48 protein-coding genes and 1 pseudogene (1 of these 49 running past the window's edge) are annotated in these 57,671 nt (G+C 44.3%); 28 read left to right on the top strand and 21 right to left on the bottom strand.

Annotation, left to right across the window (positions count from 1 at the left end; all coding sequences use genetic code 11):
- Both CRENPOLYSF2_RS06600 and CRENPOLYSF2_RS06595 read left to right on the top strand, forming a co-directional pair.
- Positions 1 to 2,209, top strand: partial view of a calcium-binding protein gene (locus tag CRENPOLYSF2_RS06600; protein ID WP_087143157.1) — the 3' portion only. Its footprint begins 179 nt before the window's first position; only the last 2,209 of its 2,388 coding nucleotides appear in the window; its start codon lies beyond the left edge, outside the window; the stop codon is at positions 2,207 to 2,209.
- 246 nt (positions 2,210 to 2,455) lie between these two features.
- Positions 2,456 to 3,436 carry a C-type lectin domain-containing protein gene (locus CRENPOLYSF2_RS06595; RefSeq protein ID WP_087143156.1) on the top strand — a complete coding sequence of 327 codons (981 nt, stop codon included), beginning with the start codon at positions 2,456 to 2,458 and terminating at the stop codon, positions 3,434 to 3,436.
- 107 nt (positions 3,437 to 3,543) lie between these two features.
- On the opposite strand, the gene CRENPOLYSF2_RS06590 is transcribed toward CRENPOLYSF2_RS06595, so the two are convergent.
- From CRENPOLYSF2_RS06590 to CRENPOLYSF2_RS06580, 3 genes are all read right to left on the bottom strand, one after another.
- On the bottom strand, positions 3,544 to 4,035 hold the full coding sequence (locus tag CRENPOLYSF2_RS06590; RefSeq protein ID WP_087143155.1) for a flavin reductase family protein: 492 nt from the start codon (positions 4,033 to 4,035) through the stop codon (positions 3,544 to 3,546).
- Positions 4,035 to 4,889: a carboxylating nicotinate-nucleotide diphosphorylase gene (nadC, locus tag CRENPOLYSF2_RS06585; RefSeq protein WP_419185546.1), complete on the bottom strand. Its 855-nt coding sequence runs from the start codon at positions 4,887 to 4,889 to the stop codon at positions 4,035 to 4,037. Before nadC ends, CRENPOLYSF2_RS06590 begins: the two co-directional genes overlap by 1 nt.
- A gap of 411 nt (positions 4,890 to 5,300) precedes the next feature.
- Positions 5,301 to 6,341 (bottom strand): lytic murein transglycosylase, encoded by a 1,041-nt coding sequence (locus tag CRENPOLYSF2_RS06580; RefSeq protein ID WP_087143154.1) that lies wholly within the window; start codon positions 6,339 to 6,341, stop codon positions 5,301 to 5,303.
- Between the two features lie 228 nt (positions 6,342 to 6,569).
- Here CRENPOLYSF2_RS06580 and ampD point away from each other — a divergent pair, with 228 nt between their 5' ends.
- From ampD to dhaK, 6 genes are all read left to right on the top strand, one after another.
- The gene (gene ampD / locus CRENPOLYSF2_RS06575; RefSeq protein WP_087143153.1) at positions 6,570 to 7,112 is read left to right on the top strand and encodes a 1,6-anhydro-N-acetylmuramyl-L-alanine amidase AmpD; all 543 of its coding nucleotides are present in this window, start codon (positions 6,570 to 6,572) and stop codon (positions 7,110 to 7,112) included.
- Between the two features lie 668 nt (positions 7,113 to 7,780).
- Complete coding sequence (locus CRENPOLYSF2_RS06570) at positions 7,781 to 8,191, top strand: hypothetical protein (protein ID WP_087143152.1); 411 nt, start codon at positions 7,781 to 7,783, stop codon at positions 8,189 to 8,191.
- A 111-nt stretch (positions 8,192 to 8,302) separates the two neighbouring features.
- Positions 8,303 to 9,145: a 23S rRNA (adenine(2030)-N(6))-methyltransferase RlmJ gene (locus CRENPOLYSF2_RS06565; RefSeq protein ID WP_087143151.1), complete on the top strand. Its 843-nt coding sequence runs from the start codon at positions 8,303 to 8,305 to the stop codon at positions 9,143 to 9,145.
- A gap of 134 nt (positions 9,146 to 9,279) precedes the next feature.
- Entirely contained in the window at positions 9,280 to 10,800 is a 1,521-nt protein-coding gene (gene nhaD, locus CRENPOLYSF2_RS06560; protein WP_087143150.1) for a sodium:proton antiporter NhaD, read from the top strand.
- A gap of 41 nt (positions 10,801 to 10,841) precedes the next feature.
- Entirely contained in the window at positions 10,842 to 11,675 is an 834-nt protein-coding gene (locus CRENPOLYSF2_RS06555; protein ID WP_087143176.1) for an HAD-IIA family hydrolase, read from the top strand.
- Between the two features lie 51 nt (positions 11,676 to 11,726).
- Entirely contained in the window at positions 11,727 to 12,716 is a 990-nt protein-coding gene (gene dhaK, locus CRENPOLYSF2_RS06550) for a dihydroxyacetone kinase subunit DhaK (RefSeq protein ID WP_087143149.1), read from the top strand.
- 12 nt (positions 12,717 to 12,728) lie between these two features.
- Here dhaK and dhaL read toward each other — a convergent pair whose 3' ends face one another.
- Positions 12,729 to 13,361, bottom strand: a complete 633-nt coding sequence (gene dhaL / locus CRENPOLYSF2_RS06545) for a dihydroxyacetone kinase subunit DhaL (RefSeq protein WP_087143148.1) — start codon at positions 13,359 to 13,361, stop codon at positions 12,729 to 12,731.
- A 215-nt stretch (positions 13,362 to 13,576) separates the two neighbouring features.
- Positions 13,577 to 14,830: a M23 family metallopeptidase gene (locus CRENPOLYSF2_RS06540; protein WP_245807927.1), complete on the bottom strand. Its 1,254-nt coding sequence runs from the start codon at positions 14,828 to 14,830 to the stop codon at positions 13,577 to 13,579.
- Positions 14,831 to 15,013: 183 nt separating this feature from the next.
- Between CRENPOLYSF2_RS06540 and tyrS the strand changes: the two genes are divergently transcribed.
- The 8 genes from tyrS (at position 15,014) to CRENPOLYSF2_RS06500 (ending at position 25,059) form a co-directional block, all read left to right on the top strand.
- A complete protein-coding gene (gene tyrS / locus CRENPOLYSF2_RS06535; RefSeq protein ID WP_087143147.1) occupies positions 15,014 to 16,213 on the top strand; it encodes a tyrosine--tRNA ligase in 1,200 nt (399 codons plus the stop codon).
- A 197-nt stretch (positions 16,214 to 16,410) separates the two neighbouring features.
- The gene (locus CRENPOLYSF2_RS18800) at positions 16,411 to 16,548 is read left to right on the top strand and encodes a hypothetical protein (protein ID WP_176371056.1); all 138 of its coding nucleotides are present in this window, start codon (positions 16,411 to 16,413) and stop codon (positions 16,546 to 16,548) included.
- 235 nt (positions 16,549 to 16,783) lie between these two features.
- Complete coding sequence (locus tag CRENPOLYSF2_RS19015; protein ID WP_217884079.1) at positions 16,784 to 18,232, top strand: Slp family lipoprotein; 1,449 nt, start codon at positions 16,784 to 16,786, stop codon at positions 18,230 to 18,232.
- Between the two features lie 422 nt (positions 18,233 to 18,654).
- The gene (locus tag CRENPOLYSF2_RS06520) at positions 18,655 to 21,327 is read left to right on the top strand and encodes a SpoIIE family protein phosphatase (RefSeq protein WP_087143146.1); all 2,673 of its coding nucleotides are present in this window, start codon (positions 18,655 to 18,657) and stop codon (positions 21,325 to 21,327) included.
- A gap of 13 nt (positions 21,328 to 21,340) precedes the next feature.
- Entirely contained in the window at positions 21,341 to 22,468 is a 1,128-nt protein-coding gene (locus tag CRENPOLYSF2_RS06515; protein WP_087143145.1) for a PhnD/SsuA/transferrin family substrate-binding protein, read from the top strand.
- Positions 22,469 to 22,706: 238 nt separating this feature from the next.
- Complete coding sequence (locus CRENPOLYSF2_RS06510; RefSeq protein ID WP_087143144.1) at positions 22,707 to 23,186, top strand: CZB domain-containing protein; 480 nt, start codon at positions 22,707 to 22,709, stop codon at positions 23,184 to 23,186.
- Between the two features lie 289 nt (positions 23,187 to 23,475).
- Positions 23,476 to 24,057 carry a Slp family lipoprotein gene (locus tag CRENPOLYSF2_RS06505; RefSeq protein ID WP_087143143.1) on the top strand — a complete coding sequence of 194 codons (582 nt, stop codon included), beginning with the start codon at positions 23,476 to 23,478 and terminating at the stop codon, positions 24,055 to 24,057.
- Positions 24,058 to 24,207: 150 nt separating this feature from the next.
- Positions 24,208 to 25,059 (top strand): MOSC domain-containing protein, encoded by an 852-nt coding sequence (locus tag CRENPOLYSF2_RS06500; protein WP_087143142.1) that lies wholly within the window; start codon positions 24,208 to 24,210, stop codon positions 25,057 to 25,059.
- 487 nt (positions 25,060 to 25,546) lie between these two features.
- Here the strand turns inward: CRENPOLYSF2_RS06500 and CRENPOLYSF2_RS06495 are convergent, their stop codons facing one another.
- The gene (locus tag CRENPOLYSF2_RS06495; RefSeq protein WP_087143141.1) at positions 25,547 to 25,855 is read right to left on the bottom strand and encodes a VF530 family protein; all 309 of its coding nucleotides are present in this window, start codon (positions 25,853 to 25,855) and stop codon (positions 25,547 to 25,549) included.
- 1,023 nt (positions 25,856 to 26,878) lie between these two features.
- On the opposite strand from CRENPOLYSF2_RS06495, the gene CRENPOLYSF2_RS06490 reads away from it, so the two are divergent.
- On the top strand, positions 26,879 to 27,451 hold the full coding sequence (locus tag CRENPOLYSF2_RS06490; protein ID WP_087143140.1) for a pentapeptide repeat-containing protein: 573 nt from the start codon (positions 26,879 to 26,881) through the stop codon (positions 27,449 to 27,451).
- 185 nt (positions 27,452 to 27,636) lie between these two features.
- The gene (locus CRENPOLYSF2_RS06485; protein ID WP_087143139.1) at positions 27,637 to 27,948 is read left to right on the top strand and encodes a hypothetical protein; all 312 of its coding nucleotides are present in this window, start codon (positions 27,637 to 27,639) and stop codon (positions 27,946 to 27,948) included.
- Positions 27,949 to 28,150: 202 nt separating this feature from the next.
- Here the strand turns inward: CRENPOLYSF2_RS06485 and asd are convergent, their stop codons facing one another.
- The gene (gene asd, locus CRENPOLYSF2_RS06480) at positions 28,151 to 29,011 is read right to left on the bottom strand and encodes an archaetidylserine decarboxylase (protein WP_087143138.1); all 861 of its coding nucleotides are present in this window, start codon (positions 29,009 to 29,011) and stop codon (positions 28,151 to 28,153) included.
- Between the two features lie 23 nt (positions 29,012 to 29,034).
- Positions 29,035 to 29,424 carry a preQ(1) synthase gene (queF, locus tag CRENPOLYSF2_RS06475; protein WP_087143137.1) on the bottom strand — a complete coding sequence of 130 codons (390 nt, stop codon included), beginning with the start codon at positions 29,422 to 29,424 and terminating at the stop codon, positions 29,035 to 29,037.
- Between the two features lie 97 nt (positions 29,425 to 29,521).
- On the opposite strand from queF, the gene smc reads away from it, so the two are divergent.
- From smc to CRENPOLYSF2_RS06460, 3 genes are all read left to right on the top strand, one after another.
- Positions 29,522 to 33,028, top strand: coding sequence for a chromosome segregation protein SMC (gene smc, locus CRENPOLYSF2_RS06470; protein ID WP_087143136.1), 3,507 nt, complete (start codon positions 29,522 to 29,524; stop codon positions 33,026 to 33,028).
- Positions 33,029 to 33,832, top strand: coding sequence for a cell division protein ZipA C-terminal FtsZ-binding domain-containing protein (locus CRENPOLYSF2_RS06465; protein WP_087143135.1), 804 nt, complete (start codon positions 33,029 to 33,031; stop codon positions 33,830 to 33,832). It abuts the gene before it with no gap.
- Between the two features lie 100 nt (positions 33,833 to 33,932).
- Positions 33,933 to 35,879 (top strand): helix-hairpin-helix domain-containing protein, encoded by a 1,947-nt coding sequence (locus CRENPOLYSF2_RS06460; RefSeq protein ID WP_087143134.1) that lies wholly within the window; start codon positions 33,933 to 33,935, stop codon positions 35,877 to 35,879.
- A gap of 140 nt (positions 35,880 to 36,019) precedes the next feature.
- Here CRENPOLYSF2_RS06460 and CRENPOLYSF2_RS06455 read toward each other — a convergent pair whose 3' ends face one another.
- From CRENPOLYSF2_RS06455 to CRENPOLYSF2_RS06445, 3 genes are all read right to left on the bottom strand, one after another.
- Entirely contained in the window at positions 36,020 to 36,346 is a 327-nt protein-coding gene (locus CRENPOLYSF2_RS06455) for a hypothetical protein (RefSeq protein ID WP_087143133.1), read from the bottom strand.
- Between the two features lie 119 nt (positions 36,347 to 36,465).
- Entirely contained in the window at positions 36,466 to 37,152 is a 687-nt protein-coding gene (locus tag CRENPOLYSF2_RS06450; RefSeq protein WP_087143132.1) for a rhomboid family intramembrane serine protease, read from the bottom strand.
- Positions 37,153 to 37,448: 296 nt separating this feature from the next.
- Positions 37,449 to 39,275 carry a DEAD/DEAH box helicase gene (locus tag CRENPOLYSF2_RS06445; RefSeq protein WP_087143131.1) on the bottom strand — a complete coding sequence of 609 codons (1,827 nt, stop codon included), beginning with the start codon at positions 39,273 to 39,275 and terminating at the stop codon, positions 37,449 to 37,451.
- Between the two features lie 592 nt (positions 39,276 to 39,867).
- Here CRENPOLYSF2_RS06445 and CRENPOLYSF2_RS06440 point away from each other — a divergent pair.
- A complete protein-coding gene (locus CRENPOLYSF2_RS06440; protein ID WP_176371055.1) occupies positions 39,868 to 42,228 on the top strand; it encodes a DUF1800 domain-containing protein in 2,361 nt (786 codons plus the stop codon).
- A 16-nt stretch (positions 42,229 to 42,244) separates the two neighbouring features.
- Positions 42,245 to 43,573, top strand: a complete 1,329-nt coding sequence (locus CRENPOLYSF2_RS06435; RefSeq protein WP_087143129.1) for a DUF1501 domain-containing protein — start codon at positions 42,245 to 42,247, stop codon at positions 43,571 to 43,573.
- Positions 43,574 to 43,653: 80 nt separating this feature from the next.
- On the opposite strand, the gene CRENPOLYSF2_RS06430 is transcribed toward CRENPOLYSF2_RS06435, so the two are convergent.
- The 5 genes and pseudogenes from CRENPOLYSF2_RS06430 to CRENPOLYSF2_RS06415 form a co-directional block, all read right to left on the bottom strand.
- Positions 43,654 to 43,926, bottom strand: coding sequence for a CCDC90 family protein (locus CRENPOLYSF2_RS06430; protein ID WP_087143128.1), 273 nt, complete (start codon positions 43,924 to 43,926; stop codon positions 43,654 to 43,656).
- The gene (locus tag CRENPOLYSF2_RS18795; RefSeq protein ID WP_176371054.1) at positions 43,914 to 44,057 is read right to left on the bottom strand and encodes a hypothetical protein; all 144 of its coding nucleotides are present in this window, start codon (positions 44,055 to 44,057) and stop codon (positions 43,914 to 43,916) included. The genes CRENPOLYSF2_RS06430 and CRENPOLYSF2_RS18795 overlap by 13 nt, the downstream gene beginning before the upstream one ends.
- 157 nt (positions 44,058 to 44,214) lie before the next feature.
- Positions 44,215 to 44,493 (bottom strand): addiction module antidote protein, encoded by a 279-nt coding sequence (locus CRENPOLYSF2_RS06425; RefSeq protein ID WP_087143127.1) that lies wholly within the window; start codon positions 44,491 to 44,493, stop codon positions 44,215 to 44,217.
- Positions 44,494 to 44,496: 3 nt separating this feature from the next.
- Positions 44,497 to 44,682 (bottom strand): annotated as a pseudogene (locus CRENPOLYSF2_RS19485) (type II toxin-antitoxin system RelE/ParE family toxin); the annotation flags it as partial.
- Positions 44,683 to 44,887: 205 nt separating this feature from the next.
- Positions 44,888 to 45,328 carry a hypothetical protein gene (locus CRENPOLYSF2_RS06415; protein WP_245807926.1) on the bottom strand — a complete coding sequence of 147 codons (441 nt, stop codon included), beginning with the start codon at positions 45,326 to 45,328 and terminating at the stop codon, positions 44,888 to 44,890.
- Between the two features lie 269 nt (positions 45,329 to 45,597).
- On the opposite strand from CRENPOLYSF2_RS06415, the gene CRENPOLYSF2_RS06410 reads away from it, so the two are divergent.
- Complete coding sequence (locus CRENPOLYSF2_RS06410) at positions 45,598 to 48,171, top strand: hypothetical protein (protein ID WP_087143125.1); 2,574 nt, start codon at positions 45,598 to 45,600, stop codon at positions 48,169 to 48,171.
- Positions 48,172 to 48,266: 95 nt separating this feature from the next.
- Positions 48,267 to 51,188: a hypothetical protein gene (locus CRENPOLYSF2_RS19350; RefSeq protein ID WP_087143124.1), complete on the top strand. Its 2,922-nt coding sequence runs from the start codon at positions 48,267 to 48,269 to the stop codon at positions 51,186 to 51,188.
- A 94-nt stretch (positions 51,189 to 51,282) separates the two neighbouring features.
- On the opposite strand, the gene groL is transcribed toward CRENPOLYSF2_RS19350, so the two are convergent.
- Together groL and CRENPOLYSF2_RS06395 are read right to left on the bottom strand one after the other, a co-directional pair.
- Positions 51,283 to 52,938 (bottom strand): chaperonin GroEL, encoded by a 1,656-nt coding sequence (groL, locus tag CRENPOLYSF2_RS06400; protein WP_087143123.1) that lies wholly within the window; start codon positions 52,936 to 52,938, stop codon positions 51,283 to 51,285.
- A gap of 49 nt (positions 52,939 to 52,987) precedes the next feature.
- Positions 52,988 to 53,275, bottom strand: a complete 288-nt coding sequence (locus CRENPOLYSF2_RS06395) for a co-chaperone GroES (RefSeq protein ID WP_087143122.1) — start codon at positions 53,273 to 53,275, stop codon at positions 52,988 to 52,990.
- Positions 53,276 to 53,415: 140 nt separating this feature from the next.
- Between CRENPOLYSF2_RS06395 and CRENPOLYSF2_RS06390 the strand changes: the two genes are divergently transcribed.
- The 3 genes from CRENPOLYSF2_RS06390 (at position 53,416) to CRENPOLYSF2_RS06380 (ending at position 55,683) form a co-directional block, all read left to right on the top strand.
- Positions 53,416 to 54,165 carry a HesA/MoeB/ThiF family protein gene (locus CRENPOLYSF2_RS06390; protein ID WP_087143174.1) on the top strand — a complete coding sequence of 250 codons (750 nt, stop codon included), beginning with the start codon at positions 53,416 to 53,418 and terminating at the stop codon, positions 54,163 to 54,165.
- Positions 54,166 to 54,351: 186 nt separating this feature from the next.
- Positions 54,352 to 55,104, top strand: a complete 753-nt coding sequence (locus CRENPOLYSF2_RS06385) for a sulfite exporter TauE/SafE family protein (protein ID WP_087143121.1) — start codon at positions 54,352 to 54,354, stop codon at positions 55,102 to 55,104.
- Positions 55,105 to 55,113: 9 nt separating this feature from the next.
- Entirely contained in the window at positions 55,114 to 55,683 is a 570-nt protein-coding gene (locus tag CRENPOLYSF2_RS06380; RefSeq protein ID WP_272867695.1) for a UbiX family flavin prenyltransferase, read from the top strand.
- 40 nt (positions 55,684 to 55,723) lie between these two features.
- On the opposite strand, the gene CRENPOLYSF2_RS06375 is transcribed toward CRENPOLYSF2_RS06380, so the two are convergent.
- The 3 genes from CRENPOLYSF2_RS06375 to pqqD form a co-directional block, all read right to left on the bottom strand.
- A complete protein-coding gene (locus CRENPOLYSF2_RS06375; RefSeq protein WP_087143120.1) occupies positions 55,724 to 56,068 on the bottom strand; it encodes a hypothetical protein in 345 nt (114 codons plus the stop codon).
- Positions 56,069 to 56,201: 133 nt separating this feature from the next.
- Entirely contained in the window at positions 56,202 to 57,341 is a 1,140-nt protein-coding gene (gene pqqE, locus CRENPOLYSF2_RS06370) for a pyrroloquinoline quinone biosynthesis protein PqqE (RefSeq protein ID WP_087143119.1), read from the bottom strand.
- On the bottom strand, positions 57,319 to 57,591 hold the full coding sequence (gene pqqD, locus CRENPOLYSF2_RS06365) for a pyrroloquinoline quinone biosynthesis peptide chaperone PqqD (RefSeq protein WP_087143118.1): 273 nt from the start codon (positions 57,589 to 57,591) through the stop codon (positions 57,319 to 57,321). Before pqqD ends, pqqE begins: the two co-directional genes overlap by 23 nt.
- Between the last annotated feature and the right edge of the window lie 80 nt (positions 57,592 to 57,671).

The following is a 57,671-nucleotide window of genomic DNA, read 5'->3' as shown; positions in this document are numbered from 1 at the left end:
AGACATTATTGAAAATTATGACAAAGACCATAGTATAGATACCGTACGGTTTAGCCAATTATTACCAAGCGCTATTACACACGCACTACGCGATGTGGCCAAAGGCAGCTTAACCTTGGTTTATGGCACAAATCAGTTAGTAATTAAGTATCATTTTTTTGGCAAGGATACTCAAATCGATCAGTTTGTGTTTGCTGATGGCACACGCTGGACGTTTGACGATAAAGCCATTGCCCATAAATTGGCCGCCATAAAAGGCAGTGCTGGTAATGATAAAATCATGGGAGCCTTCGACTGGAATGAAATCATTGATGGCCTGGCGGGTAATGACCAAATAAACGGTGCTGTAGGCAAAGATACACTACGTGGCGGCGCAGGCAATGATCTGCTTGCCGGTGGCGAAGGTAATGATAACTTACAAGGTGGTACGGGTAACGATGAACTGTATGGTGAACAAGGTGACGACAGTTTATCCGGTGGAACAGGAAATGATTTACTCATCGGCGATGAAGGTCGTGATACGCTAAAAGGCGAATCGGGTAATGATAAAATCTACAGCGGTAATAGTAATGACACGCTAATAGGCGGCGCAGGTAATGACTATCTTGACGGCGGCATTGACAACGACAGCTTAACGGGCGGCTCTGGTAAAGACACACTGGTAGGCGGTGAAGGCGATGACAGCTATTACATTACCGATTTACAAGACACCGTGTATGATGCAGCGGGCAATGATACCGTTTATGTTTCGGTAGATGATTACAAGGTACCTAATAGCATTGAGACCATCGTTTTGGCCAAACATGTGCGTCCCCTGCCCTATTTTATAAATAATTTACTAAACGGCGGCGCTCAACTGGGTATCAATCAGGCACAAATTATTACCTACAGCTTTGTCTTTGCACAACAATCTACTTTAAAAAACTTTGCCGCATACACCCCTGCACAGCAAAGCGCAGCACGAGAAGCCCTGGCAAAATACAGCGCTGTAGCGAATATTACCTTTATAGAAAAACCCGATAGCACCGATGTCAAGATGCGTTTTTATCGGGATGACTTAAGTTCTATTGGTTTTCAAGACAGTGCAGGTTATGGTAGCTACCCCCCTGAAAGTGATATTCACATCAATGTAAAAACACAAGATATGTCACTGGCTTCTGGAAAATTGAATGGCCATTTTGGCACGCTATTACACGAAATAGGCCATACCTTGGGCTTAAAACACTTGTTTGAAAAACCTATTTTAGGCGGTATTGAAGACAGCACCGACAATACCGTAATGAGCTATCAGTTTGGCAAATACTATGCAGTTGATTTGGGTTTGTTTGATAAGGCGACTATACATTATTTATTCGGTGTTAACCCCAGCGTAAGGCTGGGCAATACCCAGTACGCGGTTACCGAACATTATATCTGGGATGGGGCTGGCACAGATACTATTAATGCGAGCAAACAAACACTCGCGGTTACTATAGATTTAAAACCTGGCAGCTGGAATTATGTTGGCGCAAAAGCCGCCAGTATTTTAGCTAAAAATCAATTTTTTATTGGCCACGGCACGTTGATTGAAAATGCGATAGGCGGCAGTGCTAACGATACCTTAACCGGTAACGCGCTGGCTAATATACTCTCTGGTGGCAAAGGTAATGATCGATTATCCGGCAATAACGGTAACGATAAACTGATGGCCGGCGAAGGCACAGATGTACTCATTGGAGGTCTTGGCAAAGACAGCTATGTGCTAACCGAAGCAACTGCCGCGCAAGATACTGTTATTGTTGCGCTGGGCGATAGCACGCTGGCACACCGTGACCAAATCATCGACTTTAAACTAACTCAAACAGCGGCTTTAAACAGCGTAGATAAGCTGGACTTACCTAGCACACACATTGCCGAAGATGTAGCTAAAGTAACGGGGAATCATACCGGCGTTTTAAAGAGCCACCATATCAGCCACGGCTTAATTAGCTTTGATGACAGCAATACCTACACCAGCGCACTGACCATTACGCAAAGCAACTTTACCGATGCACTGCACTATGTACAAGCCAATATTCACAGCGTTGGTAATAGCGTCGTATTTAATGCACTGGGTAACAGCTATGTATTTCAAGACGGGGCAATCGATACACTGATTGAATTAACCGGCATAACCAGCAGCGGTTTAACGCACACCGGATTGTTAGCCGGCGCTATTTTAATTGCCTAACGCCATATACAGCGTTTTCACAGTTCAATAGTTACAGCGTAACTGTTCGCACTGAGCTTGTCGAAGTGTGCCGTTCATGCTTCGACAAGCTCAGCACGAACGGTAAGCTGTAACTGTCCTAAATTGAAAACGCTGTAGGTTTTATAGTGCGCTAAGCATTTGCGCTAAGCACTGATTATGACTACACTTTAAGAACCAAGCCCATAACTGATATTTACATTCTTACTTACCCCGCAAGTACTACCCATGAAAAAAACTATGATTGATAATAAAAACGCATCTGTATTTAACCGATGGGCAACAGGCGTGCTTTTGGTAAGCAGCGCGCTGTGTGTTGTTAATGCACAAGCAGATACTAACAAATTAAAGTGGGCGGGTAATGGCCATTTTTACCAACGTTTTGATCGGGCATTTACCTGGAATGATGCCAAAACTTACTGTGAAAATTTGAGCGGGCACTTAGCAACCATTACCTCTGAACAAGAAAACGCATTTATTGGCACTAAAATTATGCCGACAAACTCAGTAGACTATTATTTTTTGGGTGCCAATGATGCGCAACTGGAAGGCACTTGGAAGTGGATTACCGGAGAACGATGGGATTATAACCATTTTTACAATGGCCAACCCGAAAACAGAGATACCGAGGATTATTTAGTCATCAACAGCTATTCTTATTATGATTATTCCTGGTACGACCAATATGATTCCAACACGCAAACAAAAGGTTTTGTGTGTGAATGGAGTTTCAACAATGTCGTTGCATCTACTGCACTGCCGGATACCAATGGTAATAGATCAGCGGATTTGGCTGTATTGTATGTCGATTACAAAACCAGTAAACACAGCGTACACATCAGAGACGGCAGTAGCAAAAAAATACTGAAAACAATGGCATTTGAAACCAATGACAGACCGCCGTTAGGTGTGGTGGCGTTGGCGGATATTAACGGCAATGGCAAGCCCGAAATTGCTGTGTTATATATCGACACAGAATCCAGCGCACCGCGTGTGGGCATTAAAGATGCGGCGACAGGCGTTACTTTAAAAGATTTTGCCGTACTAGGCTTAAACTATACTCCCAAAAATATCACCTCCACCGTGGATGTTAACGGTAATAAGTCGAGTGAAATTACTATGCTTGGCGTAGATGGTGCCAATGGTAAATCACGCTCAGAAACCCGCGATAGCAAAACCGCCGCCATTATCAACTTTGCTGTTTTCTAGCGCTGAACGCTTGCTGGTGTGTCGGCTGGCACGCCAACAAGCCTCCTGCCCTGCTTTCTCTAACAAATAGGGAAGTCACTTTTTACCCAGCGCAACATTTATAAATATTATTTTGCGTCCTGATAAAATTTTTCACTGCCATCCATAGTGCCAGTTTGGCCGTACAGCAAAGGGCTACCATGCTGTAGCTGCCGTGCGGCCAGCACCGTACAAATCGCAACTTTATGATCGCCCGCATCGGTATAATGGCTGACCTTGCAATCAAAATACGCCAAACTTTCCGATAAAACAGGCGCACCGCTCTGGTCAGTATGCCAGTTAAAACCTGCCATTTTATCTGTTACGCCGGAACGACCAAAATGCTCGGCAAGCGCGTATTGATGCTGCCCCAAAACATTCACCGTACAAACACCACCCGCTTGCAATACCTGGTAAGAATAATGCGCAGGATTAATACTAATAGCCAACAGCAGCGGGTTAAAAGACACTTGCATTACCCATGCTGCGGTAAACGCGTGTCGCAGCTCACCGGATGCTACGCCAACCACATAAACGCCGTGGCTGAGATAGCGACACACATCGGCCAGGTTTTCGCTCATTAATGCACCAGCGTAATACGCATGGATAAATCAATCGCTTTAATATTTTTAGTCAGTGCGCCAATAGAAATATAATCAACACCGGTTTGCGCCACGGCTTTTAAATTCACCAAACCAATGTTGCCAGACGCTTCTAACTCTACCGTGCATGCATTCAATTGCACCGCCGCTTTTAAATCAGATAAACTGAAATTATCCAGCATAATACGATCTGGCTTGGCAATAAGCGCATCCAATAATTCTTGCATAGACTCTACCTCCACTTCCACTTGCGCATTAGTTTGCGCACGGGCAATCTGCACTGCTTTAGCAATTGAGCCTGCGGCTTTAATGTGGTTTTCCTTAATCAAAATGCCATCGTATAAACCAATGCGGTGGTTATAACAGCCGCCACAGGCAACTGCGTATTTTTGCGCATCTCGTAACCCAGGAATAGTTTTACGCGTGTCCAATACTTTACAATCAATACCGGCCAAAATCTCCGCATATTGCCGAGAAACCGTTGCTGTCGCTGACAGCGTCTGCAACAAATTTAACGCGGTACGTTCACCGGTTAACAACGCGCGTGCAGCCCCATGCAAGGTACACAATACAGTATCTTTACTGACCGATGCGCCTTCGCTGGCCAACCAGTTAATATCAATATTGGCATCTAAGGTTTTAAAAACCTCATCAACCCATGGTTGACCACACAACACCATATCTTCGCGGGTAATGATTTCAGCAGTCGCGTATGTGGTTTCAGGAATAATTTTGGCGGTAATGTCACCTGAGCCAATGTCTTCTTCCAAAAAAGCGCGAACATCAACGACTTTTGTAGGATCCATCATCAGTTTATACATAGGGCTGGGCATTTTTTTCATAGAAACTCTTAAGGTTATGCAGATACAGCAAATAATGCTGGGAATGTGATGTGTATTTTTTAGACGTTTAGTCTACTGTACGCGGATTGACTATAAATTTAACGCGGACAATACGAGGAAGGCAAAAAAATCAGCTTTACTTTAGGATCGTGCATAAAACCACGTTGAGCAACGACAGCGACGACCTGAGTTTATTCTATGCTTATTACTTGGCTTAGGCAAGCTTAGCGCCGGTTTAACCTTAAAGTATGGCACTTTAAAATTAAACCGCAGCTTTAAGAATGATAAAAATGCAAGACTTACATTGTCGTTTCGCGTGCGGTGTGGCTGCCCACTATTACAATCGGAACAGCTAATCTAAAAGCGGACAAGTGCAATAAATTAAATTATACATTTTTATTATTAGCGTTGTTGTTTAATGGCTTGCGCCAATTGATAAACAGCCATCGCATATTTATTGCTGTTATTGTAACGTTTAATCACTTTAAAATTATGATGTACCCGCCAATATTCACTGCCATCATAAGTGCTTAATTCTATAACACCCGAGTCAGAAGGATCATCCACCTCCTGAGTAACAGGGCTTCTATACTCCCAGCCATTTTTAGAAAAATAATGCGCGACACTGCCGATAGCATCTTTAGCTTGCCATAAATCTCGACGGCCATTATGATCAAAATCAACCGCTAATTTACGAAAGCTGCTGGGCATAAATTGCCCTAAACCCATAGCGCCAGCCCATGAGCCTACCGGCTCACGCGGGTCATAACCTTCATCACGCACCATCAGTAAAAAATTCTCCAGTTCAGACATAAAATATTTAGCGCGGCGATGGGTATCAAATGACAGTGTGGTTAACGCATCAAATACGCAGGTCTTGCCAATATTACGGCCAAAGTAAGTTTCAACGCCAATGATACCCACGATATACTCTGGGTCAACGCCGTAAGTTTCACTGGCTTGTTGTATTGTCGTTGCATTTTCACGCCAAAATTCTACGCCGTGGTTGATGTGATCGTCGGTCAAAAACTTATTGCGATACCGCGTCCAACTGCCTGAATGTGGCTTGGGTGGACGCGGATCGGGCGCAGGACTTTCTAAACGAATCACCGAATCTAACCGCTGTGCCTTAGCAAATAAGCCGTCTAGATACGACTCTGAAAAGCCGTGTTTATCCACCATATAATGAATAAAGCTGCGTACCGAAGAATTATTTGTATAATTACCCCCTGATGAATAATCCGTGTAGGTAGAAGAGGGCCGATAACTGCTTCTCGGTACTGGATTAGGCTTAATTTGCAAATAGGGATTTTTAGGCGCAGGCTGATTATTATAAACCTGACTGGGGTAACTATTATAATCTGCTGGGTCATCGCTAGCACAACCGGCAAGCAATACAGTTAATGCAAGCGTTAAAAAATGTTTATATACCGTGGTTGTCACAAAATATTCCTTTTGTTTTATAGCGAAAGAGTAATGCTGATATTATGGGTAGCACGTTACCCCTGTGAAAGTGGCCTGAGCTTAGTGGCTTATTATCAGTCCTGAGGCAAAAGTATAGCCTTTATCCGCTGATAGGCGAATGCGAATAAATATCGAACTAAATTGCCGGTAATTTTATCGCAACTTGTAGGCTATCTTTTATGTTTTTTACGCTGCCGTACATCTCTTATGCACATAAACCAACACTGGCTAAACCCCGCTACTCGTCATCCATCGCCTAATTTTGATGAGCGCATTGCCTTGTCTGATATTTCGCTGATTGTGATCCATTGCATCAGCTTGCCACCAGGTGAGTTTGCCACAGCTTATATTGATCATTTATTTTGTAATCAACTCGATCCTGATGCGCATCCGTACTTTACAGATATTTGCCAATTAACCGTTTCAGCACATGTATTAATTAAACGTACCGGTGAAATTGTTCAGTATGTGCCGTTTGACAAACGTGCTTGGCATGCGGGCAAATCAGAATACCAAGGCCGCGAGCGTTGTAATGACTTTTCGGTTGGCATTGAACTTGAGGGCACCGAATATATTGCCTACACGGACGAGCAATATAGCCAATTAGCCGAAATTATTAAAGTTTTATTAGCCACTTACCCCAATCTGTCGCAACAACATATTACTGGGCACAGTAATATTGCACCAGGCCGCAAGACTGATCCTGGAGATTCTTTTAATTGGTCGCGTTTTTTTGAATCCTTATCGTAACCCCCTATTAACAAGGACTAAGCCTTTGTCCACAATCAGATAAAATGCAACGTTAACATCCATTACTTTTGTATCCGTCAAGGCTCTTAATCTTGTCACATACAGCGTTTTCACAGTTCAATAATTACAGCGTAACCGTTTGCACTGAGCTTGTCGAAGTGTGCTGTTCATGCTTCGACAAGCTCAGTGCGAATGACGGCTGTAACTGCCCTAAGGAACGTGCATGAAATAACTTGAACAACTTAAACGCCACCACCGTTCGTGCTGAGCCTGTCGAAGCATGAACTTGCTCAAGTTATTTCGTGCGCGTTCCTAAGTTGAAAACGCTGTACTATCAGAACCCACATGAGTATCTGCACTTAGTCAATCCTGAGTAATTATTCAGTCTCCCTCTAAATGCATACAATCGTGATAGATAGGCGTATTTTTAACCAGTATGAAACCTACGGGGCTTTAAAAACCGCGTAAGATTTTTAAAGCCCGGACAAAATAAAATTGATTGACTATTTAGGATTACAGTTCGAAGTTGAATCTACCTTTAGTAAATTGATTCTGATAGCAATGACGGTTATTATTCCTAAGCTCACAAGAGCAGTGATTTTTAATCAAACTAAATCAACAAAATTTACTGATCACCCTCACCTATCATCTCAATTAAAATAAAAACTATGACAAAATTATTGCTGACTTTATTATGGATTGCCGCAGCATTTACGGTTGCCGAAGTTAATGCCGCACAACATCACGGTGGCCACGGCAGTAAAGGCAGTCGCGCAGCCGGTGGTGGCAACTGTTTAAAGCCAAAATTAGAAAAATTTTTACCACCCAATATGGCCAGCGTTGCACCCGGCACAGAATTTTCCTTTGTGGCTTTTCTGGAAAAACCAGAACAACTGGAAGTAACCGCCAAAAAGCTACCGGTTGAAATCAACGCTGAATTTAAAGACCCATTTTATGTAATTACCGGCAAACTACCAGACAGCCTACGCAATACCGTAGCGCGGATAAATATTAAAGTGAATGCTAAATCCAATGCCTGTGAAACTGAAAATGGCTGGTTAGTTAAAATCACTGAATAATGCACCTTTCAAAGGCAAATCGGGATTAACGCAACTTAACCGATTTGCCAGCGCCCTTGTAGCGGGCTTTTGCTGTAAACTGTTTACTTTCCTCCCTACCCTATTTTGCTCATGCTGAGTTATCGCCACATCTTTCACGCTGGAAACTTTGCCGATGTTTTAAAGCACAGTGTTCTTATCCATATTATTGATTACCTGAAAAAAAAAGATAAGCCGCTTTGCTATATCGACACCCATGCAGGCCCTGGAAAATACCCGCTAGATAATGAATTTGCACTTAAAAACCGAGAATTTGACAGTGGCATCAGTCAATTATATCAACGCGATGATTTACCGCCCGCTATCGCGCACTATGTGGCGCTGGTTAAAGAACTGAATGGTGCGGGCGCATTAAAAAGTTATCCCGGCTCGCCGCTGATTGCACAACACTTATTACGCAAACAAGACCATCTGTTTTTATGCGAGTTACACAGCACCGAAATTACCTTATTGACCAAGCGCTTTAAAGGCGTGCGCGGCGTGGATATTATTCATGCCGATGGTTTAAAACACGGACTGGGCTTACTACCACCTAGCCAGCACCGTGGCTTGGTGATGATCGATCCCTCCTACGAAATAAAACAGGATTACCGCTTGGTCGTCGATACCTTAACCGCTATGAGCAAACGCTTTGCCAGCGGTACCTATGCGCTGTGGTATCCAGTGGTAGAGCGCGACCGTATCAATCGTTTAGAAAAAGCCCTGATCGCCACCGGCATAAAAAATATACAACTGTTTGAGTTAGGCATCCGTGCTGACAGCAGCGGACTCGGCATGACCGCCAGCGGCATGATCGTCATCAACCCCCCGTTTACCTTAGCCGCTGAAATGGAACGCGCATTGCCGTATTTATCTAACGTGTTGGGCGAAAACAACACAGGCTCATACCGCATAAAGACCTTAGTACACGAGTAATACTGTCGGCTTGAAATATCCGGCAACACCGTTATATTAACTGGTGTAGCACTTTATTGCCCAAGCCATAAAAACCATGATACCCTTGAAAAATACTTCGCAAAAACTACTTTAATCGTCAGGATTATTATTTAATGACACCGCGTTACTTAAAATACCTCTGGTTTTCGTTTGCCCTGTTTTTACCGTCTTGGTCACTGGCTGGCGATGATTTTATAACAACCAATCCTGCACTGCATTTAAATTTAACTCACCATTGGGCGGGCTATTTATCTTTGGTGTTATTTGTTGTCGCTTATTTATTTGCCATGACCGAAGAGGTTACCAACTTACGCAAATCCAAACCGATGGTCTTGGCCGCCAGTTTAATTTGGGTATTTATTGCCAGTATCTATGCCCGTAATGGCATGAGCGAACCCGCTGGCCTGGCATTTCGCGCGTCTTTAGAAGGTTATGCGCAGTTATTTTTATTCATTATGGTGTCGATGACTTATCTGAATGCGATGGAAGATCGCGGCGTATTTGAAAGCCTCAGAATTTGGCTGCTCAGTAAAAATTTTAGCTATCGACAATTATTTTGGATCACTGGGATTCAGGCATTTTTCATCTCATCATTGTGCAATAACCTAACTACCGCATTACTAATGGGTTCGGTGATTATCGCAATGGGTAAAGATGAGCGTAAGTTTATTACCTTATCCTGTATTAACGTGGTGGTGGCCGCTAATGCCGGCGGCTCGTTCAGTCCCTTTGGCGATATTACCACGCTGTTAGTCTGGCAAAAAGGCGTGGTGCCGTTTGCCGATTTCTTTGCGCTCCTGATTCCGGCTATCGTCAATTTTGCGATTCCGGCAGCGATCATGCACTTTGCCATCCCTAAGAAACGCCCAAAAGCGGTACAGGAAAATCAGCAAATGAAACGCGGCGGTTTGGTTATCATCTTTTTATTTGTGATGACTATTATTACCGCTGCAACCTTTGAAAATTTCTTAGGTTTACCACCCGTCGCCGGCATGATGATGGGCTTAACCTATCTAAAATTTTTCAGTTTTTATTTGCAAAAAACCACAGAGCAGGTCGATATTACATCACATGAATTAACCGGTGCCGAATTGAATGTCCTTCAACACTTACCTGAAGTCGGTAAAAAAGATTATTTTGCCCCCATGAAAATGATGAATACGCCGCAATACAAAGAAGCCGAATTCGATCAACCTTTCGATGTGTTCAATAAAGTAGCCAATCTGGAATGGGACACGCTGTTATTTTTTTACGGGGTTATGGTAGCCGTGGGCGGCTTGAGTTTTATAGGTTATTTAGAATTAACCTCTACCTATTTATACAGCGATATTAGCCCAACGATTGCCAATATTTTGGTCGGCATTGCGTCGGCTTTTGTGGATAACGGCACAATTATGCTCGCAGTATTAACGATGGCACCGGACATTTCTCAAGGCCAATGGTTGCTGGTAACCTTAACCGCTGGTGTGGGGGGTAGCTTATTAGCCGTAGGTTCGGCCGCAGGTGTCGGCTTAATGGGGCAAGCCAAGGGCATTTATACATTTACGACGCATTTAAAATGGATGCCGGTGATTGCCTTGGGTTACGTAGGCAGTATTATGGTGCATTTTTTAATTAATGGCCGGTACTTTTAATGGCCAGCCAATTACCTAATATCTTACCAAATACAGCGTTTATGGCTGACCTGACCAATGTACATGCCATGATCATTGATATGGATGGTGTGTTATGGCACGGTACCACTGCCTTGCCCGGCCTGGTTAATTTTTTTCAGGTTTTACGGCAACGTAATTTGCGCTTTATTTTAGCGACTAACAACGCCAGCCTAACCCAAGATCAGTACATTGTTAAATTAGCAGAGATGGGCGTTAGCGTTACCCACAACGAGATTTTAACTTCTGGCATGGCAACCGCACTGTATTTAGCAGAGCGCCACAACCCAGCCAACACGCGGGTATTTGTGGTGGGCGAGCAAGGCGCGACCCAACCTTTAATTGAGCAAGGTTTTACCTTAACCGGTCTGTATGAAATCAATAAAGCGGGTGATGCCCACCCAAAAGGTGCAGATATTGTTGTGTGTGGTAAAGATCATACCTTAAGCTGGGATAAATTGGCCACAGCCACGCTAAACATCCGCGCAGGCGCACAGTTTATCGCTACTAATGCCGATACGACTTTGCCGACCGAACACGGCGTTACACTCGGCAATGGTGCTATTTTGGCCGCTTTGCACGTCGCCACCGACGTTGCGCCTTTGTGTATTGGCAAGCCCGAACCTATTATGTATCAACAAGCCATGAAAATTTTAGGCGCAAAGCCAAGCGAAACAATTGCCATCGGGGATCGCTTGGAAACCGATATTCTCGGTGCAGTACGCGCCAATATTCGTAGCATTATGGTGTTAACCGGCATATCCAGTACAGCCGATTTAAAAACCTCACATTATCAGCCAACCTGGGTGATGCCAGATATTATTGCCATCACACACGCTTTGCAAGACATGGCCTGACCGTAATAAAACGATTCTATGCGCTTTTCTTAACCGAGCCGAAACACGTAAATGAAAAAACTCATTAACCACGTTGATACCTTGTTGGATGAAAGTTTACACGGCTTTGCCAAAGCCCACGCCGATATTATTCAATTCAACAGCCAGCCACATTTTGTCACACGCTTGCAAACCACAAAGCCAAGTAAAGTAGCGATTATATCGGGGGGTGGCTCTGGCCACGAACCGCTACATACCGGTTTTGTCGGTTTTGGCATGTTAGATGCCGCCTGCCCTGGTCAAGTATTTACCTCGCCGACTCCCGACCAAATGTTGGCAGCGGCACAAGCAGTAGAAAATGGCGCAGGCGTACTGTTCATTGTCAAAAATTATGCCGGTGATGTGATGAGTTTTGAAATCGCCGCCGAGATGTTGGATTGCGCCAATGCCACGGTAGTGGTCAGCGATGATGTCTCCTTAGCCAAAAACCACAGTACCGGACGACGCGGCGTGGCCGGTACGCTAATTATGGAAAAAATGCTCGGCGCAGCGGCGGAAAATGGTGCAGATTTAACATTTTGTAAAGCTTTGGGTGATCGTATCAACGCCGCTACAGCCTCAATGGGCGTGGCATTGACCAGTTGCACCGTGCCAGCATTGGGCAAACCGACCTTTCATTTGGATGACAATCAAATCGAGATGGGCGTGGGCATACATGGCGAACATGGCCGTGAAACTGTGAGCCTAATGCCCGCTAACGACATTGTAGAGCGATTGTTATCGACCATTATCGACGACTTGCAACTTAAATCTGGTCAACAAATATTGCTGCATGTGAATGGCTTTGGCGCTACGCCGCTGATGGAACTGTATTTGGTTTATGAGCTTGCCAGCCAGTATCTACAAAAACGGGGAATTAACATAGTGCGGTCTTTGGTGGGCAATTACACCACATCGTTGGATATGGCAGGGTGTTCGGTGACGCTGACTATTTTAGACAATGAATTAATCCGCTTATGGGATGCGCCTGTGCATACGGCCTCATTGCGCTGGGGATGTTAAATCACGCAAAACTCAAAGCTGTTCCAGCAGAACATCCGCTACCGCGCAAATTATCACACAACTGCTCATAGCACCAGCATCAATATGGCCTTTAGTGCGCTCGCCTAAAAACGAGGCGCGGCCTTTGATGGCCAACATCTCACGGGTAGATTCCATACCCGTTAGCGCAACCTGTTGGGTTTGCTCCAGTAACTGAACTAATGGCGTGGACACAGCCACCGCTTCTTGTAAATACTGTGCGACAGGTACTAAGACATCCAGCATGGTTTTTTCGCCAACATCCGATTTGCCTCGTTGTTTCACGGCTTCAACCGCCTGAGTAAAAGCTAACGAAAATATTTGAACATTGGATTCCCTACCCACTAATGCCTTGCTCATAGCTATAAACAAAGTGCCAAATAATGAACCGGATGCACCGCCCACGGTGGTCATTATTGTCATACCCATTTTTTGCCATGCAGCAGGCCATTCCAGTTGGCTGATGTCTGCTTTTTGTGCCAGTAAGGCCGCCAAACCGCGCTGCAAATTGGTAACGTGATCGCCATCACCTATGGCTTGATCTAAAAGGGTGATGTCATCGGCATTTTTTGCAATGCTTTCGGCGACGGCTTCAATGATTTTAGGTAATAAGGGGTTGAATGACATAATTTTTTCTATTGTGGCTAAACGCTAAGCTGGCATGGGCTGCATTAAGCAATTCAGTACTCAGTCAATTTTGATATATCGAGTATGTTTTTGACCAGCACGAGACCTACAAGGTTTTAAAAACCTTGTAGGTCTTTGCTAAATACAACAGCGTTGATTGATGGTTTACTGGCGCGAATTCCCGAAGGTATTGATAGATATGAAAGTATTTAACATTAATTGTATCGAGAGTAACTTCTAGCAAATAAAGTCTTCGCTTTAGCTTGATTTAACTGTGCTAAAGTACGCTGTGTTTGTACTTTAAAATCGGTCATTGAGCCACTGTTGCTAGGCATAGAGCGTGATAACTGTGCGGTTACCGTTAACGGATTACGGTGTTCACCATCTACACGAAATTCATAATGCAAATGCGGCCCTGTCGCCAATCCCGTTTGCCCGACATAACCAATAACCTCACCTTGGCGTACATGACTACCATTTTGCAAACCACTTTTAAAATTAGATAAATGCGCGTAAAGCGTTTCATAATGTTCGCCATGCCCAATAATAACGGTCTGTCCATAGCCGCCTTTTCTACCTAAAAATGTCACCTCTCCATTGCCAGTGGCTTTAATCGGCGTACCGGTGCGTGCCGCATAATCGACACCCTTATGGGCACGAATACGGTTTAATATAGGATGCCTACGATTAAGATCGAAATGTGAGCTGATACGAGCATAATCAACGGGCGTGCTTAAAAAAGATTTTTGCATAGCATGGCCTTCCGGTGTGTAATAGCCTATGCTGCCTTGCTGATCTATGTAACGCACCGCTCTGTGCGCCCGACCTTCGTTAACAAATTCTGCCGCGACAATTTCATCGCTGCTCTCAAAATCGCCACGCTCATACACAACAGTAAATCGATCACCATTATGTAAGTCGGCTGCAAAATCAATATCCCAGGCAAATATCTGTGCAAGCTGCTCCATAACATCAGCAGATAATCCGGCACTGCGGCCTGCTGCGGCCAAAGTTGAACGAATAGTACCTTGTGCGCTAGTGATAGGTTTAGCACCATGACGCTTAAAATGTTGCGTGTTTATTTTTGCCGTGGCGGGCTGCCTCAAGAAGAATCTGTTTCTACCGCCAGCCGCCGATAAATATCGCGTATCATCTCTGCCAGCATAAGACAAATGCCCGAATTGATAGCTATTACCGCGCACCGCTTGCAAAGGGGTGCGACTGGATATGGTGGCAACACGCGTACCACTGCTGTTGGAACTCACCAATTCATGGTATTCAGCATCATTAGCACGTACGCGGGCATAAACATCGGCCAGCGTTTCACCCGTAGGTAGCTGATGGCTCATGATGCGTGTATGTATTACGCCGCGAGAAGATTTTAGTTTAGCGGGCTTGGCATAACCAGTCGATGCCGCAAAAACCAAAACCATCCCTGTGAATAAGGAAGCATAAAATTTATTTTTCACGTTAGTTTTGCCAAGCAATTGAAATTTAATCAAAATAAAAAACCATAATTTAATAATAACCACATTCTAAAATGTTTCCCTACTATTTACCAATATTAGTTCATCTTTGACATTTTATTCTGCTGCCAATACGCATTAACTCTATAATAAGCCTAATTATAGATTAAAAAATGGGAGAAAATAGTGCAATCAGATGTCCTGTCAGATTTACTTCGCGGAGTAGATGAAGTTTTAGTTGAGCATGAATTAGTTAAAAAATTACAAGAAAATCGCCCATTACGCATTAAAGCTGGCTTTGATCCAACCGCGCCCGATTTGCATCTAGGGCATACGGTGTTAATTAATAAATTAAAGCAGTTTCAAGATGCAGGGCATCAGGTTTTATTTTTAATTGGCGACTTTACCGGCATGATTGGTGATCCAACCGGTAAAAACGTTACCCGCAAACCGTTAACCCGCGAAGAAGTGTTGGCCAACGCTCAAACCTATCAAGATCAGGTGTTTAAAATTCTTGATCCTGATAAAACCCAAGTCATGTTTAATTCCACCTGGATGAATACCATGTCGCCAGCGGATTTAATCCAATTGGCCGCTAAGCATACCGTGGCCAGAATGCTGGAGCGTGATGATTTTAGCAAACGCTTTAAAGGTGGTCAGCCGATTGCGATTCACGAATTTTTGTACCCGCTCATTCAAGGTTACGATTCGGTTGCCATGCAATCGGATGTGGAATTGGGCGGCACCGATCAGAAATTTAATTTGTTGGTCGGCAGGCAATTACAAGAAGTGTATGGCCAAAAACCACAAGTTGTCATAACCATGCCGATTCTGGAAGGTTTAGACGGTGTGCAAAAAATGTCCAAGTCGCTGAATAACTATATTGGTATTGCAGATTCGCCCGATGATATGTTCGGTAAGATCATGTCGATTTCCGATACCTTGATGTGGCGCTATTTTGAGCTATTAAGTTTTAGACCGATGACCGAAATTAACACCTGGCTAGAAGACTGCAAGCAAGGCGCAAACCCTAGAAATTATAAAATTAAATTGGCGCAAGAAATTATTCAGCGCTTTCACAATGCTGATGCAGCCGATAAGGCGTTAGAAAGTTTTGAAGCACGTTTTCAACGTGGTGCTATGCCGGATGATATCGAAGAGATTAACCTGTCGATTAGTGCAGAAAGCTGCGCTATTGCCAATTTATTGAAAGAGGCAGGCTTAACCGGCAGTACGTCAGAAGCGATCCGTATGATAAATCAAGGCGCAGTAAAAATTGATGGTGAAAAAGTCTCTGATCCCAAGTTGATGATTGCGCTGGGGTCGGAACATGTATACCAAATTGGTAAGCGCAAGTTTGCACGCGTTAAAATTATAACGGGTTAGCTATTAAGGTGTAGTTATGGCTATGCAGCGGCGTTAGTGCATGAATAATATTTTTAAAAATCATATTTTTACAGTTAAATTTTTGCGCAAAATACGCCGTTTTTCGCAAAAATTGACAGAAATGAACAATTTTGATTCATCTTGCATTCAGTATTGCTCACGTATAGTGAAGGCAAAAAAATACTGAGGAGACACGCATGAACAAAACACTGAGCGGTAACTATAGTGGTTATCGCAGCCACCACCCGCATAATCAACACAATAGCTATAACACAGCTTATCAGCAACAACAGCAACAAAAAGTCCAATCAGGTCAAAAGCAGCAAGCGCATTAACAATAATCATTCATTTAACACAAGACACTCACACGCATTAGCTGTTCATCGGTCGTCAGTCTAACTATTGCAGTATTAGATGACGGTTGTTTTGGTTATTTTTTATGGTTTAACGCTATTGGCTAACTGGCTTCAACACGATTAGTTAATCGTGTTGTTTCGGCTTAATAAATCCTTTAAAACCCTACCGTTGAAGACATTGCGCTCTTATCCCTAGCCATTAAAATCTAATCTTATGAGAAAGTTAATAAGGAAATACCTACTTTCTGGTTGCTTATTATTAAGCGCCTGCACACACCTACCACCCCGTATTGAAAATCCCCCGTTAAACGACCTTAGCTATTTGCAAGCCATTCAAAATATAGCGTATTACAAAAACGCCCTTGTGCGTTGGGGTGGCGTTATTATTGCCGTAGAAAGCTATCAATACCACAGCTTTATTCACGTTTTACTCTACCCGCTAAACAGCAATGGCAGGCCAGACTTGCAACAAAACAGTCTTGGCCGCTTTATGATAAAAAGCCCTAAATTTCTTGATCCGGTGATTTATAAAGCCAATACCGAAGTAACCGCTTTTGGCACACTGAGCGGCCTTATCGAACGCACCATTGATCAAAGAAACCTTGTGTTACCTGTGGTCTTATCAGAAATGATTTATCTTTGGCCAGCACCACAAACCGCTTCTGGGTATTCGCCGTACGGGTGGGGCGCATACGGCGGCTATAACTATAACCACAGTTATGGCGGATACGGCGGCCATACTTATCTTAAAAAGGGCACGCATCTGCCTGCGCCGCCGCCCCCTCCACCTCCGCCACCCTGCCCTGTTCCGATGTTTGGCCGTGTGGATTATACTGACTGCCCTCATCCGCCTCCACCTCCGCCTCCACCTCCGCCCTGCGATGGCAGAATTCACCATCATGAGCAGGGAGAAGTTAATGATGGCTGCCCACCGCCCATAAATTGTGCTATCAATGAAGAACTCGATGGCATAGGCGGCTGTAAGCCAAAACCAACACATTGTGAAAGTGACGAAATACCTGACGGTATGGGCGATTGCAAGCCAAAACCAACGCATTGTGAAAGCAATGAGATACCTGATGGTATGGGGGGTTGTACAACAATTACACCAACACCTGCGCCAACGCCAACAGAACCATCGACTCATCACTGCGACAGCGATGAAATAGCTGATAGCTTGGGCGGTTGCAAGCCAAAACCAACACATTGTGAAAGCAATGAGGTACCTGATGGTATGGGGGGTTGTACAACAATTACACCAACACCTGCGCCAACACCAACAGAACCATCGACTCATCACTGCGACAGCGACGAAGTATCAGATGGCATGGGCGGCTGTACACCAATTACACCAACACCTGAACCACCAACAACACTTGAACCAACACCTGAAATTCATCACTGCGACAGCGATGAAATAGCGGATGGCATGGGTGGCTGTACGGCAATTACACCGACACCTGAACCAACAGTGACACCAGAGCCACCGACACCCACACCAGAACCACCGACACCAAGGCCAGAACCGATACCCGAACCCACACCAGAGCCGCCTACACCAAGGACGGAACCAACACCTGAACCCGCAGCAGAACCAGTGCCAACAGTTGAACCCGCAGCCGCCGAAGTAGAAAAAAAGAAGCGGCAACGCACGGAAGAATAAAAATCCGCATAATTCCCTTGTTAATTTAGCTATTAACAAGGGAAGTGCCGTTAGCATATGTCAACTTATTGAACACAACCAAGAAGCCTTGTAAATTAAACACTACCTAGTCTAGCTCCTTTTGTCAGTAGCTATTGAAATATTATTTTCGATAAAACATTGTTTCTATGTCATGTATTTTTACATGCTTCCTCGTTAATTTTGTGCCACAATGCTAGCGGCGTATAAATTGAGCTTATCTTGATTTGATTAAAAAATTGCTCATTTATTAAGCCACTAAAAAATAAACTGTGGGTAGTCGTCATTATTAAAACAATCTTCTGGTGTTATTTTCTAGCTTTGATCACACCGCTGTTTTTTCAACTATCCGTAGCACAATACGTTATGCATCATAAATAACGTTCGCCACTGAAGGGGGGAGTATGCAAAAAATTTTTCAACGCATTATTAACTACTTATTAGATCAATACGCCGTGGTATTGGTGTTGTTAGCTTTGGTTTCTGGTGCTACCTACCTGGTATTAATTACCGATATTAGAGAACAGGAAGGTAACGCGCTACTGGTTAAAATTAGCAGCGAACAAGGGCAACTTATTGAAGAAATTAATCTGTCGCTCACACACAAAACCTATCTCACCGATGCTACCGAAGTACGCAAGATAGACTCCAAAATCATTTCCAATATCATTCAGCTAGAAGAATCTCACGCGGCGTTACGTGAAGGCGTGCGCTTTATTCGAGAAGGGCAACGACTGATTCATATACCCGGGCAATTATCCACAGAATTAAGGCAACTGTATTTTGAAGGCGCTAAACCCTTAGATACGGTTATGCGAGAGTATTTATCCATTGCCCGTAAGCTGCAACGTATTCCTGCAGGTGAAATCACCCTAACCAATACTGATCTTAGCCGTTTATTTTTTGTCTATACCCCCGTCATACTTGACGAAATCAGCCGCGTATCGTTAATACAACAGCGCCACAGTGAGTTTATGCTCAGCGCGACTATTAACAAACAGCATATCTCTTTTGTGATTACCCTGGCATCGTTAATCACGGTGGGTTTTTTGCTTTTGCATCCGTTAATTTCCAGTTTGCAAGAAAAAGCCTTGATTATGAAACAAGAAGCAGATAACGTCATTAACACCACGCATTCACTCATCGTAGGGCTTGATGCACAAGGACAAATTGTACTGTTCAATCAACATGCACAAAATGACACCGGCTGGTCAGAAGAAGAAATCAAAGGCAGTCATTTTTTTAAACGTTGTATTCCCGACGATAATCTTAATGCACTGGAAACACTGTTTAACAATATGATGTCCGGTGCGGTAAAATTTGGTGAAGAAATTGAAACCAAAATGCGCATCAGTACCGGCGAGTTAATTGACGTAGTATGGAATTCAACCGTACTTAAAAATTCAGTAACCAAACAGCCGGTTATGTTTTTAGCCACGGGTTTGGACATTACCGACCGTAAAGATGCACAGCGCAAAGCCCAGCAAGCCAACATAGAACTGGCTGAAATTGGTCTGCGTTTACAAGGCGAAATCAACTTGGCGGCGGCGTTGCAACGCGCTATTTTACCTAGCCCACACATCAACTTACCCGGTATGCAAGGCCAAGCTAATTTGTTAACCTCCAGTGAGGTTGGTGGCGATTATTACGATTACTACAACATTGGCGGCTTTCATAATATTTTGCTCATTGGTGACGTAAGTGGTCATGGTGTGGCAGCGGGAACCTTGGTATCAGCGGCCAAAGCCGGTGTTTACCCTCTTATTGTTAGCGGCATTACCAGCCCTGCGGAAATTTTAAGCTCACTCAATAAAACCATTCGCGCTACCGCACAACAATCATTATTAATGACTATGGCGTGCTTAAGCCTTGATGCACGTACCGGCAAATTACTGTTTGCTAACGCAGGCCACGTTTTACCTTACGTACTGCGTTATCAAAGCCATGAATGGGTAATGCTGGAAGCGTCTGGTTTACCACTGGGCAAAAGTCTTGATACCGATTATCGTGCCTATGCAATGGAGTTGACGCTGAACGTGGGTGACAAGCTGTTTTTATACACCGATGGCTTAGTGGAAGAAGAATCACCTTCTGGTGAAGCATTTGGTTATGATCGTTTGGAAGCGGTACTGAATGCCTACACCGATGCCGATGTTGACACCTTGCGTGGCAAATTATTAGACGCACTGGCCATGCATTGCCGTGGTACAGCCTATACCGATGACGTAACCATTGCCATCGTTGTTCACAGTGATCGGGTAACACAAGCCAGCACGATGGATAATGAAGTCAGCGATATTATTCGTATTTCAGAAAATTTCTACCGCCAAGGCGAACACCCTATTCCACGGATTTCAAAAGAATATGTGGTTTTTCTGGCTGAGCATGGTTATGCCGACTTACTGACCCGTTTTAGTCAAGATGGTATTTGCCGTATTTTGCCGCGCCATGATGATGTCTGCAAAAAACTTGGCTGGGAACATTTACTCAATCAACACCATGACTCACCCAGTGATGATTTATTCGCGCTCATGCCAGGCAACGCAGAACACCGTCAATTCCATTTAACCCATACCGAAGACAAACTATTCATTATGGAAGAAATTCAATCATGGCTAGCCGATCAAGGCCGCATTGCCGCCGAACAACTGGAGGCTTTAATGGTGATTTTGGATGAAATGACTGAAAACAGCTTATATGCCGCACCCCGTGACGGTAAAGGCGTGGCATATTACACCAAAGGTGAATCCAGAGAATTGTCAGAGCATGAAGAAGTACGGATAGACATTGCGCTCAGTCAAGATTTTTTAGGGTTAATGATTACCGACAACTGGGGCACGTTAACACCGGGTATATTCTTAAAAAACATAGCACGATCAATGGAAGAAGGTGTTGAAGCGGGTATTGGTGGTGTAGGCTTGTATATGATGTGGCGCTTAGCCGATTATCTGCAAATCCGTGTACACCCACAAAAACGTACCCAAGTGACCACTTTATGGGATTTACACGGCACGGTCGATATGAATGTCGATTCAGGCGTGCAATTCCTCTACCACAGCGAACACGAAGCCGCCTAAAGGAGATTTAATTATGTTGATGTCAAATACCTTCAGTATTGAAGAAGTCTCCAAGCAAGGCGAAATGTGTCGTTATATGTTCGTAGGCTCAATAGATGCACATGCCGCTTCCGCGTTACAATCACTGACGACAGCACAAGCGGGCTCACATGTATTGCTGGATTTTAGCAAAGTTGAGCGCGTTAATTCCATGGGTTTGTCGTTGCTATTAAAATTGTTTGAAGACTGGGAAAATAAAAAAATTAAAGTTGAAGTGCAGCGTTTAAATCGTATGATTAATATGCTGTTTAAGATTACCGGCCTTGGTCGTTTTATCAGTTCGACAACCAAAGATATTGCTTTAAGCGTCGACAGCCCTGCACTTAATCCAGAGCCACCTCGCCACGCGGAACACAAACCCGTTGCAGTACATATTCCACACGATAAATTAAATTTTGTTGCCACCTTGCAATCCGGTCAACAACTGACTGGCTGGTATTTACTCAATACTTATTTACAACGCAAATTAAATCGCGCTATTCATTTTGAGCAAGCGGCCAATACACCCAATGGTAATTTAACTGATTTATTATTTGCTAAACCGTTTGAAGCCTGCGAAATGATAAAAAATCATGGCTTTATTCCTATTTTAAAACCCATTGCTGAAGCCGATGAAGTGGTTATATTGACCCGTATTGATGACGATCGTAGCTTAAAAGAATTGCAAGGATTAACAGTGAGTGTCGCCACCGAAGGCAGCTTTGTGTATTTATTAGGGCGGTTTTTATGTGATGAAAGTGGTGTAGATTCGGCACAGTTTGTTTTTGATATTGCCGGCAACGAAATAAAAGCCTTACAGTCACTAATTCGTGGTAAATGCGATTTGGTTTTTATGCTGAAAAAAACCTTTCAGGGCTTATCGTCATTCAGCCGCAGTAACGTGCAAAAACTGGATGAGAGCGAAACCGATTTCGCGTCACATTTATTTTGTATTTCGCCACACATAAAAAATCACGCCGAGGAATTGATTAAAGTGTTAACCAACATGACACAAGATACACAAGGTCAACAAATTTTGGCTGATATTCAAACTGGCGGTTGGAATGCGCCGGAAACGGGCGAATTACACATGTTACAAATGGTTTATAACCGCTACACTTAGCAACTATTTAATTTTGAATCGCCCTTAAAAAACGCCAGTGTCCTACTACACTTAGCTTTAAGACTCAGGTTATTTATGACCTGTGTTTCTAAATTGGGCTATCAAGTCAGGAACAACAATGTAAATTGGATTGCCAAACAGTACGCAGCCCAACCCTAAAGCATTATTATTTTTGTCCTATTTTAAGTAGATAGCCCTAAGTTTGATTAATTTTAATTATTGGGGAGTATGCGCTGTGATGTTTAAAAACTGGTTTAAAAACTTACTGAATAGAAAAAAGCCTAAACCGATAGTATCGGCTTTTGCAGCGGTAGACATTACGCATATTAAAGCTGAAGAAACAGTCGGCTTGAATTTTATATCCGCTATTGAGGCGCATCAAAATTGGAAGAAGCGTCTTACCTCTGTCGTTGACGGCAGTTCGGCGGAAACACTGCAAGTTGAAGTGGTTAGCCGTGATGATCAATGCCTGCTTGGCAAATGGATTCACAGCACGGGTACTCAAAAATTTTCTTCATTAGTGCAATTTGAACAACTGCAAAAAAATCATGCTCATTTTCACAGCTGCGCGGGTAAAGTGTTGCATTTAGCACAAACACAAGATAAGTCTACAGCGCTTGCAGAACTTAAAGATGGTCATTACGCGCAAGCCTCTCAGCAAGTCATCCGAGATTTAGTCGCTGTTTATACACAGGTAAACAACAGTAATTCTTTTTAAAATAAATTTTATTTTCTTTAGTGTCAAAATAACACTTTCGCCAATAGCATGTTTCAGTTTATCAAAAATAATACACATAAAATACCATTAATAATAATGGTTTATATATGTTCAAAACTAATGAGCAACTGACTTCAACCATTTGACAAAGCGGTTACCAGAGCGGCATTTACAAGGTTATATTACGCCACAAGCAGATCAGTGATTTTAAAATTGCCTCTTGGATGCAGGAGTTGAATACGCTATTATTAGCGCCTTATAGCAGCATCTGACAATATAGGGCGGTTTTATGAAAAAATATTTAATTTCCAGCTGTTTGTTGTTAAGCGCCTGTTCGAATCTACCGCGTAATATTGAAAATACGCCATCAATAGATATTTCTTACAGCCAGGCTATGCAAAACATTAATAGCCATAAAAATACTGTTGTGCGCTGGGGCGGGGTGATTATTGATGTAGAAAATAAACAATATCAAAGCTTTATTCAAGTCCTACTGTATCCATTAAACAGCTATGGCAGACCACAAATCGATCAAAGCAGTGGCGGTCGTTTTATAATCCAAAGTTCCACATTTCTCGATCCTATCGTGTATACCAAAAATACTGAAGTGACGGTATTTGGTCCATTAGCGGGTGACACAGAACGCACAGTTGATAAAAGAATACTTAAACTGCCAGTGGTTTTATCACAAACGATATTTATGTGGCCAAAATATGAGCCTGACAACTACTACAATAGCTACGGTGGATTTGGCGGCTTTGGTTCTTACGGTGGTTATTATGGCGGCATGAGAGGCGGATGGGGTGGTTATCCCTATTACGGCAGCGGTTATTACTCGCCTTCTTATGGCCCCCATCACCGTCATCATTAAGCGTCAGAACTTTTCAGTTTTCTATTAAAAACTCGGTAGTTAACCGCTAGAATCGAATTTTTATTCATTTTTTTCCCATTAGACCTATTAACCAAATCATCTGAGCCACAGAACTTTTAAAATCAACATAAAAATAACTACGGAGTAGCAATGTCAAACAAATCTGCAATTACGGTCTCTACGCTCTGGCGCTATCCAGTAAAATCCATGATGGGTGAAGAACTTAACGGCGCACAGGTCAATTTAACAGGGCTGTTAGGTGATCGGTATTACGCATTAATTGATGTCGAAACAGATAAGGTTGTAAGTGCTAAAAACCCAAAAAAATGGCCAGGCTTTTTTTCATTTCGTTCCGCCTATACCGCGCCATTAGAAGCCAATTCAGACCATGCACTATGGATTACACTGCCAGATGGTACGGTATTACACAGCGAGCAAACGGATATTAATGACAAGCTATCTGGCTTTTTAGGTCGCCCCGTTAGATTAGAAACCAAAGCACCAGATGCTGCCAAATTGGAACAATATTGGCCAGAGTACGACGGCGATAGCAATGAAATTTCTAATGAAGGTGTGGCAGGTGATGCCCCACAAGGCTCATTCTTTGATTATGCCGCCTTGCATTTACTGACCAGCAGTTCAATAGAAGCCATGCAAAAACTGTATCCTGCGGGTCGTTTTGAAGCCAGACGCTTTAGACCGAATATTATGCTTGATACCGCCGGTTTAGAAGGCTTTGTTGAAAATGACTGGGTAGGTAAAACCATTCGTTTGGGTGATACTTTGCGTGTGCATATCTCGTATCCTTGCCCTCGTTGCGTTATGCCAACGCTTGCTCAAGGTGATTTGCCTGCCGATGGTGGCATACTCAAACATGCGGTCGCGAAAAATACCCCATTTGTATCGTTTGCTGGCAAAGAACTACCCAGCGTGGGAGTGTATGCTAAGGTTGTGCATCCTGGCTGGGTTAAACGGGGTGACAGCATTACTATTGAAGATTAACAGCTTTTATTTTAGTACTTCAATACTCTTTAAGTATCGGGTAAATTTCAGACCTGCGAGGCTTTAAAAACCTCGCAGGTCTTAAAAAGAAGCCAGATAGATTATTGATGCTATGTGGCTTCAACTTACCAAACTGGGCTACTACAGCGTTTTCAACTTAGGACAGTTACAGCCCACCGTTCGTGCTGAGCTTGTCGAAGCATGAACGGTTACGCTGTAACTATTGAACTGTGAAAATGCTGTAAGCTGGGACAAAATGTAGGTTGGGTTGAATGCTTTTCTCAACCCAACATAATTCAATAGTTGTCAATGTTGGATTGCCAAACAACAGGCAGCCCAACCCACTTCAGTATCATTATTTTTTGTCCCGTTTTAAGTTAGTAGCCTGTATATCTAAACTCAGTACCCGTGAACAACGATTTAAAAATGACATCAGGATGATACAACACCAAAGAAAGCGATAACCGTTACGCGTTATAGTGTGGCTTTAATCATCCTGCTTATTGCGGTTAATATCGCGCAACATAAAGCCATAAAGCCCTTCTACTTTATCGCGTGCCCACGGCGTTTTACGTAAAAACTTTAAGCTCGATGCAATACTCGGCTCGCTACTAAAACAGCGTATCGGTATGCGCTCAGCCAATTCAGTCCAACCATAATGCGCCACCAATGCTGTTACTACCGTCTCCAGCGTTAAACCATGTAAAGGATTGTGAGGCTGCTTTAACGGCACAACGGGTAATTGTTCGGATTGGGTAACAGAAATATCCGGAAGAATAATAGCTGATGATTTCATAATTGTTTTTCAATATTTTAAAGAATTGAGTAAGTTTTACTGGCGCACAGTCAGTGCCATCATTGCTGAAAGATAGCATGCGCCGCCCCATTCATTGTGTGCCTATTGGGCATTTTATGCGACGTAGTCCTGTATTTTTTGCATGAGCTTCATCTTAAAAAACAATTGATAATACCGTTTTGCCATTCTACTGCCAAGATAAACCGTAGTTACTATTAAGCCAGAATTGATGCTCATTAATGATAATGCTGGATGGTTCATAAGGGTGTGATAAATGTGCGGGAATTCATAGAGCGCATTAGCGTAATACGTAATGCGCCGAATGTTGGGTATTGCATGACGGCGGAATACGCTGCCGCTATTCCGCCCTATAATTCTAAATGATAGGGGCAGATTGAGGCATCAGCATTGATGTTAGAATTATTTTAGGTGCCGCATTTAGACGGAGACATATTTTGCAGGTTGGGTTGAGCGCTTTTTCCAGCCCAATATAACCAACGCATTGAACATGTTGGGTAGTATTTTTTTTTGCTCTATTTTAAATAAACATCTTAAATTTGTAAGTAATATTAATATCTTGCATTAAATATCCAAATAACTAAGCTTGTGTGCTGTTTGGCAAAAAAAGCCGAAGCTGACCCAAAAAATGTAAGCTTTAAATTACATTAACCAAAAATTAAATTTTATAACAATTTATAAATCAATTTGTTATATTTAGTATCTCATAATAATTTACAACTGATTCTATCTGTTTGCAAAAAGTATTGGTACTATGCGGCATGTAATACCTTTAACAACTAAATAAACGATACAGCTATCGTCATAAATAAAATGGCTACCCACTAAAGCGGAACAGTTTCGGGGTTATACCTGAGGGCAAAAAGCCGTTCGTGCTGAGTTTGTCGAACCATGATCTATTTAACCATCCACCCTCCGACAGACTTAGGGCGAACAGTTAAGCCTTGCAGCGTATTCCGTTTCAGGCGGATAGCCAATAAAATTAAAACTACAAAGAGAAAAGTCATGAAGACCATCAATAACACAAACAAATATATTAATTTTTTATTACTTACTGTGCTGATGACTACGGTCGTTGCAGCTAAGCCAAAACCGGAGTCAATTTCAGAACCTATACCAGAGCCTTGTATGGCGGAAGGCGACTGTGAGGTAATTTATGATGCCAATTTTAACGATCAAGAGCTAAAAAACGGCGTACTAGAAAATAAAATGTTTATTAATCCATCATTTACTGGCACATTATCAGCGGTGCAATTAAAAAACGTCGTATTTTTGAATGGTAAATTAGGTACGGTGAATTTATCGGATGGTGCAGTATTAAACGGGGTTGTTTTTAGAGGTAATCAAATTGCTTCGCTCAACTTTGGTGGAGCGAAGTTGAATAATGTTGTTTTAGAAGGCAATTTAAAAAAACAACCCAAAATATATGGCTCTAAGGAAGAGCAATTAGCCGAACCTATTCCACTAAACCTGCGTGGTGCAATAGTACGAGACAGTCTTTTTGTGAACAACGTGGTGCTTATGGAGGGTAACAAAAACACCGTCCGACATTCCGCACCCCTATTCATAATTTTATGATTAAATTTAATTTAATAATTTCAGTATGTTATAAATTTGTCGAATTTTTGGCGTATTTTCAAAGTCATTTATATCAGCTTATATTTAACAAAAAACAAACGAGAGATGAATTTTTCTTGTTTTAATTCGAAAGTCTAAAATCCAAAAAAATACTAAAATTCATTAAATATCAATATGTTATTTAAATGCTGAATTTTTATTTAGGGGTGCGGAATATCGGCACCGTTATTCGCAGAACCAGTTTTATTCGTAATAATATAATTGGCTCAAAAATGCAAGGTGTGCAGATAGAAAAGTCTGATTTTACCGGCAATGATGCCAGAGACTCTGATTTAAGATTCAGTAGCGCGGCTGGCGTGAAGATAGTTAACAATCAAGTACACGGGGTAAAATACCCTAAAGGTCGGGGAGTACGCGTTGCCATTTATGGCAACTGGTCGAACAATCCAATTAAAGAGTTGGCAGGGCTTAAAGTAAAAAATACCCGCAAAAAATAATGGCGCTGTAGCGTGCGCGTTACAAAGCCAATTGTTATCAAAGCGACACCATAAGCCCTCTACAAGCAGAGGGCTTGGGCAAATCAGTGCCTTCTATAATATATTTCGCTGCGGTTTAGGGCGGCTAGCTGATTATTATTTTGCGAAAAAAATGCAACCCAATCTGCCAATAATTACTTTTACGGTAAACTTACACTTTATCTTACACGGTCAGCCAACCAATCTTCTCACCCAGCTTAACCGATTGCCCAGCGTTTAGACCTTCACGCCACTGTGCCACATCTTTACCCAATAACATAATAATTGTCGAACCCATATTAAAACGTCCCAGTTCCTCGCCAATATTAAGTATTATAGGCTTGTCATTATACTGCCAAGTTTGAACACTGCTAGCGCTCGGTGGTGTCACTTCGCCATGCCAAACGGTTTCTATACTGCATACAAAAATAGCACCCACCATCACTAAGGCCATAGGTCCTGCGGCGGTATCAAAGATGGCCACCACACGCTCATTTCTGGCAAATAGGCCTGGCACATTATTGGCTGTTACTGTATTGACGCTGAACAAACGCCCCGGCACATGGATCATTTCGCGCAGCGTGCCGGTAAGCGGCATGTGCATCCGGTGATAATCTTTAGGTGCTAAGTAAATTGTACTGAACACGCCGTTATTAAACGGCGCGGCGCGTTCTGCACTGCCACCTAATAGATCAACAGCCGTAAAACTTTTGCCCTTGGCCTGAAAAATATTACCGTCTGTAATCGCACCCGCCTGACTGATTGCGCCATCGGCAGGGCTAGCAATTGCATTGGCTTCAGTGCTAATAGGCCGTAAGCCTGGCTTGAGTGCGCGAGTAAAAAAGTGGTTAAAACTTTTAAACGCAGTGATGTCTTGTTCACTCGATTCGGCCATGTTCACGCCGTAATAATTAATAATCTGCTTAATGAACAGCGTCTTAATAAAAGTATTTTCTGAGCGCGACAGTTTTCTCATCATGCGCGACAAAAAATGATGCGGCAAAATATATTGTGGCAACGTCGCAAGGGCTTCTTTAAAGGTCATAACGGCAGTATGCTTTGTAGGAGTTAGGGCAAATTGACAAGCTGTGGCACTTGCCAATCAGGATTTTTATGCTCGACAATCACCGTGGTGTATACACCGCCACGCACATTAAATTCGGCACGAATGCGCATGAAATTGGGATTAATAGCCGCAATAATATCATTGAGAATTTCATTGGTTACCGCTTCGTGAAATGCACCTTGCTCACGAAATGCCCACATATACAGTTTTAGCGACTTTAATTCCACGCACAACGCACTTGGCACATATTCGATAATAAAAGTGGCAAAATCGGGTTGGCCGGTTTTAGGGCACAAACAGGTAAATTCCGGCAAGGTCATGCGTATGGTGTAATCACGACCTGGCTGCGGATTAGGAAAGGTTTCCAGGACTTTGCTCGGGGTTGTTGTCATGTTGAATTAAGTTAAAAAGATATAAAAAATAAAAAGTCAGTCAAATACCGCTAAAATAGTAAATGTTTTCTTTGTGTATAGGGATATTCTACCAGTTATGAAGCTGGAAAAAATCAAACTTTCAGGTTTTAAGTCGTTTGTCGATCCGACCACCATCCCGATTAAAGGCAATTTAACGGCTATTGTCGGCCCCAATGGCTGCGGTAAATCTAATATCATAGATGCCGTGCGCTGGGTTATGGGCGAGAGTTCTGCCAAGCATTTGCGTGGTGGCAGCATGGCCGATGTTATTTTTAACGGTTCATCAGGCCGCAAGCCTGTCAGTAGCGCATCGGTCGAACTGATTTTCGACAACAGCGAAGGTAAGCTCGGCGGCGAATACGCCCAATACGACAGCATCGCTATTCGTAGGCAAATCAGTCGTGATGGCTTATCGTCTTATATGCTCAATGGTGCGCGCTGTCGGCGTAAAGATATTACCGATTTGTTTTTGGGCACTGGTTTAGGTTCACGCAGTTACGCTATTATCGAGCAAGGTACAATCTCTCGCATGGTAGAAGCCAAGCCAGAAGAGTTGCGCGTGCATATCGAAGAAGCCGCTGGCATCTCTAAATACAAAGAACGGCGCGGCGAAACTGAAACGCGCATGAAGCAAACACGGGAAAATCTGGAGCGTTTAGATGATGTGCGTGATGAAGTTGATAAGCAATGCAAACATCTGCAAAAACAAGCCGAGAAAGCTGAAAAATACACCGAACTCAAACAGCAAGAGCGCCAGTTTAGATTAGAATTATTGGCGATGCGCTGGAATATCTACTACCAGGCTGCCACGCAACTGGATACGCAATTACAGGCCGTTGCGACCGAACACAACCGATTGTTTGTGCTGCGCCGTAGCCTTGAAAGCAGCCTAGAAAACCAACGCAACGAACATAAAACCCAGCAACAGCAGTTCAACCACATCCAAGAAGCCTATTATGCTGCAGTCACTGAAGTCAGTACCTTGCAACAGACCATTAAGCATAACGAAACCAGCCACCAAGAAACACTGGCGGAAATCAGCCGTAGCCAGCAGCAACAAGCCCATGCAACTGAGCAGTTAGCAGCGGATAGGGACGCGCTGGAAAATATTGCCCACGATTTAATGGCCGCTGAACAAGCGCTGTTAATCGCCAAAGCCACCCAAGAAGAAGCGTTGCATATTCAGCAAGATGCACAGCAAAAACGCAGCGTCTGGCAAGCGCAATGGGAGACCTACCGTACGGAAAGCGCCACCTACAAAGCCCAAATAGAGCTACACCGAGTAAAAATTAGTCAGTTAGATAACCAAAATAGGCAGTTACAAAACCGTTTGGACAAGTTGCACAACGAGCGCGATGATCTTTACCGGCAAAGCAGCCAAAATGATCTGGACGCTTTGCAAGACAGCATTGAACAACTGACTGAAGACCGCGAAATATTACACAGCCAACTGGCAAGCCTGCTACAGAAAATTCGCGAACAACGCGAACTGACTAAACAGTTGCACAATCAATTACACGGGCAACGCTCGGAAAGCCACAGTGTACAGGGTAAAGTCACCTCGCTGGAATTACTCCAGCAACACGCGATGGGTAAGGACAATCAACCGATGGGAGCTTGGCTGGCCTCAGTTAAGTTAGAGCAGCATCAGCGTTTGGCTGAGTTTCTAGACGTTGAATCCGGCTGGGAATTAGCCGTGGAAACGGTATTGGGCAGTTATTTGGAAGCAATATGCGTAGACAATGCTGAAGCAGTTATTGCCAATTTAAGCAGCTTGGCTAACGAATCGTTAACACTGTTTGAAACTCACTGTTCGCTCACCTCCGACACACCGGCGCAAATTCAGTTACGCGATAAAATCAGTTCGCCGTGGAATTTAAGCGCATTATTATCTGGCGTGTACTGTGCTACTAACCATAATGAGGCACGACAGCTGTCTACACAGCTAAAAACCTATGAATCAGTGATTACTGCTGATGGCACTTGGTTTGGCCCTGGCTGGCTAAAAATTATCCGTGCCAAAGACAGCAAGACCGGCATTTTGCAACGCGAAAAACAGCTGCGCACATTAAAACATCGCCAAGAAACACTCAACAACGACATTGCCAGCTGCGAGGCGCAACTGGACAATACCGAAAGCGCGTTAAAAACTGCCGAACTTAACCGTGAAGCCAGTCAGCAACAACACAATAATTTAAACACGGCGTTATCGTTTAAATCGGCCGAATTTAGCGCTGCAACCACTAAAGCCGAGCAACAGCAAGGCCGTTTAAAACAGATCCAGCATGAATTAGACGACATCAACCAAGAATTATCCGAAAATGCTGAAATGATTGCTGAATCACAGCTGTTACACGACGAAGCCGAGCAGATCATGGCTGAGCAAGATGAGAAACGTCAGCACTTAGAAGCCTTAAGCCAGACTTTGCAAGCGCAGCAATACTCCACCGAACACATTGTTAACGAAACCCAGCAGCAGTTCTACAGCATTAAAGCGCAAATTGAAGCGCTGCGATCTGCGGAAAGTTTAACCCAAAAACAAATCGAACGCCTACAGCTTCAGCAACAACACAGCACGCAGCATATCAGTCAGTTGCAACAAAAATCACAACAAACTAACACGCCACGCGATGCTGAAAAACAGCAACTAGCACAACGCTTAATTGATAAAAATAAATTGGAAAGTCAGCTGGCACAGCAGCGCACGCTGCAAGCTGACAGTGAAACACACATTGCAAACTTGGCAACTGAACAAACACAGACAGAAAAAGCGCTTGAAAAGCAAAAAGAAAAGCTGGATCATCTACGCTTTGAATTACAAGAAAACAAAGTTCGTCAGCAAACCGTTAATGAACAACTGAAAGAAATTGATGCCGATATTGAGCAGGTTTTAAGCACTTTACCAGCACAGGCAGAAGAGTCGACTTGGAAACGCAAGGTTGATGAATTAAGTACACATATTGATCGTTTGGGCACGATTAATTTAACCGCCATAGAAGATTATAAAACCCACAGTGAGCGCATGTGCTTTTTGAATGAACAACACGCGGATTTAGTCGAAGCATTGCACACGTTAGACCAAGCCATTAGCAAAATAGACAAAGAAAGTAGGCTGCGTTTTAAGGAAACATTCGATAAAATAAATACCGGCTTACAGGAAAAGTTTCCTAAACTGTTTGGTGGTGGTCAGGCGTATCTGGAATTAACCGATCAAAATATTTTGGAATCGGGGGTTACTATTATTGCAAGGCCGCCAGGCAAGCGTAATAGCTCTATCCATTTGTTATCGGGTGGTGAAAAAGCCTTAACCGCAGTGGCGTTAGTGTTTTCAATTTTTGAGCTCAATCCCGCACCGTTTTGTCTGCTGGATGAAGTTGATGCGCCGCTGGATGATGCCAACGTAGGACGGTTTTCAAAAATGGTAGAAGAGATGTCAGCATCTGTACAGTTTTTGTATATTTCCCATAATAAAGTCACTATGGAAATTGCAAAACAACTGGCAGGTGTTACGATGAAAGAGCCGGGCGTGTCTCGGATGGTCGCTGTTGATATTGAAGAAGCAGTCAGTCTTGCGGAAATCTAAATGGATAAAGAAATATTGAGAATTGTAATTATTGCTTCCGGCTTACTGGTCATGATGGCTATGTTGTTATGGGGCTACCTAAGAAGTCGGCGTTCGTCTGACAACATGAATCTTTTTGATGGCGAAAGAAATATTGGCACGCTGAAAGAATCGCTGAAACTGCATCCTGAACACGATGATTTTGACGTGGTGCCGTTATCGCCCAGCACGCCTATTGCTAAAAGCAACCCTAGTAATACTGGCAGCACGGTCAATAAACCGCAAAGCCACGCCAAGCCTCAGCAGCAAGCGACTGAGAAAAAACCCGTACAGCTTAAAGTTGTACAAGCACCCGTACCTGTTATTGAACAAGATGATGATTTTGATCTTGATTTTGATTTTGAACCGGTTAATTTTGACCCTAACACACGGGTATCACTGCCCGCTATTATTCAATTCAGTATTGTTGCTAATGCCGACCGAGGCTTTAATGGCATCGACTTGTTTGAAGCGTTTGAATCGGCAGGTCTCCAGTATGGCTCACTGAAAATATTTGAACGTGTTAATAGCGCTCGGCAAGTGGATTTTGGCGTGGCCTGTATGATTGAACCCGGCACTTTTCCCGACATTAATCTGGAAACTTTTTATTGCCCGGGCATTGTGTTTTTTATGCAGCACGGCCAATTGGAAGATGCACTTTCTGTATTTGACGATTATGTTGATACGATTGCGTATTTAGCACAAACACTGGATGGGGTCGCCTGGGATCATCAAAGACAACCGCTTTCTGAAGAAACAGTTGAAGTCATGCGCCGTAGTTTGTAAAAATCGCCAGTAGCGGCGTGAAGTTTTGCGTCTCTACTGGCACACGCATTAGTTATGCACGGCACGGCCTAAATGCTCACCTATTGTTATCTCATTCATTATGCTCACCTCATCGCAATGGCAGTTACTTGAAACAGCCTCTTTAAACACACTCAATTTACGACCCGAACACATCGCTGATATTGCCGCACACAGCGATGCCACATTATTAAGTAACACACAGTTAGTCGAATTTTTGCAGGTGTGCAATTGCCTGTACCGTGGCGGCGAGCCATTAATTACCGATCTGGCTTATGATCACGTATTTCTCGCTGAACTGGAAAAACGCCAGCCTGAACACCCGTATCTTAACAGCGTAGAACCTGAAGTCACCTTTGCTGGCAAAACCGTGCTGTTACCAGAAAAAATGCTCTCCACCGAAAAAACCTATAGCGCCGATGGCATAGAAAAATGGCTAACGCGGTTAGAAAAAGCCGCCGAAGACATTGGTATTGACATAGCCAGCTTACACTTTAAAGCCACCCCCAAGTTAGATGGTTATGCCGCTTACGACGATGGCACGTTATTGTATACGCGCGGCGACGGCAAAAAAGGCACCGATATTAGCCGTGTGTTTGAGCGTGGTTTAATTGTTGCTGGCAATGGTTTGCGCGGCCAGGGCGCAGGGGAAATTGTTATTAGCCTCCGCTATTTTGCCAGCCATTTAGCTGATAATTTTGACAATGCCCGTAACTTTCAGGCCAGTATTATTAAAGAAAAAGATTTGGGAGCACATGCATTAGAAGCCATTCAAAACCACGCGGCGGTGTTTTTTCCGTTTGCTCAATTACCCAGTTGGCAAGGCTGTGCGGCAGATTTAAAAACCAATCTGGCTGACATCATGACACAAACACTCAGCAGTGTGGACTACGATGTCGATGGCGTGGTGTTTGAAGTGACCAATGACGCGTTAAAAAACCATTTAGGCGCAACACGCCATCATCATCGCTGGCAAATTGCCTACAAAAGCAATATTGAAACCGCCACGGTGACGGTGTTAAGTGTCACGCCACAAACCTCACGTTCTGGTCGGGTTAATCCGGTGGCCGAATTAGAACCCACGCGATTGAGTGGCGCGTTAATTTCCAGAGCCACTGCGCACCATTACGGCATGGTTAAAGAACAAGGCATTGGTGTTGGTACGGTGATTGAATTAACCCGTAGCGGCCAGGTTATCCCTAAAATTGAGCGCGTACTTAAGCCAAAAACGCCACAAATCCCTGAACACTGCCCCAGCTGTGGCAGCACCTTGGTGTGGGACAGCGATTATCTGTATTGTTTAAACACCACACAATGCCCCTCGCAAATTGAAAACAGTATTGAACATTTTTTTAGGGTGCTGGCCAATAATGACGGCTTTGGGGGCAAAACCATCCAGAAGCTGCATGCGGCGGGAGTCAGTTCTGTGTATGCTATTTACCAGCTAACGTTGGAAGACTTGACTGGCATGGGCTTTGGCGAAAAAACCGCGCAAAATCTGCTGGCACAACGCCAACTCAGCCAAAGTTTAGCAATTGAAGATTGGCGCTTTCTGGGTGCGTTTGGTATTCATCGCATGGGATTGGGCAATTGCGAGCGCTTATTGCAACATTATCGGTTGGCGGATATTTTTCAGCTGACTGCTCCGCAGATTATGGCCATTGAAGGTTTTGCTGATAAAACCGCTGCTGCGGTGGTGGCATGTTTAGCAAAAATTAACAACGATTTCCAGCGTATTTATCAACTGGGTTTTAATTTAACCCGCACGCCGTTTCTTACTGAGCAACAGCAAAACCACAGTCCGATTGCCGGTAAGATCATTGTTTTTACCGGCACAATGCTACACGGCAAGCGCGATGCCATGTCGCAACAAGCCAAACGCTTAGGCGCAAAAGTAGCAACCTCTGTTACAGGTAAGACAGATTTTCTGGTGACCGGTATGGATGTAGGGGCGGCTAAAATTGCAGCGGCTAGTGCAAAAGGTGTGCAAGTCATTAGCGAGGAGGATTATTTGGCGTTATTGCGTTAACAACCGTACGGTGGATAAATCATAGAGTGGGTTCACGTAAGCAAACCATCAAAGCGGCTTAATCATACAGATCGCCATTTATTTCGGCACAAAAAAAAGCGCATCGATAACCTCGACGCGCTTTTTTTAAAAGAAGGATATTAACCTTTTACATTACTAGCAATCGCATTGAAAGCTTCAATTTTTGCTTTACCGGTTGCAACCAGATCAAGCCCCGTTTCAATAACAATAGAGCCAAGTCCTGGGGTTTTATAAGCCATTAACACTAAGTAACCAACGGCTGGTATAGCAATCAAAGCACCGATGAAACCATGCAAACCCACAACCCCCATTAACTTTATTAGCAAGGCGATCGCATCTAAAGGCAATAAAATAATAGCGCCAAAATACGCCATAACAATAAAGGTAAACACCACAAACACTACAAATTGTACAAGCCTTACTACAGCAACATTAACTTTGTTCATATTTCTTTCGATTTCCTGATAACTTTTAGGAGTCACCTTGTCCAGCGCGTTGTACTGGCTAAGGCTTGGTGTCAAAAAGCCAACTTTTTGAATGCGTAAATTATACCTTAAAGCCGTTATTACCACCGACTTTTATCATCCTGTTGCGCTTTAAGAAAAAACCGATACAACAAGCAACCGGCAATAAAGCCACCAATATGCGCCCACCATGCCACATCAACCGTTCCACCTTCAAATAGCACAGACGTGGTTGCATCGTGTAGCTGTATCATCATCCAAATACCCAAAAAAGCGATAGCAGGCACCGGCACCAAAATGGGGAATAAAAATAAAATCACCCGTTCCAGCGGGTACAAAAAGAAATACGCCGCTAACACGCCAGCGATAGCACCAGACGCACCCACAACGGGAATGGCTAGCATAGGGTCAAAATACCATTGCAAAATACTGGCAAAAAAACCACACACCAAGTAAAACACAATGAACGACAATTTACCCATGCGATCTTCGACATTGTCACCGAAGATGTACATAAACAATAAGTTAACTACCAGATGTGTCCAACCACCGTGTAAAAACAAATTACTGACAAACGAAAAATAATAATCAAACGGTAAGTTGGCCGCAGCAGCCCAACGCACGCTGGAATAACGTATTGGTACCATGCCATACACATTTAATAAACGTATCGACAGCTCATCGGGCATTAACTTCATGCTGCCAAAAACAATGACCCAAATGGCCATCAGACCCCAGGTAACATAAGGCCTGGAGTAACACGGCGCAGTGTCTCTAATCGGTATCATCGATTCTCATCCATAATAATAGTGTCTGTAGCCGTGCGACTGATTGTTGCTGCGCCACTGGCCGTTATTTTCAGCAAAACGCACAAGATGAAAACACAATACCCACAAAAAATGCCACTGGCCAAATCCGATAGCGCTTTGCCAAAACCACTGTTAAAGCCAATGTTTTCTATCTAAAGACAGCTTAGATTTAACATGTCTTCTAAACTTGTCAACGGCAGCTCATAACATTAACGGTCAAGCGGTTGGGTTTTAAAGCCCAACGCGCCTGATCTTATCGTTAACAGCGTAACGAACTATTCCGCTGGTTTTTCTTTAGCTCTACGCGAGACAGAACCCATACGCTTTTTAGTTTTATCGACTTTTTTATCGCTATCATCGGCTTTATACGGCTTGCTGCTACCGTCCATTTTAGAGATATTGAGTAATTGCCCTACCACGCGTACTTTTTTCAATTCATCAAACAATTGCTTAGGCATACCGGCTGGCAATTCTACCGTGCTGTAGTCGTCTTCAATACGGATACGCGCGATATGGTCACCGTCAATACCGGTTTCATTGGCGATAGCACCAACAATATTGCCCGGCTTTACGCCATGTGCATGACCAACTTCAATGCGGTAAGTTTCCATTTCAATATCAGCACCTTCGCTAAAAGAACGCCGTGGTTTACGCTCTCTGTCTGGACGATCTTCACGCGGTGCTCTGGGCGCTCTTTCTTCACGACCACCGTCACGACTATCACGACCTTCACGACCCTCGCGACTATCACGGTCATCTTTAGGTCTTTTAGGCAGATTTTGCATCAGCAACGGGGTATCGCCTTGCACCAATTTAGCCAAAGCCGCCGCGATTTCTAAGGCGCTGACATTATGTTCTTGCTGATATTGCTCGATCAACTGGCTGAAAAAACTCAGTTCTTCTGCCGCCAAGGTATCGGTAATATTTTGTTTAAAACGTGAGATACGTTTATTGTTGATGACTTCGGTGGACGGCAAGCCCATTTCTTCCACTTTTTGTTTAGTGGCCTTTTCGATATTGGCCAACAATTTTCTTTCTCTGGGCGCAATAAACAAAATCGCGTCACCCGTACGACCGGCACGACCGGTTCTACCAATACGATGGATATAAGATTCAGTATCGTAAGGAATGTCGTAGTTAACCACATGGGTAATACGATCCACGTCCAAACCACGCGCCGCAACATCGGTAGCAATCAGAATATCCACTTTGCCATTTTTAAGATGGGCAATAGTACGTTCACGCAGGGTTTGCGACATATCGCCGTTGATGGCTGATGCAGAATAACCACGCGCTTCCAGTTTTTCAGCCAGCTCAATGGTGGCGGTTTTGGTTCTAACGAAAATGATCATCCCGTCAAAGGTTTCAGCTTCTAAAATACGGGTTAACGCATCCAGTTTATGTACGCCACTGACCACCCAAAAACGTTGACGGATATTGACAGCAGATGCCGTGGTGACTTTAATGGTGATCTGCTCAGGTTCGTGTAAATATTCCTGGGCAATTTTTCGGATTACCGGTGGCATAGTCGCCGAGAACAAAGCGATTTGGATGTTATCTGGCGTTTGTTCCAGTACCCATTCCACATCATCAATAAAGCCCATGCGCAGCATTTCGTCGGCTTCATCTAGTACCAGCACTTTTAAGCCGTCCAGGTTCAACGTGCCTTTGCGCATGTGATCCATGACGCGGCCGGGTGTACCGACAACCACATGTGCGCCGCGTTTAAGCTGGCGTAATTGGGTGCTGTAATCTTGTCCGCCGTAAATAGGCAGTACGTGGAAACCTTTTAAGTGCATGGCATAACGTTGAAACGCTTCGGCGACTTGTATCGCTAATTCGCGCGTAGGCGCTAAAACTAATACTTGTGGGTCTTTTTGTTTTAAATCTATGCGCGATAAGATGGGTAGTGCGAACGCGGCGGTTTTACCAGTTCCAGTTTGCGCCTGTCCCAATACATCTTTGCCTTGCAGCATGAGGGGGATAACTTGCGCTTGAATGGGTGAAGGTGTTTCATAACCGACATCATCGAGTGCCTTTAGCACCGGATCAATCAGGGCTAAATCACGAAATGAGGGTATTGAAGAAACATCGTTGGACATGTATTTACCTGTAGAAAGATTGGAAACGTGCATGGCACGTAGGGTGTAATTGACTTACTCCTGTATATTGTACTCTATTTTCCACTAATTCTGCTAACTACAGATTTTTTATAGCTTTAATTGTTAAGCGCACTGTTGATTTTTAAGCTACGTACAGCGTGGAATTCGTCTTAAAACACAACAATTTATTCATTATCAAATAGATTATACAAACCACCCCACCTAATACAACACCAAAGCCAAACACAACTGTTTGTAAGATTCTCAACACATCTAACATTGGCCACTGTCTGGCTTGCGATGGTTTGCTACGATTCACACACCTTACAGGTTATGTTTTTGCGTTGTTTTAACATTTTTTCTCTACTTCATTCAGTTCTTTATACTTATGGTCTACATTTATTGTAGGTGTTATGGAGCCAATAATATCGATCACTTATGTAATAAAATAATAAAATATGCAATATATTATATAAAATATGTCGGATTTTTGTGATTTATGCTCTATTTAGATTTTAATTGACAAGTGGGTGAGTGTATTGCTATGCAAGTAAGAAAAAATTCGAGTGATAGGAATTGGCGTATTTCAAGAATGGGTAAGCCCACGCAGGTTGCGGCGGCACTGGCCTTAGCAATGCCGTTCACTATAGCAATGGCGGCAGTTAATTTACCGCCCACAGCCACACCCGCAACGGTGACGACCAATGAGGACAGCAAACTTTCCATCCGATTGGCGGGTAAAGATCCGGAAAACAAAAGTTTAACTTATAGCCTTGTCAGCCAGCCAGCAAAAGGAGCAGTAAATATTGTCGGCACAACGGCCTATTACCAACCTGCCAGCAATTACAACAACACCCCGCAAACACCCGACGACTTCTTGTTTAAGGTGAATGATGGTGTATTAGATTCCGAACCAGCCAAGGTAAGTGTTGTTGTTAGGCCGGTTAATGACCGTCCTGTTGCCCAAGCATTAAACATCACGACCAACAAAAACATACTGACTGACATTGCGTTAGTCGGTACAGATGCTGACGGTGATCCGCTGGTTTATGCCTTTAATGCTGGAAGCAAGCAAGGCGGTAAAATCACGCTCAAAGCCAACAATGTCGTTACCTACAGCCCAAAATATAATTATGTCGGTGCGGACAGTTTTACTTACAAAGTCACAGACCCTAGCGGCTTAGGTGCTCCCTGGGTTACTGTCAGTTTGAATGTACTGAACAACAACGCACCCGTCGCCAATGCAGGCAGCGACCAGCAAGTGAGCGAGGGCAGTTCGGTCACGCTTAATGGCGGCGGCACAGATGTGGATGGCGATACACTGACCTATAGCTGGCAACAAACAGCGGGGGCTGTCACTGTCAATTTAGTGGGTGCGAATACCGCAACCCCCAGCTTTATCGCACCTGCCATCAACGCCTACACCACGTTAACGTTTACCTTAACCGTCAGCGATGGCCGTGGCGGTACGGGGAAAGACAGTGTGGATATTAATGTCCAGGACATTATGGGCAGAAACGAAGCCGGTCGCTTTTTGGAAATGGCCACCTTTGGCCCTACGCCAACCAGCATCCCTGCCTTGCAATCATCTGGCATACCCGTTTGGCTAGCCCAGCAAATCAGCATGCCGGAAAGTACGCTGGCTGACGGTCTGGATATTAATCAGGTACTGGACAAAGTGTTTCTCAATATGGCCAATGGTAGCGACCAGCTACGCCAACGCATGATGTTCGCATTAAGCCAAACGGTGGTGGTGTCATCCAGAAAAAATAACAACGGCTTTGAGCTGATTCCCTGGGTGCGTTTGTTATCACGTAATGCCTTTGGTAATTTCCGTACCTTACTTTATAAGGTAACACTCAGTCCGACGATGGGCAAATATCTGGATTTGGCCAACAGCCGTAAACTGACTACCAGCAGTGCGCCGAATGAAAACTACCCGCGTGAGTTATTGCAATTGTTCACTATCGGCCTGTGGGAACTTAACCAGGACGGCAGCCTGAAAAAAGATGCCAACGGCCAGCCGATCCCTACCTATAACCAACAGGATATAGCCGAATATTCACGGGCGTTAACGGGCTGGACATACCCAACCCAACCTGGCGTTGCACCTGCTACGCGCAATCCGGAGTATTTTGTCGGCTCGATGGAATTTAGGACTGAAAGCCACGACACCGGCAGTAAAACCTTATTGAAAGGCCAAGTGTTACCCGCAGGGCAGTCGCCGGAACTGGATTTGAATGCCGTGCTTGACGGTATTTTCAACCACCCGAACCTACCACCGTTTATTGCCACACGGTTGATACGCTCGTTGGTGACCAGCAACCCCAGCCCCGATTATATCCGCCGTGTGGCCGATGTGTTTGTCAATAATGGGCAAGGTGTGCGTGGTGATCTTAAAGCTGTATTGACGGCCATCTTGACGGATGTGGAAGCTGTAGGAGCACCTACGCTTGCGCAAGGGCATTTGAAAGATCCTATCCTGCATATTTTGGGCTTTGGCCGGGCGTTGGGTGCGCAAATCACTGACCCCAGTGTGTTCCAATATGAATTCGCCAAATTAAACCAGAAAGTGCTGACACCGCCGACAGTATTCAGTTTTTACTCGCCGTTGTCTTTGCTGCCTAAAAATTCAGCGTTATACGGGCCGGAATTCCAGATTTACCCACCCAGCCAGGCGTTGGAACGCGCCAATGTCATCTACAAAATACTAAAAGGTGATTTCAATACAGCCTTTAAAATTGATTTGACACCGTATACCGATGTGGCGGGCGATTCTGCGGCACTGGTGGAAAAGGTCAACCAGGGTTTGCTGGAAGGCCGCATGTCCCCACAACTGAAGCACATTATTTTGACGGCCACCGATGCCATTGTGAGTACCAATACCCAGCAACGCGCACTGGGGGCTATCTTTTTAACCGCTGTTTCCAGCGAATATTCTGTACAACGCTAAGGTCTAGGGAGTCATCATGGAAAATTATAATCACTTTAGCCGCCGCAAATTTTTAAAGTTTTCAGCGGGATTGACGGCGTTGGGTTTAAGCGGTTTGTACGCGGAACAGTCACAGGCCGCAGGTGCAGGCGATTACAAGGCGTTGGTGTGTGTGTATTTGGCCGGTGGCAATGACGGCAATAACCTGATTGTGCCGATGGATGCGACACGGTATGCCGCGTACAAATCCGTGCGTGGTAGCTTGGCATTGACGGGCGCAGAATTGCTGCCGTCGATTATGGATAAGGCGGGCAACCCGTATGCCTTACATACAGGCTTGGCGGAAATGAACCCGCTGTATATATCTGGGCAACTGGCGTTTGTGCTGAACACCGGCATGTTGGTGCAACCTTTAACCCGTGCCCAGTTTTTGGCGGGGCAGGCACGGCCATCCAATCTGTTTGCGCATTCAGACCAAACCACGCAAGCGGAAACCGGCCATGCCAAGCCCAATGGTACGGGTTGGGGTGGTAGGTTGTTGGATATTACCGGCGAAACCGGCAATTTGGCGGGGATTTCTACAACCCACCCATCATTATACTTGCAAGGGCAGATTGTGACCGGCAATGCCATCGGGCCAGGATCGAACCTTAATATCATCGCTTTAAACAGTACGGCCAGTGCTGTGTCTCGCCGAAAAGCGCTGGATGCAATATTGGCATTGGACGGTGGCAATCCCATACGCCAGGTGGCTAACCGCATGTTTGCCGAAGGGCTGAAATTATCGGATGACCTGAAAGCACTGGATAACGGCTTGACCCCTTTGGCCACGGTATTTCCGAATACAGCATTGGGAAACCAGCTAAAAGAAGTGGCCAGGCAAATACGTTTGCGCTCTAAACTGGGCTCTGGTCGGCAGGTGTTTTATTGTTCATTAGGCGGGTTTGATACCCATAATACTTTGAAGGGCACACAGAAGAATTTGTTTGTGCAGTTGTCGCAGGCGATATCGGCATTTTACGCGGCGACCGGCGAAATAGGACTGCAATCTCAGGTGACGGCGTTTACCCAATCGGAGTTTGGCCGTACTTTTCAACCCAGCGGTACGGGGTGTGACCACGGTTGGGGCAGTCATCATCTGATTTTGGGCGGAGCCGTGCGTGGTGGCGTTTACGGTGCTATGCCGGAGTTTGCGCTGGGCGGGCCTGATGATGCCAATAACCGTGGCGTGTGGATTCCTAAAATTTCCACGTCGCAATTTGGGGCGACCTTGGCCAGTTGGTTTGGTGGGGCGGATGCGGATATTGCACAGGTCTTTACAGGCTTAGATAAGTTTGCAAGCCGTAATATTGGCTTTATGTTGTAACAAGCCTATTGAATCGGTTTATGGTTGCTGCAGTAAGGTAATAATCTCCAGCAACCATGTTGTATACATCAGGACGGTTTTTAAAAAAATGCTTTTAATACCAAAGAGATAACACCTGCCAATAGTACGCCCAGCATCCATCTGTTTAGTTTTAATTCACCGTCAACGCGTTCAAAGCGCACATTCATTTCTGCTTTAATTTCATTTTTAACTTCAATTAGGTCATGTTTTGTGACAAGTCCATCTTGCGCTTCAGCAATAACCCGCACAACGGCCTCGGCCTGTGCTTGCGGTATACCGGCGGTTTTTAGCTTATCGACCAGTTCAAGGGTATCAAAAGTTATTGTGGCCATGTTTGCTCCTGCGTGTTTTGTGGTTTACCGGCTTCAGCATCACTACCTTTGCCGCGTTGCGCTTCCATTGCTGCAATACCAGCAAGCAGCTCTTCTTTTGTTAAGGGGCGTGCATGAAATAACTTGAACAACTTAAACGCCACCACCGTTCGTGCTGAGCCTGTCGAAGCATGAACTTGCTCAAGTTATTTCGTGCGCGTTCCTAAGGGGCGTTCGTCTTCGTCAATGCCATCCCAAACAAAATAGGCTGATTCTGGTATGTTTAGGATAGCGGCTAGCACTTCTTCGCTAAGATACGACCAGCTTGCAACCCAACGACTCAACAATTTTGGCGATGGTTTCAAAGCGTGGGTTTCCGCCATCGGCTAGAGACTTATACAGGCTGGCACGCGTCACTCCAGCTTGTTTGGCAACTTCGCCCATGCCTTTAGCACGAGAAGCAATATTAAGTGCATGAATAAAATCTGATACATCACCGTTATTGGCAGTTTCTCGCAAAAAATCACGGATGTCAGCATCTATTTCAAGATGTTCGGCAATATCAAAGGAGGCTATAGTTTCGTTCATGGTCTACTCAAAAGTATTCAAAATGGTTTTGGCTTTTTCTATGTCCCTGCTTTGGCTAGATTTATCTCCGCCAACCCATAATAAAACAACCTGCTGGTTACGGATTGTGTAATAAACCCTAATGCCGCCGCCAAAGAAACAACGCAGCTCAAACAAATTGGAGTCCAAAGCTTTAGTATCACCAAAATTACCGTTTTCAACTCATGCCAATCTGGACAGTAATTGGTTTTTGACCGTCCTGTCTTTCAATTTTATAAGCCAGTGGTTAAATGTTTAGGTGCTTTGCAGTTCGTATTTCACGAGCAACTGTATCTTTAGGGAAAACAATATATCAAACATTAACAAGTGGGGGATTTATATAATCACACACTGTAAAATCTATTATTAGCGATCATTACTCACCCCGTTTAATATTGTGCTGATACTCAATACCTTTGGTTAAGTTATAACCTTCGTCGTTGAATAGGTCATCTTTAAAAAACAAACGCATATCTATAATCCAAGCAATTTTCTTTTGCTTGTTATTTTCTATAATAATGATCGAAAGCTTGTGATTATTATCAATAATCTCATCGACAATTGTTTGTGGATTAGTGGGGTCTTCTTTTAGCGCACCCGAAACAATACGCTGCGCAGATTCCATTGTCAGCACGGGTTGCGTAATGAGTAACCCCGCGTTTTGCTCATTTTCAAGCGCTCGCGCATCAAAATAACCAATATCATAGGCAAGCTTAAATGTCAGGCCAATCAAAATTACCCCGCCACACGCAGAGAGGCCGATTTTTAATCGCTTTTTAACACGAGGATTTGAGAGTCTTTTTATAATAACGCGCATTTTCATAACTACATTATCGCATTACTTACTGGTATTCACATAGAGCCATTATTTTCTATTTTTGCCGCTTTTTTTTGCTACACTGGATAAAAATCGATTTACAGCGTTTTCAACTTAGGACAGTTACAGCCACCGTTCGTGCTGAGCTTGTCGAAGCATGGTCGGCACACTTCAACAAGCTCAGTGCGAACGGTTACGCTATAACTATTGAACTGTGAAAATGCTGTAGCTGTTATGTCAATTATTATTTTTTACTAAGCTGAGGTTTTATGCCTACCAATACCCCGCCCAATTTTTTAGTTAAGTCCACTGGTAAAGTGGTAGACACATCTATTGCCATTGAAGCCACCTACGCCAAGCTGCAAGCCGATGGCAGCATTTGGGTAACCGGTATTAACGGAAGTGATCTCACTTTTGTGCGTTTTAACACTAATGGTAGTTTGGATGTCAGCTATTCTGATGATGGCATGACGACACTCTCGTTGAAAAACACCGATCCCTATCACACGTCTGTTTTTACACAGGGCAACGGGAAAATATTAGTAACAGGCCATGGTTCAAACTTTTCCGTCATGCGTTATAACCCAGATGGTACGCGAGACAACAGTTTTTCGGGTGATGGCGAAGTGACTACGCGGGTGAGTTTTGGCGGAGGTTATGAGTACGCACTCGACATTGCTGTGCAAACCGATGGCAAAATTTTGGTAGCAGGTCGCACGGGAGGTTATGAAAACGGCCAATCCTTCCCGCATTACTTTGGCTTGGTGCGTTACAACACCAATGGCACTTTAGATACCCATTTTTCCGGTGATGGCAAACTGACCACTGCAATAGAAGATGGTGCAGATGGCTATGCGGTAACCGTACAAGCCGACGGCAAAATTCTGGTGGCGGGAGAGGCAACCATACTTACCAGTGCAAATAATGCGTCCAATCCCGCCTATCCTAGCTTTGCTTTGGTGCGCTACAATGCCAATGGTTCATTAGACACCCGCTTTTCTGGCGATGGTAAAATCATAACCAACGTAGGCACTGATGACGGTGGCCGTGCTATTACTGTGCAAAGCGATGGCAAAATTTTAGTAGCGGGCAACAGTGATGGCAATGTCGCTGTCGTGCGTTACAACGCTAATGGCACGTTGGATACCAGCTTTTCAGGCGATGGCAAGGTGATAACCGATTTGGGTGGCGATGACCGCACAGACTCTGTCACCGTACAAGCAGATGGCAAAATATTGTTAACCGGCAGCAGCGATGGACATTTTGCCCTAGTGCGCTACAACGCCAATGGCAGTTTGGATACCTCATTTGGCGGTACACACACGTTAAACAGCAGTGCCAATTACGCCGACAACAAACCCGCTGTGGTTTTAGATAGCTCAGCCAGTATTTTTGATGCCGAATTAAACGCACAAGGCCATTATGCGGGGGCTTCTGTCACCTTGGCACGGCACAACGGTGCCAATAGCCAGGATGTGTTTTCTGGCAGTGGCAAATTGAGTTTCAGTGCTAACAACGCCGTGTTAGCCGGTGTTACAGTAGGCACAGTCAGCAACAGCGCTGGCAAATTAACAATTACTTTCAATAACAACGCCAGCCAAGCGCGTGTCGATGCGCTGTTATCATCCATAAGCTACCAGAACACCGCGCACACGTCCGCCATCGTAAAAATTGATTGGCGCTTTGACGACGGCAATACCGGCACAGGCGGCGCATTGGCGGCACTGGGCTTTACCGAAGTTAGCATTAATGCCCCCGTACTTAAAACGCCTACGGTTATTAAATATACCGACACGCCCTTAAATGACAGTTTTAAAGTGATTACCGGCACATTGCATACCAGCCAGGTAGACAACAAACCATTAACCTACAGCATTGTTGATAGTTACCCCGCCGATGGGGATATCATCAAATCCAATTTTGAAACTTACGGTATTTTGGCGCTCAATGAAAAAACGGGGGCCTATAGTTTTACACCGAATGCCGAAGCGATTAACGGCTTGGGCACTGATAAAAGCGTGCGTTTTACGGTAACAGTAACAGATGGCCTACTGACCGGCAGCACAAAAATAATCCTTAATATTACCCAGCATGGCGCAACAGAATCAAAAGGCAATGATACCTCAGCAGGCACGTCGGGTGATGATGTTCTCAATGGCTACGCGGGCAATGATAGCTTAGCGGGCAAAAATGGCGATGATATTTTATGGGGCGGTGCAGATAATGACATCTTATTAGGTAACGCCGGCGATGATAATTTATTTGGCGGTGCGGGTAAGGATGTTCTTTACGGCAATGATGGCAATGATACGTTAAATGCAGGCGGCGGCGATGGCTTTTTTGCTAACAGTTACAGTGACAGCTTATACGGCGGCAATGGTAACGATAAACTCGTTGGTGACGGTGGCAAAGACCGCTTATTGGGTGGTGATGGCAACGATACACTCATTGGCCGCAGCGGTGACAGCTTATCCGGCGGCAATGGTAACGATAGCTTAACAATCATTGACTATGAAGGTTACAGTGTATTAACCGGTGGATTGGGTAAAGATACTTTCATAAGCGACTGGTGGACGATAAGCAAGATTACCGATTTCACACCGATTGATGACACCCTCCAGCTAAATAATGCGTATTTCACAGTACTGGATGCAGGTCAGCTCGCAGCCAGGCACTTTATCATTGGCTCTAAAGCACTGGATAGCGATGACTACCTGATTTACAACAAAAATACTGGCGCGTTATTTTACGATGCCGACGGTATAGGAGGGACTGCGCCCGATAAAATCACGACCCTGGGTGTTCATCTGGCATTAACCTACGCGGATTTTGTGGTTGTTTAACACATTACATAAGCTCACCCCTACACGGTAAACTTATCGCACCGTAAGTTACCTGCTTTTATCTATTACAGCGCTCTACATAAACCGAGGTTTTTATGTCCAAAAATACCGCTCCGCATCTGTTATTTAATCGCTACGGCACCGTTTCTGTGGATGTCACTGATGACCGTAATACGCTGTATGTTAACGCCTTAGCCAATGGCAAAATTTTAGTGGTTACCGCTGAGAAAATACACGGCTCGTCTTCTACCCAGCCCTTATCCAGCTTTGTCACTTACAATATTGATGGCAGTGTCTATAGCCATTTTTCTACCAAAGATGAAGGACTTAGGTTTAGCCAAATCAATATTGCCGTACAAACCGATGGCAAGTTCCTAATAGCAGAGACTGCCTATGAATACGCCCCTTCTGATCACCCCAAACCACCCTCTCCTGCTGACTTTCATATAGTTCGTTACAACCTCGATGGATCGTTGGATAAAAGCTTCTCTGGTGATGGCCAAACAACTACCCATCTAGGTATTTATGATTATGCTCACGCTGTTAGCGTACAAGCCGATAAGAAAATTCTGGTTGCAGGCACTAGTGACGATGATTTTGCCGTGGTGCGTTACAACGCAAACGGTTCTTTAGATACCAACTTTTCGGGTGATGGCAAAGTGACGACCACACTGGGTATATCGGTTGATGGTTCAGGTAACCCTGATAAAGATTCAGGTAATGCGCTTGCCGTGCAGGCAGATGGCAAAATCCTGGTGGCCGGTAGCAGCAATGGCAACTTTGCAGTGGTGCGCTACAACACCAATGGCACTTTGGATACCGGCTTTTCGGGTGACGGCAAAGTTGTTACCAATTTGGGTTCTTTAGAAGATGCGGCGGACTCGATTATCGCGCAAGCCAATGGCAAAATACTGGTATCGGGTGAAAGCAATGGCAAACTGGCTTTAGTGCGCTATAACGCTAATGGGTCGTTGGACAGCAGTTTCTCTGGCGATGGCAAACTTACTACTGACCTGCACACCTACTACCGTCCACATACCGTAACGCTACAAGCCGATGGCAAACTATTACTGGCTGGTATTAATAGCAAAGGCGCATTTACCTTAGAACGCTATACCAGTAACGGCACGTTAGATGTCAGTTTTTCTGGCGACGGCAAAGTCATCACCAAAGAATCTGTGGATGCTATTACTGTGCAAGCAGATGGCAAAATTTTAATATCCAGTAACGGTAAATGGCTGTACAACGAAGTCACTGAGTATGAAGACAAAATTTCCAATAGCATCACACGTTACAATAGCGATGGCAGTGTAGACCAAAGCTTTGGCCAAACCGACAGTCTTAGCGTTTATCAGCACAATGCCCCCGCCGTGGTGTTAAACCGTGGCGCACAAGTTTTTGATGCCGAATTAAACGCACGCGGCAATTACAGTGGCGCATCGGTTAGCTTGGCACGGCACGGGGGTGCCAATAGCCAAGATATATTTTCCGGCACCGGCAAGCTAGGTTTTATAATGGACAAAGCCGTGTTATCTGGCCTTGTTATTGGTACCGTTAATAACGGCGCGGGCAAACTGACAATGACCTTCAATAACAACGCCAGCCAAGCGCATGTTAATCAAGCCCTGTCTTTATTAGCCTACAAAAATACTGATCAACACCACACCTCTGCGTTAGTGGCTATCGACTGGACGTTTAAAGATGGCAACGCAGGAACACAAGGGACAGGCGGTACATTAACAACGACGGGGAGTACCGACGTTTTCTTTAACCCCCCTACGCTTAATACCCTTGCTGCGATTAACTATACCAATACCACGCGGGTAGACAGCTTCCAAACCATCAGCGGAAAATTAGTGCTTAATCAGGTGAGCCATGCCGCATTAGCGTATGACTTAAAAAGCGAGCATAAAATTAAAGGTGAATACAGTAACGAAGATGCCAGCACAGTTACCCTTACCAATCCTTATGGGGCATTAACGCTGAATAAAACCACCGGTGCTTATAGCTTTGTACCCGATTACTCTGCACTTGAAGGTGTGACAGAAAAAATCACCCTCGGTTTTAAACTAAGCGTGTCATACGATTCACACCTGTTTGACAGTAAAACACTGGTTATTAACATCATGCCAGTGGGTAAAATGGGCACGGCGGCTAACGATACCTTAGTGGGTTCATCGGGTAGAGATTATCTGAACGGGCAGGCAGGCAATGATACGTTATCCGGCAAGGCGGGCGATGATATTTTGCGTGGCGGCGACGGTAAAGATAGCTTATATGGCAATGCCGGTAATGATAATTTAAACGGCGGCAATGGCAATGACATTTTATACGGTAACGAGGGCAATGATTTTTTATCGAGTGACTATGGTGCTGAGACTGGCGATGACATCCTGTACGGTGGTGATGGCAACGATACTTTACGCGGCGGTGATGGCAAAGACACTTTGTACGGCAACGATGGCAATGATACCTTAACAGGTGGCTACAATTTTGATAACGATACCTTGTTGGTAGGCGGCAATGGTAATGATAAATTAAGCGGTGGCGGCGGTGATGATACGTTAAGCGGTGGCAATGGTAATGATACGTTAAGCGGTGGCAGTGGCACTGACATTTTATCTGGCGGCAATGGTAATGACACATTAAAAGGAGGCAATGGTAACGACCTCACTCATAATAACGTGCTAACCGGCGGCTTAGGTAAAGATACCTTTATTTTGAACACCACAGACTATTATTTATCGGATGTAACGAAAATTACCGACTTTACGCCGGTTGATGACACCCTGAACTTAGATAATAGCTTTTTTACCAGCTTGGCATTAGGCGTATTAAAAGCCGGTAACTTTGTGGTTGCTACCCAGGCTATTGATAACAACGATTATCTGATTTACAACAAAACCACAGGGGTGTTGTATTATGATGCCGATGGTTCTGGCTTGGGTGACGCGTTTAATCTGGCTATTTTAGGGGTTAATTTAGCGTTAAGCCATGCGGATTTTATGGTGATTTAACAGAAGTTTAATAACCATAAAAAAAGCCCCGATTGCGCGATGCAATCGGGGCTTTTTATTGCGTTTAAAACACCCAGGTTTTAAAACAACATGATTACATCATGCCGCCCATGCCACCCATGCCACCCATGCCGCCCATATCGCCCATGCCACCGTGTGCGCCTTTTTCATCGCTAGGTGCATCAGCAATCATCACTTCTGTGGTCAGCATTAAGCCAGCTACAGACGCTGCATTTTGCAATGCAGTACGGGTGACTTTGGCAGGGTCAAGAATACCCATTTCGATCATATCGCCATATTTGCCAGTGGCGGCGTTATAACCAAAATTACCCGTGCCTTTTTGCACTTCGTTAAATACCACGGAAGGCTCATCGCCCGCGTTAGCAACGATTTGACGTAAAGGCTCTTCCATCGCGCGGCGTAAAATATTAACGCCGACAGTTTGGTCGTGGTTAATACCTTCAAGACCAACCAAAGCCGACAACGCACGTACCAGCGCAGTACCACCGCCAGCAACCACGCCTTCTTCAACCGCAGCGCGGGTAGAATGCAGCGCATCTTCAACGCGGGCTTTCTTTTCTTTCATTTCGATTTCAGTGGCAGCACCGACTTTAATCACGGCAACGCCGCCAGCCAATTTCGCCAGACGTTCTTGCAATTTTTCTTTATCATAGTCAGAAGTAGCATCTTCAGCTTGAGCGCGAATTTGTGTTACGCGGCCTTTGATTTGCTCTTCAGAACCTGCACCATCAATAATGGTAGTGTTTTCTTTGGTGATTTGTACGCGTTTGGCTGTACCCAATTGGCTCAGTTCGGCTTTTTCCAGGCTCAAACCGACTTCTTCAGAAATAACCGTACCGCCGGTCAACACCGCAATGTCTTCCAACATGGCTTTACGACGATCGCCGAAACCAGGTGCTTTAACCGCAGCCACTTTAACGATGCCACGGATGGTGTTGACAACCAGAGTTGCCAAGGCTTCGCCTTCAACGTCTTCGGCAACAATCAATAACGGACGGCCAGATTTAGCAACGGCTTCCAGAATCGGTAACATTTCACGGATGTTTGAGACTTTTTTCTCATAAATCAAAATCAGTGGATCGTCTAATTCAACGCTCATGCTGTCTTGTTTGTTGATGAAGTACGGGGACAAATAGCCACGGTCGAACTGCATGCCTTCAACCACGTCTAATGAATTATCAAGACCTGTGCCTTCTTCAACGGTAATCACGCCTTCTTTACCGACTTTTTCCATTGCTTCAGCAATAATTTTACCAACTGACTCATCCGAGTTAGCAGAGATAGTACCGACTTGTGCAATCGCTTTGTTGTCCACACAAGGCGCCGCTGAGGCAATAATCGCTTCAACCGCTTTGGTCACCGCCAAATCAATACCGCGCTTTAAATCCATAGGATTCATGCCCGCAGCGACGGCTTTCAGGCCTTCGTTAACAATAGATTGTGCCAGAACAGTCGCGGTGGTTGTACCGTCGCCCGCCACGTCAGACGTGTGCGAAGCCACTTCTTTAACCATTTGTGCGCCCATGTTTTCGAATTTGTCTTTTAATTCGATTTCTTTGGCAACCGATACACCGTCTTTGGTGATGGTTGGAGCGCCGAAGCTTTTGTCTAAAATAGCGTTACGGCCTTTAGGACCCAAAGTTACCTTTACTGCGTTGGCTAAAATATTTACGCCACGCGCCATACGGACGCGTGCGTCATCACCAAATAATACGTCTTTTGCTGCCATGTTTATTAATTCCTGTTGTGTATGATTGCGTTGTGGAAAGTGTTTAGGATTAACCTAAAATGCCCATAATGTCTTCTTCACGCATGACGATAACGTCTTCGCCGTCAACTTTTACTTCGTTGCCAGCGTATTTACCAAATAAAACTTTGTCGCCCACTTTAACTTCCAAAGCGCGAACTTGACCGTTATCCAACGGTTTGCCACTGCCTACGGCTAATATTTCGCCACGGCTGGGTTTTTCTGCGGCAGAACCCGGTAATAAAATGCCGCCAGCACTGGTGGTTTCTTCTTCAACACGTTTGACGATCACTCGGTCATGTAACGGGCGTATATTCATGGTTGTCTCCTAAAGACGGGTTATGGTTACTGAAACTGAATTGTTAGCACTTGTACCTAATGAGTGCTAATGATAATGAGCTTTTGCAGATTGTCAAGTCTGTGGCATTATTGCCCACTGCATCTCATCACTACACGCTTATGAACGACACCCAACTACTACGCTACAGCCGCCAGATCATGTTGCCGCTGTGCGATATTGAAGGCCAACAAAAACTGCTTAACGCCAAGGTATTGATTGTGGGCGCTGGCGGCTTAGGTTCACCTGCATCCATGTATCTGGCTGCGGCGGGAGTAGGCTCGCTCACTGTGTATGACAACGACGCAGTGGACTTATCCAACTTACAACGACAAATTGCTCATCACACCCCAGATATTGGGATAGATAAAGTAATTTCAACCCGTCAGACCTTGAATAATTTAAACCCTGAGGTGATTGTACATGCTGTGAAACAGCGACTGGAAGGTGAGCTGTTAGAAATAGAAGTGGCCAACGCCGACGTGGTATTAGATTGCTCGGATAATTTTGCCACCCGTTTTGCTATTAACAGTGCCTGCGTTAAGCATAAAACACCGTTGGTATCGGGTGCTGCCATCCGCTTTGAAGGTCAGGTTTCAGTATTTACACCAGGGCGCAATAACAGTCCCTGCTATAACTGCTTATACACACATGACGGCGAAGAACTGCAAAACTGCGCTACCAATGGTGTTATTGCACCTATAACAGGCATTGTCGGCAGTATACAAGCGCTGGAAGCCATAAAATTAATTATCGACATTGGCAAAACTTTAACGGGACGGTTATTGTTATTAGATGGCTTGACTATGGAATGGCACACGCTGAAACTTAAGCAAAATCCGGCATGTCCAACCTGTGGTAACTTAGGGTAATGGCTTACAGATGTAATTTTTGTCCACGAAAAACACAAACCAAAACGGTTATAATGGCAAATTAGGCGCTATTTTGTGGGGTATTATTTTAAGTAGTTTCTCGGCTGTGATTATCACTGCATTACGAAATACTATCTGCACGATCACTGTAACTGATTACTTTTCAATAATTCCTATACTCACACTATGACTTTTGATACTGACAGCCTTATCTTAGCCGCTCTGATTACGCTAGCGGCGTTACTGTATTCTGCGGTAGGTCATGGCGGCGCATCCGGTTATCTTGCGGCTATGTCGCTGTTTGGCCTAGCGCCAGCCATCATGAAACCCACTGCTCTGGTTTTGAATATTGCCGTGGCTTCTATTGCACTGTACAAATTTTATCGCAGTGGGGCTTTTTCCTGGCGCTTATTTTGGCCGATTGCTTTATTATCTGTGCCTTGTGCCTATTTAGGCGGCACAATTTCCTTGCCTGGACATTGGTATAAGCCTTTGGTGGGCTTAGTTTTACTTTATGCGGCAGGACGATCTTTTTATTGTGCAAAAAAATACCCTGTATACCACGTACAGACTGTAGCCTATCCTATTTTGATGTTGGTAGGCGCTGCATTGGGCTTACTGTCTGGATTGACTGGCGTTGGTGGCGGCATTTTCCTAAGCCCGCTGCTATTATTTTTTCGCTGGGCAGAAATCAGAGTAATTTCCGGCATTTCGGCAGCATTTATTCTGGTTAACTCCATCGCCGGATTATTGGGGGTATTATCGAAAACTTCGCTAGATGTGTTACCGAAAGCATTGCCTTTATGGGCGCTAATCGCCGTTTTGGGTGGTTATATAGGCGCAGAATACGGCAGCAAGCGCCTAGCCAGCCCTACCCTACAAAAGTTACTGGCCTTGGTGTTATTGATTGCTGGTATAAAAATGATTATTACTAGATAAAGGCACACAGTGAAAAAACGACTGATTATCGGTATGACCGGTGCGACCGGTGCCATTTATGGCGTAAGGATGCTACAGGTTTTGCAGACACAAGACGAATGGGAAAGTCATTTGATTATTTCATCTGCTGGCGTGGTTAATTTAAAGCATGAAATGAATATGAAGCGGGCGGAATTAACGCAATTAGCCGATGTTGTTCACGGCATTAATGACATTGCTGCCAGTATTTCGAGTGGCGGTTTTAAAACCGAAGGTATGATTATCGCACCGTGTTCTATGAAAACGCTGGCCGCTGTAGCGCACGGTTTTGGCGACAATTTAATTTCGCGCGGTGCTGACGTGGTACTCAAAGAACGTAGACGCTTAGTTGTTATGCCACGAGAGACACCGCTGAATTTAATTCATATCAGAAATATGGCCAGTGTAACGGAAATGGGCGGTATTATATTTCCGCCTATGCCGGCTTTTTACAGTAAGACTGATTCAGTAATGAGTATGGTTAACGAAACTGTAGGGCGCGTTTTAGATATGTTTGGTGTAAATGTTGATGGCCTGTACACACCTTGGACAGGCCTTTAACTACGCCCTAAAAATCGCTATAAACACCCACAGCAGCGAATTAACTTGATAATACCATACCAAGATAAACAAGCACCGTTACGGTAATTGATCCAGTAACGCAAAGCACTGTCGTATGCCTATCGATAGCAATAAACTGTTTAGTGGGTCTGCTTGATGCCGTATCTTCCATAAACAAATCATCATCATCCCATTTAGCACTTTCTTCACCCATCTTGAAAGAAGGAAAAATAAGATCATCCTCCATTTCTTTCATAAATTGGCTAAAACGCTGTTCTAAATCCAATAACTGTTCATCTAAGAACTGATTTATGTTGTGAGCGTCAGTTGTCATAATATTAGCAGTGTAGTTTTTAATGTTATGTTGTGCTGTTGATAGTAACATTGTTAATAACCTCAATTGTCATTACACAGACTACCGACAGATCGCTTAATTCATAAATAGCAGACAGGAGATCGTAACGGCTTCTAATATTTTAGAAGTATAGCTTAAAAGTTAAAGTGTGCAGAAAGTAATATTAATTAATTTTAGCCAGTGCCCGTGAGTTTTTGCTGTTACGGAAAATCAAAGGTTTTTCGTCATTCGTTAGATTAGCAGATGCTTGCGCAGAATCGATAGCGTGTTGAATAACCTCACGATCTGGTGATTTACTACAGACCGGATCAGTATTGAACATATCACCGGTTAATAGATAGGCCTGACAACGGCAACCGCCAAAATCTTTTTCTTTCTCATCACAACTGCGGCACGGCTCTTTCATCCAGTCAAAGCCACGGAAGAAATTGAAGGCTTTGGAATCATGCCAGATTTCACTGATACTGTAGTTCTTGATATTGGGACAGTCAAGCCCTGGTAATTCACGCGCCGAATGGCATGGCAATGCCATACCATCGGGCGCAATAGTTAAAGATGTTGTACCCCAGCCGTTCATGCATTTTTTTGGGCGGTCTTCGTAATAATCCGGTATTACATACAGGATTTTCATTTTCCCGCCAACTTTTTCCTTATACTCCTGGGCAATTTGCTCGGCTTTTTGAAATTGTTCTTTACTGGGCAATAACAAATCGCGGTTAGCATGTGCCCAGCCGTAGTATTGAGTATTGGCCAATTCGATATAATCCGCGCCCAACTCTTCAGCCATCGCCAAAATTTCCGGCATTTGGTGAATGTTTTCGCGGTGTAGCACCACATTTAATACCATTGGGTAACCGTGTTTTTTAACCAGATGCGCAACGGATTTTTTATGCTCAAAGGACTTTGTGCCGGCAAGATGATCGCTTAATTCCTGGCTGCTGGCTTGTATACTGACTTGTATGTGATCCAATCCTGCTGCTTTAAGTTGCAAAATGGTTTCTTCAGTCATGCCATAACCGGAGGTGATCAAATTGGAGTAATAGCCCAGTTCCCGCGCATGCTTGACCAGTTCCGGCAAGTCTTTGCGGATGAGCGGTTCGCCACCGGAAAAACCCAGTTGCACCGCCCCCATTTTACGAGCTTCGGTCAGTACCCGTTTCCAGTCGTCGGTGCTTAATTCGCTTTGGTATTTGGCATAATCCAGCGGATTGGAGCAATACGGGCATTGCAACGGGCAGGCGTAGGTTAACTCTGCCGTTAACCAGCGCGGCGGGGTGATGTTAGTTTTGGTTAATCCAGCCATTTTGTAAGGCAACTCCCAAGAAAGCGGTAATGTCGTCGGTAAGACCGGTGGTTTCAAATTTTTGTTCAAGATCGCTGACGATTTGCGCGAGCGTGCGTGTGCCGTCGCAACATTTCAGAATTTCCGCCGAACTTTGGTTAAGTTCCACCATACCTTCGGGGTAAAGTATGACATGTTTTTGTTGTGCTTCTTCCCATTGTATGCGGTGCATGGGGGAGAATGTTATGGGGTGGTCTGGGATGATTGTCATTTTTTGTTTTGAGGTTATAGGCCAATACTGCTACCGTCAATAAAAAATAATATCTAAAACAATTAGATAAAAGATATGAA

It is taken from the genome of Crenothrix polyspora, from assembly GCF_900163755.1.
Classification (GTDB): domain Bacteria; phylum Pseudomonadota; class Gammaproteobacteria; order Methylococcales; family Methylomonadaceae; genus Crenothrix; species Crenothrix polyspora.
Note: the sequence above shows the minus strand (reverse complement) of the source record. Positions and strands in the feature narration are given on the sequence as shown.

Excerpts from the sequence above, each read along its gene's own strand:
- dhaK (WP_087143149.1), top strand. The coding sequence starts at position 11,727 with ATGAAAAAACTCATTAACCACGTTGATACCTTGTTGGATGAAAGTTTA.
- ampD (WP_087143153.1), top strand. The coding sequence starts at position 6,570 with ATGCACATAAACCAACACTGGCTAAACCCCGCTACTCGTCATCCATCG.
- CRENPOLYSF2_RS06515 (WP_087143145.1), top strand. The coding sequence starts at position 21,341 with ATGTTGATGTCAAATACCTTCAGTATTGAAGAAGTCTCCAAGCAAGGC.
- CRENPOLYSF2_RS06500 (WP_087143142.1), top strand. The coding sequence starts at position 24,208 with ATGTCAAACAAATCTGCAATTACGGTCTCTACGCTCTGGCGCTATCCA.
- CRENPOLYSF2_RS19015 (WP_217884079.1), top strand. The coding sequence starts at position 16,784 with ATGAGAAAGTTAATAAGGAAATACCTACTTTCTGGTTGCTTATTATTA.
- CRENPOLYSF2_RS06395 (WP_087143122.1), bottom strand. The coding sequence starts at position 53,275 with ATGAATATACGCCCGTTACATGACCGAGTGATCGTCAAACGTGTTGAA.
- CRENPOLYSF2_RS06455 (WP_087143133.1), bottom strand. The coding sequence starts at position 36,346 with ATGAACAAAGTTAATGTTGCTGTAGTAAGGCTTGTACAATTTGTAGTG.
- CRENPOLYSF2_RS06460 (WP_087143134.1), top strand. The coding sequence starts at position 33,933 with ATGCTCACCTCATCGCAATGGCAGTTACTTGAAACAGCCTCTTTAAAC.
- CRENPOLYSF2_RS06495 (WP_087143141.1), bottom strand. The coding sequence starts at position 25,855 with ATGAAATCATCAGCTATTATTCTTCCGGATATTTCTGTTACCCAATCC.
- CRENPOLYSF2_RS06505 (WP_087143143.1), top strand. The coding sequence starts at position 23,476 with ATGAAAAAATATTTAATTTCCAGCTGTTTGTTGTTAAGCGCCTGTTCG.
- pqqD (WP_087143118.1), bottom strand. The coding sequence starts at position 57,591 with ATGACAATCATCCCAGACCACCCCATAACATTCTCCCCCATGCACCGC.
- CRENPOLYSF2_RS06390 (WP_087143174.1), top strand. The coding sequence starts at position 53,416 with ATGAACGACACCCAACTACTACGCTACAGCCGCCAGATCATGTTGCCG.
- CRENPOLYSF2_RS06590 (WP_087143155.1), bottom strand. The coding sequence starts at position 4,035 with ATGAGCGAAAACCTGGCCGATGTGTGTCGCTATCTCAGCCACGGCGTT.
- CRENPOLYSF2_RS06510 (WP_087143144.1), top strand. The coding sequence starts at position 22,707 with ATGTTTAAAAACTGGTTTAAAAACTTACTGAATAGAAAAAAGCCTAAA.
- CRENPOLYSF2_RS06595 (WP_087143156.1), top strand. The coding sequence starts at position 2,456 with ATGAAAAAAACTATGATTGATAATAAAAACGCATCTGTATTTAACCGA.
- CRENPOLYSF2_RS06565 (WP_087143151.1), top strand. The coding sequence starts at position 8,303 with ATGCTGAGTTATCGCCACATCTTTCACGCTGGAAACTTTGCCGATGTT.
- CRENPOLYSF2_RS19350 (WP_087143124.1), top strand. The coding sequence starts at position 48,267 with ATGTCCAAAAATACCGCTCCGCATCTGTTATTTAATCGCTACGGCACC.
- CRENPOLYSF2_RS06385 (WP_087143121.1), top strand. The coding sequence starts at position 54,352 with ATGACTTTTGATACTGACAGCCTTATCTTAGCCGCTCTGATTACGCTA.
- queF (WP_087143137.1), bottom strand. The coding sequence starts at position 29,424 with ATGACAACAACCCCGAGCAAAGTCCTGGAAACCTTTCCTAATCCGCAG.
- CRENPOLYSF2_RS06445 (WP_087143131.1), bottom strand. The coding sequence starts at position 39,275 with ATGTCCAACGATGTTTCTTCAATACCCTCATTTCGTGATTTAGCCCTG.
- CRENPOLYSF2_RS06430 (WP_087143128.1), bottom strand. The coding sequence starts at position 43,926 with ATGGCCACAATAACTTTTGATACCCTTGAACTGGTCGATAAGCTAAAA.
- CRENPOLYSF2_RS06570 (WP_087143152.1), top strand. The coding sequence starts at position 7,781 with ATGACAAAATTATTGCTGACTTTATTATGGATTGCCGCAGCATTTACG.
- CRENPOLYSF2_RS06435 (WP_087143129.1), top strand. The coding sequence starts at position 42,245 with ATGGAAAATTATAATCACTTTAGCCGCCGCAAATTTTTAAAGTTTTCA.
- CRENPOLYSF2_RS06490 (WP_087143140.1), top strand. The coding sequence starts at position 26,879 with ATGAAGACCATCAATAACACAAACAAATATATTAATTTTTTATTACTT.
- CRENPOLYSF2_RS06555 (WP_087143176.1), top strand. The coding sequence starts at position 10,842 with ATGGCTGACCTGACCAATGTACATGCCATGATCATTGATATGGATGGT.
- CRENPOLYSF2_RS06485 (WP_087143139.1), top strand. The coding sequence starts at position 27,637 with ATGCTGAATTTTTATTTAGGGGTGCGGAATATCGGCACCGTTATTCGC.
- CRENPOLYSF2_RS06465 (WP_087143135.1), top strand. The coding sequence starts at position 33,029 with ATGGATAAAGAAATATTGAGAATTGTAATTATTGCTTCCGGCTTACTG.
- CRENPOLYSF2_RS06425 (WP_087143127.1), bottom strand. The coding sequence starts at position 44,493 with ATGAACGAAACTATAGCCTCCTTTGATATTGCCGAACATCTTGAAATA.
- CRENPOLYSF2_RS06520 (WP_087143146.1), top strand. The coding sequence starts at position 18,655 with ATGCAAAAAATTTTTCAACGCATTATTAACTACTTATTAGATCAATAC.
- pqqE (WP_087143119.1), bottom strand. The coding sequence starts at position 57,341 with ATGGCTGGATTAACCAAAACTAACATCACCCCGCCGCGCTGGTTAACG.
- nhaD (WP_087143150.1), top strand. The coding sequence starts at position 9,280 with ATGACACCGCGTTACTTAAAATACCTCTGGTTTTCGTTTGCCCTGTTT.
- nadC (WP_419185546.1), bottom strand. The coding sequence starts at position 4,889 with ATGCCCAGCCCTATGTATAAACTGATGATGGATCCTACAAAAGTCGTT.
- CRENPOLYSF2_RS06440 (WP_176371055.1), top strand. The coding sequence starts at position 39,868 with ATGGGTAAGCCCACGCAGGTTGCGGCGGCACTGGCCTTAGCAATGCCG.
- CRENPOLYSF2_RS06375 (WP_087143120.1), bottom strand. The coding sequence starts at position 56,068 with ATGTTACTATCAACAGCACAACATAACATTAAAAACTACACTGCTAAT.
- CRENPOLYSF2_RS18800 (WP_176371056.1), top strand. The coding sequence starts at position 16,411 with ATGAACAAAACACTGAGCGGTAACTATAGTGGTTATCGCAGCCACCAC.
- asd (WP_087143138.1), bottom strand. The coding sequence starts at position 29,011 with ATGACCTTTAAAGAAGCCCTTGCGACGTTGCCACAATATATTTTGCCG.
- CRENPOLYSF2_RS06415 (WP_245807926.1), bottom strand. The coding sequence starts at position 45,328 with ATGCGCGTTATTATAAAAAGACTCTCAAATCCTCGTGTTAAAAAGCGA.
- dhaL (WP_087143148.1), bottom strand. The coding sequence starts at position 13,361 with ATGTCATTCAACCCCTTATTACCTAAAATCATTGAAGCCGTCGCCGAA.
- groL (WP_087143123.1), bottom strand. The coding sequence starts at position 52,938 with ATGGCAGCAAAAGACGTATTATTTGGTGATGACGCACGCGTCCGTATG.
- CRENPOLYSF2_RS06450 (WP_087143132.1), bottom strand. The coding sequence starts at position 37,152 with ATGATACCGATTAGAGACACTGCGCCGTGTTACTCCAGGCCTTATGTT.
- CRENPOLYSF2_RS06410 (WP_087143125.1), top strand. The coding sequence starts at position 45,598 with ATGCCTACCAATACCCCGCCCAATTTTTTAGTTAAGTCCACTGGTAAA.
- smc (WP_087143136.1), top strand. The coding sequence starts at position 29,522 with ATGAAGCTGGAAAAAATCAAACTTTCAGGTTTTAAGTCGTTTGTCGAT.